Annotated in this window: 57 protein-coding genes and 1 tRNA gene (1 of these 58 running past the window's edge); 23 read left to right on the top strand and 35 right to left on the bottom strand. The window is 59.2% G+C overall.

Going from position 1 to position 56598, the window contains the following annotated elements:
* From EXN68_RS04795 to EXN68_RS04805, 3 genes are all read right to left on the bottom strand, one after another.
* Positions 1–241 carry the start of a homoserine dehydrogenase gene (locus EXN68_RS04795; RefSeq protein WP_142839818.1) on the bottom strand. It extends 1070 nt beyond the left edge of the window, so the window shows 241 of its 1311 coding nt (coding positions 1–241); the start codon lies at positions 239–241; its stop codon lies off the left edge, out of view.
* 61 nt (positions 242–302) lie between these two features.
* Positions 303–1523, bottom strand: coding sequence for an LL-diaminopimelate aminotransferase (locus EXN68_RS04800; RefSeq protein WP_046800081.1), 1221 nt, complete (start codon positions 1521–1523; stop codon positions 303–305).
* Positions 1524–1824: 301 nt separating this feature from the next.
* Positions 1825–2784 (bottom strand): nucleoside hydrolase, encoded by a 960-nt coding sequence (locus EXN68_RS04805; protein WP_142839819.1) that lies wholly within the window; start codon positions 2782–2784, stop codon positions 1825–1827.
* Between the two features lie 184 nt (positions 2785–2968).
* Here EXN68_RS04805 and EXN68_RS04810 point away from each other — a divergent pair, with 184 nt between their 5' ends.
* Positions 2969–3772 carry a TSUP family transporter gene (locus tag EXN68_RS04810; protein WP_142839820.1) on the top strand — a complete coding sequence of 268 codons (804 nt, stop codon included), beginning with the start codon at positions 2969–2971 and terminating at the stop codon, positions 3770–3772.
* 56 nt (positions 3773–3828) lie between these two features.
* On the opposite strand, the gene EXN68_RS04815 is transcribed toward EXN68_RS04810, so the two are convergent.
* The 9 genes from EXN68_RS04815 to hemN all read right to left on the bottom strand — a co-directional run bounded on the left by EXN68_RS04815 (position 3829) and on the right by hemN (position 11944).
* Complete coding sequence (locus EXN68_RS04815) at positions 3829–4527, bottom strand: nitrogen regulation protein NR(II) (RefSeq protein WP_142839821.1); 699 nt, start codon at positions 4525–4527, stop codon at positions 3829–3831.
* 280 nt (positions 4528–4807) lie between these two features.
* The gene (locus EXN68_RS04820) at positions 4808–5737 is read right to left on the bottom strand and encodes a lipid A biosynthesis lauroyl acyltransferase (protein WP_161991194.1); all 930 of its coding nucleotides are present in this window, start codon (positions 5735–5737) and stop codon (positions 4808–4810) included.
* A 5-nt stretch (positions 5738–5742) separates the two neighbouring features.
* The gene (locus EXN68_RS04825; protein WP_035242478.1) at positions 5743–6771 is read right to left on the bottom strand and encodes a zinc-binding dehydrogenase; all 1029 of its coding nucleotides are present in this window, start codon (positions 6769–6771) and stop codon (positions 5743–5745) included.
* 152 nt (positions 6772–6923) lie between these two features.
* Positions 6924–8207 carry a beta-ketoacyl-ACP synthase gene (locus tag EXN68_RS04830; RefSeq protein ID WP_142839823.1) on the bottom strand — a complete coding sequence of 428 codons (1284 nt, stop codon included), beginning with the start codon at positions 8205–8207 and terminating at the stop codon, positions 6924–6926.
* Between the two features lie 12 nt (positions 8208–8219).
* Positions 8220–9416, bottom strand: coding sequence for a beta-ketoacyl-ACP synthase (locus EXN68_RS04835; RefSeq protein WP_142839824.1), 1197 nt, complete (start codon positions 9414–9416; stop codon positions 8220–8222).
* Complete coding sequence (locus EXN68_RS27600) at positions 9413–9574, bottom strand: hypothetical protein (protein WP_193559497.1); 162 nt, start codon at positions 9572–9574, stop codon at positions 9413–9415. Before EXN68_RS27600 ends, EXN68_RS04835 begins: the two co-directional genes overlap by 4 nt.
* A 51-nt stretch (positions 9575–9625) precedes the next feature.
* Positions 9626–10105, bottom strand: a complete 480-nt coding sequence (locus EXN68_RS04840; RefSeq protein WP_080816951.1) for a 3-hydroxyacyl-ACP dehydratase FabZ family protein — start codon at positions 10103–10105, stop codon at positions 9626–9628.
* Between the two features lie 90 nt (positions 10106–10195).
* Positions 10196–10480, bottom strand: a complete 285-nt coding sequence (locus EXN68_RS04845; protein WP_003495848.1) for an acyl carrier protein — start codon at positions 10478–10480, stop codon at positions 10196–10198.
* 114 nt (positions 10481–10594) lie between these two features.
* Positions 10595–11944: an oxygen-independent coproporphyrinogen III oxidase gene (gene hemN / locus EXN68_RS04850; RefSeq protein ID WP_142839825.1), complete on the bottom strand. Its 1350-nt coding sequence runs from the start codon at positions 11942–11944 to the stop codon at positions 10595–10597.
* 213 nt (positions 11945–12157) lie between these two features.
* Here hemN and fnrN point away from each other — a divergent pair, with 213 nt between their 5' ends.
* Positions 12158–12883 carry a transcriptional regulator FnrN gene (gene fnrN / locus EXN68_RS04855; RefSeq protein WP_142839826.1) on the top strand — a complete coding sequence of 242 codons (726 nt, stop codon included), beginning with the start codon at positions 12158–12160 and terminating at the stop codon, positions 12881–12883.
* 570 nt (positions 12884–13453) lie between these two features.
* Here fnrN and EXN68_RS04860 read toward each other — a convergent pair.
* Complete coding sequence (locus EXN68_RS04860) at positions 13454–13879, bottom strand: hypothetical protein (RefSeq protein ID WP_237681352.1); 426 nt, start codon at positions 13877–13879, stop codon at positions 13454–13456.
* 140 nt (positions 13880–14019) lie between these two features.
* Here EXN68_RS04860 and EXN68_RS04865 point away from each other — a divergent pair, with 140 nt between their 5' ends.
* The 6 genes from EXN68_RS04865 (at position 14020) to EXN68_RS04890 (ending at position 20658) form a co-directional block, all read left to right on the top strand.
* Positions 14020–15879, top strand: coding sequence for a PHA/PHB synthase family protein (locus EXN68_RS04865; RefSeq protein WP_142839827.1), 1860 nt, complete (start codon positions 14020–14022; stop codon positions 15877–15879).
* 32 nt (positions 15880–15911) lie between these two features.
* Positions 15912–16631, top strand: coding sequence for a DNA/RNA nuclease SfsA (gene sfsA, locus EXN68_RS04870; protein WP_142839828.1), 720 nt, complete (start codon positions 15912–15914; stop codon positions 16629–16631).
* A gap of 31 nt (positions 16632–16662) precedes the next feature.
* On the top strand, positions 16663–17496 hold the full coding sequence (map, locus tag EXN68_RS04875) for a type I methionyl aminopeptidase (protein ID WP_142839829.1): 834 nt from the start codon (positions 16663–16665) through the stop codon (positions 17494–17496).
* A 13-nt stretch (positions 17497–17509) separates the two neighbouring features.
* Positions 17510–18346, top strand: coding sequence for a RadC family protein (gene radC / locus EXN68_RS04880; RefSeq protein ID WP_142839830.1), 837 nt, complete (start codon positions 17510–17512; stop codon positions 18344–18346).
* A gap of 148 nt (positions 18347–18494) precedes the next feature.
* Positions 18495–18917, top strand: a complete 423-nt coding sequence (locus tag EXN68_RS04885; protein ID WP_142839831.1) for a TadE/TadG family type IV pilus assembly protein — start codon at positions 18495–18497, stop codon at positions 18915–18917.
* A gap of 1 nt (position 18918) precedes the next feature.
* Complete coding sequence (locus EXN68_RS04890; protein WP_142839832.1) at positions 18919–20658, top strand: TadG family pilus assembly protein; 1740 nt, start codon at positions 18919–18921, stop codon at positions 20656–20658.
* A 69-nt stretch (positions 20659–20727) separates the two neighbouring features.
* On the opposite strand, the gene EXN68_RS04895 is transcribed toward EXN68_RS04890, so the two are convergent.
* From EXN68_RS04895 to rpiA, 4 genes are all read right to left on the bottom strand, one after another.
* A complete protein-coding gene (locus tag EXN68_RS04895; protein WP_142839833.1) occupies positions 20728–22104 on the bottom strand; it encodes a class II 3-deoxy-7-phosphoheptulonate synthase in 1377 nt (458 codons plus the stop codon).
* Positions 22105–22355: 251 nt separating this feature from the next.
* Positions 22356–23744, bottom strand: a complete 1389-nt coding sequence (gene gor / locus EXN68_RS04900; protein WP_142839834.1) for a glutathione-disulfide reductase — start codon at positions 23742–23744, stop codon at positions 22356–22358.
* A 147-nt stretch (positions 23745–23891) separates the two neighbouring features.
* Positions 23892–24461 carry a DUF2059 domain-containing protein gene (locus EXN68_RS04905; RefSeq protein WP_046800065.1) on the bottom strand — a complete coding sequence of 190 codons (570 nt, stop codon included), beginning with the start codon at positions 24459–24461 and terminating at the stop codon, positions 23892–23894.
* A gap of 16 nt (positions 24462–24477) precedes the next feature.
* Positions 24478–25173, bottom strand: a complete 696-nt coding sequence (gene rpiA, locus EXN68_RS04910; RefSeq protein WP_003502924.1) for a ribose-5-phosphate isomerase RpiA — start codon at positions 25171–25173, stop codon at positions 24478–24480.
* 190 nt (positions 25174–25363) lie between these two features.
* Between rpiA and EXN68_RS04915 the strand changes: the two genes are divergently transcribed.
* Positions 25364–26065: an HAD family hydrolase gene (locus tag EXN68_RS04915; RefSeq protein WP_142839835.1), complete on the top strand. Its 702-nt coding sequence runs from the start codon at positions 25364–25366 to the stop codon at positions 26063–26065.
* 26 nt (positions 26066–26091) lie between these two features.
* On the top strand, positions 26092–26667 hold the full coding sequence (locus tag EXN68_RS04920; protein WP_142839836.1) for a hypothetical protein: 576 nt from the start codon (positions 26092–26094) through the stop codon (positions 26665–26667).
* Positions 26668–26721: 54 nt separating this feature from the next.
* Here the strand turns inward: EXN68_RS04920 and EXN68_RS04925 are convergent, their stop codons facing one another.
* Entirely contained in the window at positions 26722–28668 is a 1947-nt protein-coding gene (locus EXN68_RS04925; protein ID WP_473086913.1) for a L,D-transpeptidase family protein, read from the bottom strand.
* 410 nt (positions 28669–29078) lie between these two features.
* On the opposite strand from EXN68_RS04925, the gene fumC reads away from it, so the two are divergent.
* The gene (fumC, locus tag EXN68_RS04930) at positions 29079–30470 is read left to right on the top strand and encodes a class II fumarate hydratase (RefSeq protein WP_142839837.1); all 1392 of its coding nucleotides are present in this window, start codon (positions 29079–29081) and stop codon (positions 30468–30470) included.
* A 205-nt stretch (positions 30471–30675) separates the two neighbouring features.
* Positions 30676–31608, top strand: coding sequence for an alpha/beta hydrolase (locus tag EXN68_RS04935; protein WP_142839838.1), 933 nt, complete (start codon positions 30676–30678; stop codon positions 31606–31608).
* Between the two features lie 175 nt (positions 31609–31783).
* On the opposite strand, the gene EXN68_RS04940 is transcribed toward EXN68_RS04935, so the two are convergent.
* The 4 genes from EXN68_RS04940 to EXN68_RS04955 all read right to left on the bottom strand — a co-directional run bounded on the left by EXN68_RS04940 (position 31784) and on the right by EXN68_RS04955 (position 36008).
* Positions 31784–33412: a CTP synthase gene (locus tag EXN68_RS04940; protein ID WP_161991195.1), complete on the bottom strand. Its 1629-nt coding sequence runs from the start codon at positions 33410–33412 to the stop codon at positions 31784–31786.
* A gap of 159 nt (positions 33413–33571) precedes the next feature.
* Positions 33572–34024, bottom strand: coding sequence for a preprotein translocase subunit SecG (secG, locus tag EXN68_RS04945; RefSeq protein WP_142839840.1), 453 nt, complete (start codon positions 34022–34024; stop codon positions 33572–33574).
* A 115-nt stretch (positions 34025–34139) separates the two neighbouring features.
* On the bottom strand, positions 34140–34910 hold the full coding sequence (gene tpiA / locus EXN68_RS04950) for a triose-phosphate isomerase (RefSeq protein ID WP_142839841.1): 771 nt from the start codon (positions 34908–34910) through the stop codon (positions 34140–34142).
* A gap of 216 nt (positions 34911–35126) precedes the next feature.
* The gene (locus EXN68_RS04955; protein ID WP_142839842.1) at positions 35127–36008 is read right to left on the bottom strand and encodes an alpha/beta fold hydrolase; all 882 of its coding nucleotides are present in this window, start codon (positions 36006–36008) and stop codon (positions 35127–35129) included.
* Between the two features lie 207 nt (positions 36009–36215).
* On the opposite strand from EXN68_RS04955, the gene parE reads away from it, so the two are divergent.
* Positions 36216–38336 carry a DNA topoisomerase IV subunit B gene (gene parE / locus EXN68_RS04960; protein WP_142839843.1) on the top strand — a complete coding sequence of 707 codons (2121 nt, stop codon included), beginning with the start codon at positions 36216–36218 and terminating at the stop codon, positions 38334–38336.
* A 67-nt stretch (positions 38337–38403) separates the two neighbouring features.
* Positions 38404–39294, top strand: coding sequence for an NAD-dependent epimerase/dehydratase family protein (locus EXN68_RS04965; protein WP_142839844.1), 891 nt, complete (start codon positions 38404–38406; stop codon positions 39292–39294).
* 9 nt (positions 39295–39303) lie between these two features.
* Here EXN68_RS04965 and EXN68_RS04970 read toward each other — a convergent pair whose 3' ends face one another.
* The 3 genes from EXN68_RS04970 to EXN68_RS04980 are packed head-to-tail and all read right to left on the bottom strand — an operon-like array spanning position 39304 to position 40621.
* Complete coding sequence (locus EXN68_RS04970; protein WP_142839845.1) at positions 39304–39912, bottom strand: ATP-dependent Clp protease proteolytic subunit; 609 nt, start codon at positions 39910–39912, stop codon at positions 39304–39306.
* Positions 39913–39953: 41 nt separating this feature from the next.
* Positions 39954–40310 carry an SRPBCC family protein gene (locus EXN68_RS04975; RefSeq protein WP_003524775.1) on the bottom strand — a complete coding sequence of 119 codons (357 nt, stop codon included), beginning with the start codon at positions 40308–40310 and terminating at the stop codon, positions 39954–39956.
* A complete protein-coding gene (locus EXN68_RS04980; protein ID WP_003524773.1) occupies positions 40307–40621 on the bottom strand; it encodes an ArsR/SmtB family transcription factor in 315 nt (104 codons plus the stop codon). Before EXN68_RS04980 ends, EXN68_RS04975 begins: the two co-directional genes overlap by 4 nt.
* A gap of 159 nt (positions 40622–40780) precedes the next feature.
* On the opposite strand from EXN68_RS04980, the gene EXN68_RS04985 reads away from it, so the two are divergent.
* Positions 40781–42337, top strand: coding sequence for a phospholipase D family protein (locus tag EXN68_RS04985; RefSeq protein ID WP_127758425.1), 1557 nt, complete (start codon positions 40781–40783; stop codon positions 42335–42337).
* A gap of 16 nt (positions 42338–42353) precedes the next feature.
* On the opposite strand, the gene EXN68_RS04990 is transcribed toward EXN68_RS04985, so the two are convergent.
* The 6 genes from EXN68_RS04990 to EXN68_RS05010 form a co-directional block, all read right to left on the bottom strand.
* Positions 42354–43187: a response regulator gene (locus tag EXN68_RS04990; protein WP_120947574.1), complete on the bottom strand. Its 834-nt coding sequence runs from the start codon at positions 43185–43187 to the stop codon at positions 42354–42356.
* A 158-nt stretch (positions 43188–43345) separates the two neighbouring features.
* Positions 43346–45859 (bottom strand): GcvT family protein, encoded by a 2514-nt coding sequence (locus EXN68_RS04995; protein ID WP_142839846.1) that lies wholly within the window; start codon positions 45857–45859, stop codon positions 43346–43348.
* Positions 45860–46127: 268 nt separating this feature from the next.
* Positions 46128–46442, bottom strand: a complete 315-nt coding sequence (locus EXN68_RS05000; RefSeq protein ID WP_142839847.1) for a hypothetical protein — start codon at positions 46440–46442, stop codon at positions 46128–46130.
* Entirely contained in the window at positions 46439–47551 is a 1113-nt protein-coding gene (locus tag EXN68_RS05005) for a hypothetical protein (protein WP_237681353.1), read from the bottom strand. Before EXN68_RS05005 ends, EXN68_RS05000 begins: the two co-directional genes overlap by 4 nt.
* Positions 47552–47589: 38 nt before the next feature.
* Positions 47590–47739 carry a hypothetical protein gene (locus EXN68_RS27605; protein ID WP_193559506.1) on the bottom strand — a complete coding sequence of 50 codons (150 nt, stop codon included), beginning with the start codon at positions 47737–47739 and terminating at the stop codon, positions 47590–47592.
* Positions 47740–48011: 272 nt separating this feature from the next.
* Positions 48012–50660, bottom strand: a complete 2649-nt coding sequence (locus EXN68_RS05010; RefSeq protein ID WP_161991196.1) for a mechanosensitive ion channel family protein — start codon at positions 50658–50660, stop codon at positions 48012–48014.
* Here EXN68_RS05010 and EXN68_RS27610 point away from each other — a divergent pair.
* The 3 genes from EXN68_RS27610 to EXN68_RS05025 all read left to right on the top strand — a co-directional run bounded on the left by EXN68_RS27610 (position 50554) and on the right by EXN68_RS05025 (position 51293).
* Positions 50554–50781 (top strand): hypothetical protein, encoded by a 228-nt coding sequence (locus EXN68_RS27610; RefSeq protein WP_142839848.1) that lies wholly within the window; start codon positions 50554–50556, stop codon positions 50779–50781. The two genes, EXN68_RS05010 and EXN68_RS27610, sit on opposite strands and share 107 nt — an antisense overlap.
* Before the next feature lie 26 nt (positions 50782–50807).
* Complete coding sequence (locus EXN68_RS05020; protein ID WP_003524764.1) at positions 50808–51062, top strand: GlsB/YeaQ/YmgE family stress response membrane protein; 255 nt, start codon at positions 50808–50810, stop codon at positions 51060–51062.
* A 155-nt stretch (positions 51063–51217) separates the two neighbouring features.
* A tRNA-Lys gene (locus EXN68_RS05025) sits at positions 51218–51293 on the top strand.
* Positions 51294–51459: 166 nt separating this feature from the next.
* Here the strand turns inward: EXN68_RS05025 and EXN68_RS05030 are convergent.
* On the bottom strand, positions 51460–51906 hold the full coding sequence (locus EXN68_RS05030; RefSeq protein WP_237681354.1) for a hypothetical protein: 447 nt from the start codon (positions 51904–51906) through the stop codon (positions 51460–51462).
* 425 nt (positions 51907–52331) lie between these two features.
* Between EXN68_RS05030 and EXN68_RS05035 the strand changes: the two genes are divergently transcribed.
* The 4 genes from EXN68_RS05035 (at position 52332) to EXN68_RS27365 (ending at position 53954) form a co-directional block, all read left to right on the top strand.
* Positions 52332–52664 (top strand): hypothetical protein, encoded by a 333-nt coding sequence (locus tag EXN68_RS05035; RefSeq protein ID WP_046798390.1) that lies wholly within the window; start codon positions 52332–52334, stop codon positions 52662–52664.
* Positions 52665–52788: 124 nt separating this feature from the next.
* Positions 52789–53040: a hypothetical protein gene (locus tag EXN68_RS05040; RefSeq protein ID WP_142839979.1), complete on the top strand. Its 252-nt coding sequence runs from the start codon at positions 52789–52791 to the stop codon at positions 53038–53040.
* A 201-nt stretch (positions 53041–53241) separates the two neighbouring features.
* Complete coding sequence (locus tag EXN68_RS05045) at positions 53242–53472, top strand: hypothetical protein (RefSeq protein ID WP_142839849.1); 231 nt, start codon at positions 53242–53244, stop codon at positions 53470–53472.
* Positions 53473–53768: 296 nt separating this feature from the next.
* Positions 53769–53954 carry a hypothetical protein gene (locus tag EXN68_RS27365; RefSeq protein ID WP_161991197.1) on the top strand — a complete coding sequence of 62 codons (186 nt, stop codon included), beginning with the start codon at positions 53769–53771 and terminating at the stop codon, positions 53952–53954.
* 195 nt (positions 53955–54149) lie between these two features.
* Here the strand turns inward: EXN68_RS27365 and EXN68_RS05055 are convergent, their stop codons facing one another.
* Positions 54150–54401, bottom strand: a complete 252-nt coding sequence (locus tag EXN68_RS05055; RefSeq protein WP_046798386.1) for a hypothetical protein — start codon at positions 54399–54401, stop codon at positions 54150–54152.
* Positions 54402–54552: 151 nt separating this feature from the next.
* Positions 54553–54711 (bottom strand): hypothetical protein, encoded by a 159-nt coding sequence (locus EXN68_RS27615; protein WP_193559498.1) that lies wholly within the window; start codon positions 54709–54711, stop codon positions 54553–54555.
* 362 nt (positions 54712–55073) lie between these two features.
* Between EXN68_RS27615 and EXN68_RS05060 the strand changes: the two genes are divergently transcribed.
* Complete coding sequence (locus tag EXN68_RS05060) at positions 55074–55508, top strand: PACE efflux transporter (RefSeq protein ID WP_142839850.1); 435 nt, start codon at positions 55074–55076, stop codon at positions 55506–55508.
* A 30-nt stretch (positions 55509–55538) separates the two neighbouring features.
* Here the strand turns inward: EXN68_RS05060 and EXN68_RS05065 are convergent, their stop codons facing one another.
* Positions 55539–56507 (bottom strand): alpha/beta hydrolase family protein, encoded by a 969-nt coding sequence (locus EXN68_RS05065; protein ID WP_142839980.1) that lies wholly within the window; start codon positions 56505–56507, stop codon positions 55539–55541.
* Positions 56508–56598: the final 91 nt, after the last annotated feature.

The following is a 56598-nucleotide window of genomic DNA, read 5'->3' on the forward strand; positions in this document are numbered from 1 at the left end:
CCAGTTCGACGAACACGTCGATATCGGCTTCGCTCGCCATCTGCTCCGGCGTGTCGAACCAGGTAATACCCTTGAGATCGATGCCGCGGTCGCGCGAACGGTCGCGCGCGCTCACCGCAATAATCTCAATCGCGCGTCCGCAGGTAATCGCAAGTTCGTTGCTTCTCTGCTGGAGGATGCGCACGAGCGAAGCGCCGACAGTGCCGAGCCCCGCTATGCCGATTCTCAATGAATCTGCCATGGGTATGTTCCTGATTTGCTGGTGATGGTGGCGGCCGAGGCCCGGCCGCCTTCGGTTGCCCTTATCTGTGGGCGTTAAGCGAAACGACATTGTGCATCGTTTCGTCTGCGCTCGACAGGAAACGCTTCAGATTGCGCGCTGCCTGACGAATTCGATGCTCGTTTTCCACGAGCGCAAGGCGGACGTAATCATCGCCCATCTCGCCAAAGCCGATGCCGGGAGCAACGGCAATATCAGCCTTCTCGACCAGAAGCTTGGAGAATTCCAGGCTGCCGAGATGGCGGAATTTTTCCGGGATTTTAGCCCAGGCGAACATCGTCGCCGCCGGTGGTGGAACCTCGAAACCGGCCTTGCCGAAGGTGTCGACCATGACATCGCGGCGGCGGCGATAAACGCTGCGCACTTCAGCGATGTCGGAACCGTCGCCGTTGAGGGCATGGGTGGCCGCAACCTGGATCGGCGTGAAGGCGCCGTAATCGAGATAGGACTTCACGCGGGTCAGGGCCGCGATCAGCCGCTCGTTGCCAACGGCAAAGCCCATGCGCCAGCCGGGCATGGAGAAGGTCTTCGACATGGAGGTGAATTCCACCGCAACGTCGATTGCGCCGGGAACCTCAAGAACCGAAGGCGGCGGGTTGTTGTCGTCGAAATAGATTTCCGAATAGGCAAGGTCGGAGAGCACGATGATCTCGTGTTTCTTCGCAAAGGCGATGACGTCCTTGTAGAAATCCAGCGAAGCCACATGTGCCGTCGGGTTCGACGGATAGTTGATGATCAGTGCCAGCGGCTTGGGAATGGAGTGGCGCACCGCACGCTCCAGTGGCCCGAAGAAGCTCTCATCCGGCTCGACATTCATCGAGCGGATAACGCCGCCCGCCATCAGGAAGCCGAAGGCATGGATCGGATAGGTAGGGTTCGGACACAGGATCACGTCACCCGGTGCCGTGATGGCCTGCGCCATATTGGCGAAGCCTTCCTTGGAGCCGAGCGTGGCAACAACCTGGGTATCGGGGTTCAGCTTCACGCCGAAACGACGGGCATAATAGGCGGCCTGCGCGCGGCGAAGACCGGGAATGCCCTTGGACGAGGAGTAACGATGGGTGCGCGGGTCCTGAACGACTTCGCAAAGCTTGTCGACGATCGCCTTGGGGGTCGGAAGGTCGGGATTGCCCATGCCGAGATCGATGATATCGGCCCCGGCCGCTCGCGCGCTCGCTTTCAAACGGTTGACCTGTTCGAAGACGTATTGCGGCAGACGCCGGACCTTATGAAACTCTTCCATCACTTTCCTCATGGGAATGGACCGGTTCTGCCGGCCCATAACGAAGGTTCGTTTTTTGTTTTTAAACGCCGCCGACACGAACCGATCCGGCAGGCGTTATTCATAGTAGCGCAAAGCACGGGAAAACCTACAAGGCTTTTCTCGGCTCACACGCCACCGCGGTCATCCGCCTGTGCTTCGGCACAGCCTTTTCGGCCCCTTTGGCAAGGCGGATCGCGCAATAGGATCAAGGAACTTGCATAACGCCAGATTCTTGGAAAATGCAAGGCAAGCCATGCTCAAGAACGGCCATTCCTGTCGTTCAGCCGCGCTCACCCGTCACAATTGCCGCACGGATGACCGAAAGCACGCGCTCCGGCTTGATATCCGTGCACACAAGCTGGCTTGGATGCCCGTCCCAGTCACCCGGCGGGAAGGCACGTCCGTCAGGCTTCTGAATGGTCTGGCCGTCAGCAAGGCCGCCACAGACGACGCGCACCGGGCCGCTGCGGGTCTCGAAAAGCTCAGGCGCGACGAGATAGACGCAGGCGCAGCTGTCATGCACCACCATGCCGTCGCCGGTGCGGGTCTTGTAGAAATCAATGTAGAATTGCGACAGGTCGGACAAGAGCTGCACCGGCTTGCCGCCGGCCTTTGCCATCTCAGCCATGAAGGCGCTGGTCATTACCGTTTTCGTCGTTACGTCGAGACCAACGACGACGACGCGCCAGGGTGCCGTGAAGACGAGATCGGCCGCCTCCGGATCGCCGTGAATATTGGCCTCGGCCGCCGGCGACACATTGCCGTTCATGTCGAAGGCGCCGCCCATGACGATGACTTCCTTCACCAGCGCCGCAAAATCCGGCTCTTCGCGCAGCGCAAGCGCCAGATTGGTCATGCGGCCGACGGCAATCAGCGTCACCTCACCCGGATTGGCCTTCACCGTCTCGATGATGAAACGATGTGCCGGACGGGGATCGAGCGGCAGATCAATGGTCTCTGGAATGTCGATATCGCCGAGACCGTTTTCTCCGTGGATGAAGGTCGGCCAGTGGCCTTCCTTGCGGGCGGGATCGAACGTTACACCGGCACCCTTGGCAACCGGCGCTGTCATCTGCCATTCCCGCTTCAGGAACAGCGCATTGCGTGTGGTAATATCGATGGGGGCATTACCGAAAACCGTGGTGACGCCGATCAGATCGATATCGGGATGGCGATGCAGGAACAGCAGCGCCATGGCGTCATCTACACCGGGATCCGTATCGAAAATCACTTTATGCATAATGCCCTCATCCGTATGTCCTGAGCGTCATCGGCCCCTATTGCCGACGCGCCACGGAAACATACCCATAAGCGGCAACACCGCAATCCCCCTGCCCGTCGCAGATCGGAGAGAAAAATATTGCGCGGCGTTGTTTTCGGTGAAAGAAGGGGCTCTCTCCCTTCCGCCTGCCCGGACATCCCAAGTGCAAGACATCGCTCTCAACGTTTTCGTCGTTCTTTTCTGCGTCGCCATCTTTGCCGGATTTATCGATTCCATTGCCGGTGGCGGTGGGCTCATCACCATTCCGGCCATGCTGATCATGGGCATTGCACCGCTCGACACACTTGGCACCAACAAGCTGCAGGCGCAGTTCGGTTCGGCCTCCGCCACCCTTGCTTACGCCAGACGCGGCCACGTCAATCTGAAAGAGCAATTACCGATGGGGTTGATGGCCATGGCCGGCGGAATGCTGGGGGCCGTTACCGCCGCTTTCGTGCCGGCCGATCTGCTGCGCACCATCATGCCGTTCCTGCTGATCGCCATCGCGCTTTATTTCGCCTTTAAACCGCAGCTCAGCGATATCGACAGCCATCGTCGCATCACCCCCTTCGTCTTCGGCCTTACGGTCGCGCCGCTGGTGGGCTTTTATGACGGGGTTTTCGGTCCCGGCGCGGGTTCGTTTTACATGCTGGCCTTCGTGGCGCTTGCCGGCTTCGGCATGTTGAAGGCAACCGCCCATACCAAACTTCTGAACCTCGGCTCGAATTTCGGCGGTTTCATCGTCTTCGCCATTGGCGGCGCGGTTCTGTGGAAACTCGGGCTCGCCATGGGTCTCGGCCAATTCGTCGGCGCGCAGATCGGCTCACGTTTCGCGATGAAAAACGGCGCGAAGATCATCCGCCCGCTTCTGGTGCTTTCGTGTCTGGCAATGGCAACGAAGCTTCTTGTCGATGCATCATCCGCCTGGTCCATCGCCACGATCTGGGAAACCATCTTCCCGACGTAAGCCTCAGGCGAAACGCTCCGTTGAACACGGAAACGCGGATAAAATTATCCGCTGGTTCACCCGGTGGCGCGACCGCGCCTGCGATCGGCGATTTCCCTGATGACCACCATGGCGCCGACAAGCTTGTAGCTGGAGGAGTAGCACGGTGACATTTCAAGCGACTTCACGATCGTCTGTCCGTCGTGATCTTCGGCATAGGTATATTTCGAGGTACCGCCCTTGAAACAATTGTCGAGCCGTTCCCGCAGGTCGTTCTGGAAACGGTGCACCCCGACGAGCTCGGCGATATGGCACCCCATAAGCCCGTCCGGCCTGTTGTGCGGAAACGCATCCAGCCCGTTCGCGAAGGACACGCGGTAGCCGGGCGAAACCACCATCACGGGTTCGTCGAGGTCGTTCAGCATATCCTCGTCGAGGATCAGATGGCGGTGATGCCACTCCAGACTGTCCTGGTCCTCGTCGCCGATGACTTTCGCCTTGAGCGGCATGCCGACATAACGATCGACAAGCGTTCGCAAAAGCTCGGAATTGCGCTGCACGCAACCGAGGTCTTCCGCCTCATGGTTGAGGAGATCGATGGCGAAACGGAACTGCTCGCGAATATCCTCGGAACTGCCGGTCTGACGCCCGATGACCCGGTCGAGCAGCTGCTCCAGTTCACGCTCCAGTACCGCAATCTTGTCGGTCTCGTTCTTACCAACGGCAGATTGCAGTTCCGTGTAACGCAGCCAGAACAGCTCAATCAAATCTTTCAACCCAACTCTCCCTGAACGGGCAAACACCCCGCTCCCAATCCAAAAGGATAGACCCTATATCCCTCAATCATAACGTCTGCGCGCTTAAAAATGACGTAACGAAACACAGAAACGCCGCAGGGATTATTGTTCAAAATATCACAGCCGCCGCTATTTTTTCAATTTCGATAATCCATGAACGAGAAATGAGGTTCCACTAATATGAAAAAATATCAAAACGCACAAATTCGCAGCCTGATTTTGTAAAAATCAGGCGCAATCGAACCCGGCGGCAAATACCTCAGATCTGGTGCTTTACGTCCCAGCGGTCGTGATACCACAACCATTGTCCGGGATATTCGCGCACCCAGCTTTCCACCTTGTCGTTCAAAAGCTGCGCCGTCGCCTGAATGTCGACATTACCTTTTTCATCGCGTGGAATCTCGACCTTCGGTTCGATCTCCAGCCGGTAACGATTATCCGGCAGACGCACGCAGCGGGCGGGATAAACATCGCAGTTGAACTGCCGCACAAGTTTGGCCAGCAGCGGATTGGTGCGAACCTCAAGACCGAAGAACCTGGTCGTCAGCCCCTTGCTGAACTTCTGGTCAACAAGAACGCCGACACCGCCGCCCCTTTCCAGCTGCCGCGCCAGCGCGAAGGACGAGCCGGCATGCGACGGCACGAGATTGCCCATGCGCTCCTTGCGGAAATTGAACACCTTGTCGGCGACATAAGGATTGTTGGGCGGACGGAACAGCACCGTCACGTCAAGACCAAAGGCAGAACTCGCCACCGGCAGCAACTCGAAATTACCGCTATGGGCGGTAAAGACGATGAAGGGTCGCGGATTGTCGCGCAGCTCAAGGAATGTCGGAATGCCCTCGACCTGAATGCGGCCGGGCTCGTTCTTCTCTGGATCGAAATCGAACAACCGGTCGAGAAACACATATTCCGCCGCAAGCCGACCCATATTGGCCCAGCTGTCCATGGCGATCGCCAGCCGCTCTTCCTCGGACTTTTCCGGAAAGGCACGGGCCAGATTGTAGAGCATCAGCTTGTGGCGGCCGGTTTTCGGCCCCACGAAGCGCGCCAGCCGGTCGGCGGCGCGAATGCCCGCATCGGCAGGGAAAAGCTTCAGCAGGTTGAGAAGGCCGAAGGCGAATGTCGCAATCAGCCACTGCCGGAAGTGGTCCAGTTTAAGGACGATCCGCGTCAGGAACAGCTTCACGTTGGTCAGTCCATCCGCAGAACGATCTTGCCGAACACCTGGCGCGTTTCCATGCGCTCCAGTGCCCGGTCGATATCATCGAAGGTCACTTCGGTGTCGATGACGGGATGAACGATGCCGCGCGCCATCTTCTGCATGGCATTGGCCATGTTTTCCATGCGGCAGCCGAAGGAGCCGAGCAGCTTCAGCTGCTGCTGGAACAGCATCATCAGGTTGATGTCGGTGGACACGCCCGAGGTGGAGCCGCAGGTGACGAGGCGGCCGCCGCGCTTCAGCGAGAACATCGAGGCCACGAACGTATCTTTGCCAACATGTTCGAACACCACGTCGACACCCTTCTTTTTCGTCAGCTTGCGCACGACGCCTTCGAAACGGTCGGTACGATAATTGATGACGTGATCGGCGCCGAGCGCCTTTGCCCGCTCGATCTTGTCATCGGAGCCGACTGTCGTGATGACGGTGCAGCCCATCTTCTTGGCAAGCTGGATCGCCGCCGTGCCGATGCCGGAACCGCCGGCATGAACAAGGATTGTTTCGCCCGGCTCAAGCTTGGCATTGTCGAACAGCATGTGCTCGACCGTGCCGAAGGTCACCGGCGCAAGTGCCGCAGCGACGGCGTCAATGCCATGCGGTGCCGGCACGAGCTGGCGGGCGGGAATATTGATCTTTTCCTGCGCAAAACCGTCGAGATGGAAACCGTGTACGCCCTGGACGTGTTCGCACAAATTGTCACGGCCTTCGCGGCAGGGCTTGCACAGCCCGCAGGTGCGCGCGCCATAAACCGCAACGAGCTGACCAGGCAGCACATTCGAAACGCCCGGGCCGATGGCCTCGACCACACCCGAAGCCTCGGCACCAATGGTGAGCGGCATCTTGCGCTTGGCGAAAGCCATGCCGCGCCAGCCCCACACGTCGATGTGGTTGAGCGCCACGGCCTTGACGCGCAGCGTCACCTCGCCCGGGCCCGGTGCATCCGGTTCAGGCAGGTCCACTTTTTCGAGCTTCCGGTCGTCCACGAGTTGAAGAGCGCGCATATTTCAGTCCTTCGCCCGAGGGCGTTTATCTAAAGGGCTATTCCAGCAAACCTCTGTAACGGTTTTGCGGCCGGAATGCGTAATCAAAGAAGCGAGAGCGTTTCCAGAGTTCTGTTCAGGTCCGGAAACGCTTCTGTTTGTGGCGGAACCGGTTAAGCCGGTTCCCGCGTCATGACAAGGCTTGCATTCTGTCCGCCAAATCCGAAGGAGTTGGACAGAACCGCGCTCACCTCGGCATCCCGCTTCACATTCGGCACCACGTCGAGCGAAATGGTCGGATCGGGATTGTTGTAGTTGATCGTCGGAGGCAGCGTGCCGGTCAGCATCGTCTGCAGCGAGAATACTGCTTCTACGGCACCTGCGGCCGTCAACGTATGGCCGATCATCGACTTGTTGGAAGACAGCGGAATATTCTTCAGGCCTTCGCCGAAGACGGCGAGCATCGAGCCATATTCCATCTTGTCGTTCTCAGGCGTCGAAGTGCCATGGGCATTGATATAGCCGATATCGCTTTCGGCCACGCCCGCATCTGCTAGTGCCGCACGGATCGTCGCAATCGCCGGGCCACCATCGGGCGAAGACCGCGTGCGGTGGAAGCTGTCGGCCTTTTCACCCGCACCCTTGATGATGCCGAGCACCTTCGCGCCACGTGCAACCGCTGCTTCGAGCGATTCCAGCACCAGCGTTGCGGCACCTTCGGCGATCACGAAACCGTCGCGATCCTTGCTGAACGGCTTGGAGGCCTTTTCCGGCGGATCATTCTGGGTCGAAAGCGCGGAGAGAAGCGAGAAGCGGATCAGTGCCTCGGCGCTGACCGAACCGTCGGTCGCAACCGTCAGTGCCCGCTCGGTGCGGCCCTGGCGGATAGCCTCAACGCCGAGCTGGATCGCAGTCGCACCAGATGCACAGGCCGTCGACAGCGTGACCGGCAGGCCGCGTGTGCCAAAGCGGTCGGAAAGACGCTCGGAAATAGCACCGAAAAGCGCCGCTTCCTGGAACGCCGGATCGGGACGCTGGCGCAACGCCGTCATGAACCGCTCATAGGCGTCGCCCGGCTGTGCGGCTGGCGGCGAACGATCGGCAAGCTCGAAACGGGCGCTCCATTCCGGCTCGATCGGCGGTGCTGCGAGAAACAGCGGCCCATCGAAATCACCGGATATACCGGCCTGCGCCAGAGCCTCGATGGTGGTTTCGCGGGCGAAGGCATAGGAGCGCTCGACGGAGTTCGGAACCGGGATATCGATGAAATCCACCGTGCCGCTGATGCGGGTGGAAAGCCCCTCGGTCGGGAAACGGGTGATCTTGTGGATGCCCGACTTGCCAGATGTCAGCGCCGCCCAGTTGTCGGCAAGCCCCTGTCCCAGCGAGGTGATGATGCCCATGCCGGTCACGGCGACGATCGGACGACCGAGATGATCCTTGAAATTGGAAGTCATGGTCTATTCTCCTCAAACGTCGCGCGACAGAACGGCGACACCTTCGCCGCGCACATGGCCGACAGTGGTGACGACGGCTTCACTAGCCGCCTCGCCCATCTGCTTTTCCGCAGCCGCGTCGAAGGCAGGAACCTTCGCGCCGCTTTCAAGCGTCAGCGCCGCCAGCGCCAGTCCGAGCGGAAACTGCGCTTCAAGTCCGTGGCCGGTGATACCGCCAAAACCACGAATGACGGCCTTCGGCAGCGCCTTTTCGAGAATATCCTTCTCGCGCCGGGTCACCTCGTCATAACCGCTCGCGCCGGAAAACACGACGGTTGCAGCGCTGTCCTTTGCAGGCGCAAGCAACCGCTCCATGCGCTTTTCCATGCGGCCGTCATCGCGGCTGCCACGGTCACCCTCGATGGCGTCGATGCGGGCATAGATGCGCGCGCCGCGTTCGCTGGCGTGCTTGCGCGATTCCAGCACGAGGAACGCGCCGAGCGAACCGGAAATCATGCCGCCGCCGTTCTGGTCGCCACGCGACCACAGCGGCTGCCAGCCACCCTGCGCATGCGCGCCGATCGCCTCGAACAGCAGGATCATGTCGGGACGTTCAGCCGAAAAGGCGCCGCCAACCAGCGCATGGCTCGATTCGCCGGAACGAATGCGGTGAAAGGCGGTTTCGACGGCGGAGATACCTGCCGCTTCCTCGCCCATGAACGTGCGGGACGAACCGGTGACCTTGTGCACGATGGAGATGTTGCCGGCCATCAGATTGGAAAGCTGGGCGAGAAACAGCGTCGGGCGCAGCTCCGTGGTCAGCTTCTCATTAAGCAGCACTTCGCGGTCGTTGCGCTTCAGCGCTTCATCGACGATCAGCGTATCGACATTGATGTCGCGCTCGCCGCCGCCGGCCGCCACGATCATGTCCATGGTGGCGCAGGCCTCGGCATTTTCCTTAAGCCCGGCATCATCAAGCGCGAGGCCGGCGGCGAACACGCCGAGCCGCTGCCAATTTTCCATCTGGCGCTGGTCACCGCGCTTGGCGATCTGCGCGGACCAGTCGATCTCAGGCATGGGATGGACCGGATAGGGTTTGAATTTTTCGGTCTCGACAATCGTCGCCGGCGCGGCTGCTCCAGAAAGAAGCGCCACATGCGCCTGGCTGCCGACGCCGTGACAGGTCACGATGCCGACCCCTGTTATCACCACATCATTGTCAGATTTCATCGTCTGTCATCCTTTGCAGCCGGCCCCGCCGAAACGGTCACGGCTATCCAACAGCGGTTGCGAACAACCACTTCATGCGTTGCGGAATAAAGCGCGCGGTGCGGATTGGCAATGGTGAAGGCCCGTTCGGCCATCGCCAGCCCACGATTTTCATGCATCGAAACCGGGCCGACGGGAAAAACGCCCTCTTTCGAAACGGGCGGAAGCGCTTATTTCTGCGCATCCGCGGCAATGGCCGCCATCAGACCGACTTCTTCGGCCCGCTTCTTGACGATGGGACCGAGCGGAATTTCACTGAACGGCATGGTGCGCAGTTTCAGCTGCGCATCGCAGACCTTCTTTCCATCGCTGGTAATCTTCGCCTTGGTTACCGCAAAGCCCGAACCGTCATGCTCGAGCACGGCCTCGATATCGAGAACCGCGCCCGGCTCAACGAAGGTGCGCATCTTGGCGCCATCCACCGACATCAGGAACGGCATGGAGGCAAAATCGCTGAATGCCAGAACCAGCATGCCTGAAGCCTGCGCCATGGTCTCGATCAGGAGGACACCCGGAACCAGCGGCATGCCGGGAAAGTGGCCTTCGAAAACCGGGCTCTTGTCGGGAACGACGGACTGCGCCTTCAACGTGCGCGTCGCCATATCCACGGCTTCGACCTTGTCGATCATCTGAAAATATTCAAGCAACATCCGTCCGGCCCGTCTCTGGTCGGTTGCGACCCGTCCAATGAAAGGCCGGGTCCAGAAAGAGAAATGCCGCCTGAAGCGGGCATCATCATCTCAGCCCTTGGCTGCGCGCAATTCGTCGATCTTGGCGCAGAGGTTCTTCAGCACGAAGTATTCTTCGGTGGAAACCTTGCCTTCGTTGACTTCCTGCGTCCACTGCTCGAGCGGAATCTTAATGCCGAATTCCTTGTCGATAGCGAAAACGATATCCAGAAAGTCGAGGCTGTCGATGCCCAGATCGTCGATCGTGTGGCTTTCCGGCGTAATGGTTTCGCGGTCGATTTCGCTGGTTTCGGCGATGATGTCGGCAACCTTGTCGAATGTAGCTGTCACGCCCATAATCCTTATTGTCGTTCGTATGAATTATCCTGTCTGACGCACCACATAGGCAAGTCGCACAAAAAAGCCAATGGTTTCGTGACGTAACTTTGAAATTTGCCCCAAAACTGTTGCCTAAACAGCAACCGAATGGCGGCCGCGTCCATTGCCGAGATAAGTGTCGAAGATTGCCGCGATATTACGCACGAAGGGCCTTCCGAGCTCCGTGAGCGCAAAAATATCGGCATCCATACGCACCACGCCATCGCTGTTGCCGGCGGCAAAATGCTGTGCCTGTGTCCGCACGGAATGGCTTGCCTTGCCGAAGCGCCGGTCGAGATCCGAAAAATCGAGCGCGAAATCGCACATCAGCCGCTCGATGACATGCGAGCGCAGATGGTCCTCTTCCGACAGTTCTATTCCCTTGACGACGGCAAGGCCGCCCTCGCCGGTCATCCGCTGATATTCTCCGGTCGCCACCATGTTCTGCACATAACCCTGCGGCAGCCTGCCGATGGAAGAAGCGCCAAGGCCGATCAGCGCATCGGCCGTATCGGTGGTATAGCCCTGGAAATTCCGCCGCAGCGCACCCGCTTCGGCCGCCTGGCATAAGCTATCGGCCGGCTTGGCGAAATGATCGATGCCGATCGCTTTGTAACCCGCCTTTTGCAGCATCTCGCCCGCCATCGTCATCTGGCGATACCGCTCGGCAATATCCGGAAGCGCGTGTTCGGGGATCAGCGACTGGTGTTTCTTCATCCACGGAACATGGGCATAACCGAAAAGCGCCACCCGGTCCGGATCAAGCGAGACGATCTGATCCACCGTCTTCTTCAGCGTCTCGCAGGTCTGGAACGGCAGGCCGTAGAGAATGTCGCAATTGACCGAGTGAACGCCCCTCGCCCGCACCGCATCCACAACCGACTTCGTCTGTTCGAAAGACTGGATGCGGTTGATGGTTTTTTGCACTTTGTCATCGAAGTCCTGCACGCCAAGGCTTGCCCGCGACATGCCGACGGCGGCAAGGGCGTCGTAACGGCTGTCATCCAGATCGTTGGGGTCCATTTCCACGCTGATTTCCGGCGCAAGCCCGAAGGTGAAATGACGCCTCAGACAGTCCATCAAACTGACCATATCCTCCGGTTTCAGCATGGTGGGAGAACCACCGCCGAAATGCACGGCACTCACCACCGCATCAGGGGAAACGAGTGCGCCGACCGCTTCGATCTCCTGCTTAAGTGCTTCCAGATAAACGGCAATCGGCTCGTATTTCAGCGTGTGTTTGGTGTGACAGGCACAGAACCAGCACAACCGGTCGCAATAGGGAATGTGCAGGTAAAGCGATATCCGGTTCCTGTGGTTGAGCTCGCCCAGCCATTGCCGATAGGTCGCATTATCGATTCTCTCGTGGAAATGCGGCGCGGTCGGGTAGCTCGTGTAACGGGGTACGGCGCCAGAATATTTGCGAAGAAGTTCGGTATTCATCACCGGTTTTGCCTTTTATCAAGAAAATGTCGATTTCCTCCCTTTCAGTAACGGCTGCGACAGTTTGCAACTTTGACTTCAATCAAATTGCGCCATAAGTTCTTCCTAAAGTAGACGCGGGGACGACGGCTACGCGGCGCAAGCCTTTAAAGAGACCGGATTTGATACCCAAGGTCGCAATCGTCCCGAAAAAGCCAGCATTGGAAAAGGCTTATGGATACGCTGCAGAAGACCATCCACAATTCGGAAGAGCCCTTTGTCTGTCGCTCCTGCGAGGCGCGTCACGGCGGTCTTTGCAGCACGCTGACGCCACAGCAGCTCTGCGATCTCAACCGTTATTCCAGCCGTAAAAAGCTGGAGGCCGGCAATGAGCTGCTCGGCCAGGGGGAACTTGTCACCTCCTATGGCAACATCCTCAACGGCGTGGTGAAGCTTTCGAAAATGATGTCGGATGGCCGCCAGCAGATCGTCGGCCTGCAATTCGCACCGGATTTTCTCGGCCGCCCGTTCATGGCGGAAAGCAAGATGACGGCGGAAGCGGCAACGGATGTCGAAATCTGCCTTTTCCCGCGCCGCATCGTCGATCGCATGGTCTCGGAAGTCCCTGATATGGAGCGCAAGCTGCATAACCAGTCCCTGAAGGAACTGGATGAGGCGCGCGACTGGATGCTGACGCTTGGCCGTAAATCGGCGCAGGAGAAGGTTGCCAGCTTCCTTTATATGATCGCCACCCATATCGACCCGGAAAACGACGACAAATCCGCCTTCGACCTGCCGCTCTCACGCGCCGACATCGCCGATTTTCTCGGCCTCACCATCGAAACGGTGAGCCGGCAAATGACCAAGCTGCGCAAGGAAGGCATTATCCGCATCGAGAACAACCGCCATATCACGGTGCCCGATCTCGACGTCTTGAACGAAGCTGCCGGCAACGACTGACCGGCATTCGCAATTTTTTTCATCGACCCTGAAGCGCGGGTGTTCCAATATTGATGTGCGGCGCCCGCGCCTGAGCGGGGGCGAGCGCAAAACCGGCAAGAACCAGCAAAGCGGCGATGCATTTCATGATGATTCACCCTGTATGCCGCTGTTTCAGCGGCCTGTTTGTTATGGCTGCATCATAAGCGCCAAACCGCATCCATCCGCTTAAAATCTTCGGTAAGCGGATGGTTCAAAGGCAGGGTAAAGAAGGGGTTATGATGTCGCGACGGCCTGACCCGTTAGCGGCAAGTGCCACCATCCCGGGCTCGGTATCGCCGCTTGTTTCTTCTCCCCGCCGGGGAGAAGGTGGCCCGAAGGGCCGGATGAGGGGGAAACGCTAGCGATATGCGGAGAGCTTGCCCCCTCATCCCGCTGCCGCGGACTTCTCCCCCTCGGGGAGAAGAAACACGTGGCATGCGCTCGCTCCATCTCAAGCCTCGTATGGGCCGGCTTGGTTTCAGGGCGTGTTTCGTCACTAAAGGATGTTGGGGTGGGTCCGTTATATCACGCATAACGCGCGGTATGATCTCACTGCGAAGCAGCAGGCGTCGCAACCGGCTTCTGGTTTTCGCCAAGCGCCCGCAGTTCGGCGACCCGGCGCTTGTATTCGGCTTCCGAAATCTGGCCGTTGCGGCGCGCCGCGCCAAGGCGCGAGAGGCTGGATTCCATGGTGGAGGCCTCATCGTCGCCCATCTGGGTGCCGGCCGCCGTCATGGGCGCCGAGAAGGTCGGATAGGTGCCGGTGTCGCGCTTCTGGCTCACCGCATTGTCGCTGACGGGGCGCGGACCGACGATTTCGGCTGTCGGGCGGCGCATATGGGCCGGTGCCACGATCGGTTCGGGAGCCTTGCAGGCGGCGAGCCCGGTAACAACCAGGACGCCGGACAGGGAAAGCACGGCGATTCTCGCAGTATTTTCCGCATATGTTCCCCATGTGCCCATGTGCTTGCCCATCGTCATGTTCCGCCTGTAAAGGATATCTGCCGATATCGAATTCGACTGCGGTTCGGCCCTTTGCGGCCTCCCCTTGCTGGTGGAACTTGTATTCGTTTTCATGCAGAATGTGCAAACACAAATTTGGCGGAGGACAGCGCATGGCGGGTGTTGACGGCGGGCAGAAGAAAAAGGGCGGCAAAACGCCCGGTTTCGACGCCGGATCCGCCGAAGCCTACCTGATCCGCGACCCTGAAGCCTTCGCGATCAACATCGCCCGCGCGCTTGAAAATCTCGGCAAGGCCGCCTCCGAATGGCTGGCGCCGCGCGAACGCGGTGAAATCCCCGAAAACAGCGCCGATCCGATGACCGACCTCGTCAAGACGCTGTCCGATGTCGCGGAATATTGGATGGCCGAACCGAAGCGTTCACTCGAGGCACAGACCCATCTGCTCTCCAGCTATTACGATCTCTGGGCAAAATCCGTGGCGCAGTTTTCCGGCGATGCCGATTCGGCCTCGGAAAAACCCAATGAGACCGGCTCAGCCGAACGTCGCAACCGGCGTTTTGCCGATGCCGACTGGCAGGCCAATCCGTTTTTTGATTTTCTCCTGAAAGCCTACCAGACCACCGTGGGCTTCGCCGACCGGATGGTGACAGAAGCCGAAGGGCTGGACGAACATACCCGCACCAAGGCGCTGTTTTACATGCGGCAGGTGACGGAGGCGCTTTCACCCGCCAATTTCGTCTTCACCAATCCGCAGGTCTTTCGCGAGACGGTCGCTTCCAGCGGCGCCAATCTCGTCAAGGGCATGGCGCAACTGGCGGAAGATGTCGCGGCCGGCAATGGCCACCTGAAACTGCGCCAGACGGATTACAGCAAATTCGTCATCGGCCAGAATATCGCGGTGACCTCAGGCAAGGTGGTGGCGAAAAGTCCGCTGTGCGAAATCATCCATTATGCGCCGACAACGCAAAAGGCCTTCAAACGGCCGCTGCTGATCGTGCCGCCATGGATCAACAAGTTCTACATTCTCGATCTCAATCCGCAAAAATCCTTCGTCGGCTGGTGCCTTGAGCAGGGCCACAGCGTCTTCATGGTTTCCTGGATCAACCCGGATGCCAGCCTCGCCGACAAGGGCTGGGACGATTATATCCGCGAAGGTATCGATTTCGCCCTCGACACCATCGAGGAACGGACCGGTGAGAAGGAAATCAACGCCATCGGTTATTGCGTCGGCGGCACGCTTTTATCCTCCGCACTGGCATTGCATGCACAGCAGGGCGATGAGCGCATCCGAAGCGCCACACTGCTGGCCGCCCAGACAGATTTCATCCATGCCGGCGATCTCAAGGTCTTCATCGATGAGGGCCAGCTTGCCGCGCTCGACAGGCACATGCAGGCGGTCGGTTATCTCGATGGCTCGATCATGGCCACCGTCTTCAACATGCTGCGCGCTTCCGATCTCATCTGGCCCTACATGGTCGATAATTACCTGCGCGGCACCGAGCCCCTGCCCTTCGATCTGCTCTACTGGAATTCCGATTCGACACGGGTAACGGCCGCCAGCCATTCCTTCTATCTGCGCAATTGTTACCTCGAGAACAATCTCGCCCGCGGGCTGATGCGGGTCGCCGACAAGCGGATCAATCTCGGCGATATCAAGATACCCGTTTATGATCTCGCCACCCGCGACGACCATATCGCGCCGGCGAAATCGGTTTTCACGGGTGCCGCGCTGTTCGGCGGGCCGGTGGAATTCGTGCTTGGCGCTTCCGGCCACATAGCCGGCGTCGTCAATCCGCCGCAGCTTGAAAAATACCAATATTGGACGGGATCGTCACCGGCTGGAGACTTTGATGCATGGCAGGCTGCCGCCACCGCCCACAAGGGCTCATGGTGGGTGCACTGGCAGAACTGGATCGAAAGCCAGAACGCTGAAAAGGTAAAGGCGCGCAAGCCGGAAGACGGCAAGCGGCCCGTGCTCGGCGATGCGCCGGGAACCTACGTCCTTTCCTGACCAGTTCCATCATCTCACATCTTCCAGGCCATATGCTCTTCACGCCCCCGCTTATTCCCGCCACGCTGATTTCCCGCTACAAGCGTTTCCTCTTCGATGCTGTTCTCGACGACGGCACGGCGATTACCGGTTCCTGCCCCAATACCGGCTCCATGCGCGGGCTGACGACACCGGGTTCGCGCATCTGGCTATCCGAACATGACAGCCCGACCCGCAAATACCGGCACATGTTTGAAATGGTCGAGGCCGATGGCACCGTGGTCGGCATCAATACCGGCATGCCGAACCGGCTGGCGGAAGAGGCGATCCTGAACGGCCGTATCCCTGAACTTGGCGGCTATTCGACGATCCGGCGCGAACAGAAATACGGCCGCAATTCCCGCATCGATTTTCTGTTGTCCGAACCCGGCCGGCCGGACGCCTATGTTGAGGTGAAGAACGTGCATTTCATGCGCGAAAGGGGTCTGGCCGAATTCCCCGATACCGCCACCAAACGCGGTGCCAAGCACCTGGAGGAGTTGGGTGACGCAGCGGAAGCCGGTTACCGCTCGGTGATGCTCTATCTCATTCAGCGCGACGATTGCGAGCGGATGCGCATCTGTGATGATCTCGATCCCGTCTACGCGCTGGCGTTTCAGCGGGCAATGGCGCGTGGTGTCGAGGCCTATGCGGTGAAATGCGCGGTCTCCCCGACACAAATTTCGGTCAGCGGAACGGTTAAGATGGACGAATGGCGTCCCGCTGTTTTATGAACAGGGACGTAAAGAGACAGAAAGCACCAAGATGGTTACCTATATCGACGCAGCCTCCGCCCCCCTCAAGAATACCGGCGTCATCCGCCTTTATACGCCTGAGGATTTCGACGGGATGCGCAAGGCGTGCCAGCTGACGGCGCGTTGCCTCGATGAACTGGCAGCGATCGTCAAGCCCGGCGTGACGACTGACGCCATCGACCGTTTCGTCTTCGAATTCGGTGCCGACCATGGCGCGCTGCCGGCGACGCTGAATTATCGCGGTTATACGAAATCCGTCTGCACCTCGATCAACCATGTGGTCTGCCACGGCATTCCGGATGAAAAGCCGCTGCGCGACGGCGATATCGTCAATATCGACGTGACCTATGTGCTTGACGGCTGGCATGGCGACTCGAGCCGCATGTACCCGGTCGGCCAGATCAAGCGCGCCGCCGAGCGGCTGATGGAAGTGACCTATGAATGCCTGATGCGCGGCATCGCGGCGGTCAAGCCCGGTGTGCGCACCGGTGCAATCGGCGCGGCAATCCAGGCCTATGCGGAAGCCGAGCGCTGCTCGGTGGTGCGTGACTTCTGCGGCCATGGTGTCGGACGCCTGTTCCACGACACGCCGAACATCCTGCATTACGGCCAGCCGGAGGAAGGGCCGGAGATCCGCGAGGGCATGATCTTCACCATCGAGCCGATGATCAATCTCGGCAAGCCGCATGTGAAGGTGCTCTCGGACGGCTGGACCGCGGTGACGCGTGACCGTTCTCTCTCCGCGCAATATGAACATGCCGTCGGCGTCACGGCCACCGGCTGCGAAATCTTCACGCTGTCACCGGGCGGCTTTGATCGCCCGGGCTTGCCGCCACTCGCATAAGGCCAGACCGCCTATGGCAAAACGCCCTCCCCCGCCTCCCGCCGATCTTTCCCCGACGTCAGGCTTTGAGGCGGGCGAAGGCGACCTGTTCGATGCGGTGGATGAGCGAGGCTTTTTTGCCGAACCGCGAAACGCTCCGAAAAAACCAACCGTCGCCATTGCCGAACAGGAAGCGGAGACCGCGCACTATCACGGCCATCGGGACCGGTTGCGGGCACGTTACCGCGATGGCGGCGACGCCGCGCTTGCCGACTATGAATTGCTGGAACTCCTGCTGTTCCGGCTGATCCCGAGGCGCGATACCAAACCGATCGCCAAGGCGCTGATTGCCCGTTTCGGAACGCTCGGCGGTGTTCTCGGCGCGCCTTTGCCACTGTTGCAGGAGGTGAAGGGCGTCGGCGAGGCCGTGGCGCTCGATCTCAAACTCGTTGCGTCCGTTTCCCAGCGGATGCTGAAAAGCGAAATCCGCAACAAGCAGGTTCTCGGCTCCTGGTCATCGGTTATTGATTATTGTCATGCCGCCATGGCCCATGAAACGCGCGAACAGTTCCGCATCCTCTTCCTCGACAAGCGCAATGTCCTGATCGCCGACGAAGTGCAGGGTCAGGGAACCGTGGACCACACGCCGGTCTACCCGCGTGAAGTGGTGCGTCGCGCCCTTGAACTATCATCTACAGCCTTGATTTTAATACATAATCACCCGAGTGGAGATCCCACCCCCTCGCGGGCGGATATCGAGATGACCAAAACCATCATCGATACGGCCAAGCCGCTCGGCATCACCGTCCACGACCACATCATCATCGGCAAGGATGGCCATGCCAGCTTCAAAGGGCTTCGGCTTATTTGAAAATCAACGGGTACTGACGCGAAGGCTTTAACGCGCATGCAACCCATAAGGGCGGCATCAACAAAAAATTAACACCTATAAATTAGCATTTCCGAAAATAATAAAACAAGGCATCGAACCTTGGTGCCTTGAGGAACGGGGGTGCTTTATGCGTAATGCAGTGCGTTTCCTTCGCGATCGGTCCGGCTCGAATGCTGTCGAGTTCGCCATCGTCGCGCCGATCTTCTTTCTCGTCCTTCTGACCATGATCGCCTACGGCATCTACCTGATGGCGGCCTATTCGGTGCAGCAGATCGCCGCAGATGCGGCGAGAACGGCGGTTGCCGGCCTCAATACAACCGAGCGCCAGCAGCTTGCCCGGGATTTCGTCACCAAAAGCGATCTCAGTTACGCTTTCATGGACAAGGCACGTTTCACCGTCGATGTCGCCACAGATCCCGCCAATGCCAACCAGTTCACGGTCAAGGTCGAATATGATGCCCGCGATCTGCCGATCTGGAGCCTCTACAGCTACACCATGCCAGAGCCGGTCATCCGGCGTTTTTCCACCATCCGGATCGGAGGAGCATGACATGCGGACTATTCCTTCCCTGCTCCCCGCTTTCCTGAAGGATCGGGCCGGCAACATCGCCATCTCGGCCGGGCTTACCGCGCCGCTTTTCATCGGCGTCCTGGCTCTTGGCGTCGACTACGGTTATCTGACCCTGCAGAAACGGCAGTTGCAGCAGACCGCAGATCTCGCAGCCATATCGGCGGCCGCAAATGCCGCTGATCCGGAAAAGGCGGTCCAGCAATATTTCGCCCTCAACGGCATGGATCTCGGCGTCAAGACGCCGCAGGGCCTGCTCACTCCAAACGGTCTTCAACCCTTCGATCCCGCAAACGAATTTGCAAGCAGCAACGGTTACGCCGAGGTCATCAAGGGCCATTATGAGCCGGATGCAACCATTCCTGTCGGCGCACGGTTCGTGGACAACGCCCTGCCCACCAATGCGGTGAAAGTGAACATCGTTGAAAAGGGCCAGATATTCTTCGCCGCCGCCTTCACCACCCCGCCCAAGATTTCTGCGGTCGGAACGGCGTCGTCCCAGAAGATCGCGGCATTTTCGGTGGGCTCACGACTGGCAAGTCTCGATGAAGGCATTTTGAACAGCCTGCTCGGCGGCCTGCTCGGCACCACGGTTTCGCTCAAACTCATGGATTACCAGGGGCTGGTTGCCGCTGATGTCAACGCGCTGCACGTCGTCGAGGCGCTTGCCATCGATCTCAAGCTCACCGCCGGCACCTACAAGGATGTTTTGAAGACGGAAATCACCTACGGTCAGTTCCTCAATGCGTTGACCAAAACCACCGGCCTGCAGCCGGCTGTCACCAACATTCTGAAGACACTGGAAAAAACCGCCAACAAGAGCAACATCAAGCTCAAGCTGGAAGAAATCCTCAATCTCGGACCTTTCTCGGACAAGCTGATCGGTAGCGGTGAAAACCTCAAGGTCACCGCCGGCGTCTTCGATCTCCTCAATGCCGCAGCCGTTGCCGGCAATGGCGGCAACCAGCTGGCGCTCAATCTCAACGCCAACGTTCTCGGTCTCGCCTCCGTCAAGGCAACGCTTGCCATCGGTGAGCCGCCGGTCGAAACCCCGTCGCTCGCCGTTGGTGGTCAGGGCACCATCGTCCGCACCGCACAGACCCGGCTGGCCGTCAGTGTCGTGGTGGACGGACTTCAAGCCATTGCCGGCCTCAAGGTCAATATCCCGCTTTATGTGGAAGTCGCCCATGCCGAAGCACGGCTTGCCGATATTCGCTGCACGGGCGGTGGACAGGGAACAGTCGATGTAGAGGTCGTTCCCGGCGTTGCAGAAATTGCGCTCGGCAATGTCGATACCTCCGCTTTTGCCAATTTCGGCAAGGACCCGCGTGTCACCAAGGCGGCGATCGTCGATTCAGCGCTGCTTGCCATCAATGGCAGTGCCCTCATCAATGCCACCAACATGACGAAAACCAAGCTGACCTTCACGCAGTCGGATATCACCCAGGCCAAGATCAAGAGCGTATCCACCAAGGACACCGTCACCACTCTTGTCAGCTCGCTGCTGAAGAACCTCAATCTGGATATCAGGCTGCTCTTCCTCAACCTTGATCTGGGAGGCCTGGCGGGCATTCAGGCAGCGCTTGCCAACACGCTTGCGGTGGTTACCGCTCCGGTCGATCAGCTGCTCTACAACGTGCTTCTGGTTCTCGGCGTCAAGATCGGCGAAGCCGATGTGCGCGTCACCGATGTGCGCTGCCAGCAGCCGGCGCTGGTGCAATAACCCAGCAGATAGACACAAAAAAGCCGCCGGGAAATGTCCTGGCGGCTTTTCATTTGATCGCTCTTTGTATCAGGCGTTGGCAATCGCCAGACGCTTCTCGTCCCGGCCGCTCTTCATGCGCTCGGAGAGAAGGAACGCCAGCTCCAGTGCCTGATCGGCGTTGAGGCGCGGATCGCAATGGGTGTGGTAACGGTCCGACAGCGAATCCGCCGTCACGGCACGCGCGCCACCCGTGCATTCCGTCACGTCCTTGCCGGTCATCTCAATGTGGATGCCGCCCGGATGCGTGCCTTCGGCGCGGTGGATCTGGAAGAAGCTTTCGACTTCCGACAGGATGCGCTCGAACGGGCGCGTCTTGTAGTGGTTGAGCGTGATCGTGTTGCCATGCATCGGGTCGCAAGACCAGACGACCTTGCGGCCTTCCTTCTCGACGGCGCGAATGAGCTTCGGCAGGCTGTCCGCCACCTTGTCATGGCCGAAACGGCAAATCAGCGTCAGGCGACCGGCCTCGTTTGCCGGGTTCAGCGCATCGATCAGCTCGATCAGATTGTCAGGCGTCAGCGACGGACCGCATTTCAGACCAATCGGGTTCTTGATGCCACGGAAATATTCCACATGCGCATGGTCGAGCTGACGCGTGCGGTCGCCGATCCAGATCATGTGGCCTGATGTCGCGTACCAGTCACCGGAGGTCGAATCGATGCGGGTCAGCGCCTCTTCGTAGCCAAGCAGCAGGGCTTCGTGGCTGGTGAAGAAGTCGGTTTCGCGCAGGCTCGGATTATTGTCCGCGCTGATGCCGATCGCCTTCATGAAGTCCATGGTTTCGGAAATCCGGTCGGCCAGCTTGCGGTAACGGTCCGCCTGCGGGCTGTCCTTGATGAAGCCGAGCATCCACTGGTGAACGTTTTCAAGGTTGGCGTAGCCACCCATTGCGAAAGCGCGCAGCAGGTTCAGCGTCGCGGCCGACTGGCGGTAGGCGTCGAGCTGGCGCTCCGGGCTCGGTATGCGCGAACCTTCGTTGAATTCGATACCGTTGATGATGTCACCGCGGTAGGACGGCAGCGTCACGCCATCGAGCACTTCCACGTTGGAAGAGCGCGGCTTGGCGAACTGGCCGGCAATACGCCCCACCTTCACGACAGGCAGCTGCGCGCCATAGGTGAGCACAACGGCCATCTGCAGGAAAGCGCGGAAGAAGTCGCGGATATTGTCCGCGCCATGCTCGAGGAAGCTTTCGGCGCAATCGCCGCCCTGCAGCAGGAAGGCGTTGCCTTCAGCCACATTGGCGAGCTGTTTCTTCAGGCGGCGGGCCTCACCGGCAAAAACCAGCGGCGGATAGGTCGCAAGTGTGGCTTCCGTTGCAGCAAGTGCTGCTGCGTCAGGATATTCGGGAACCTGCTGGATCGGTTTCTGCCGCCAACTGCCGGGTGTCCAATTCTGTGCCATGTTCTTACCCTTTTTTCGCCCGCGCGACTGTCGCGCGACCGCCTCGAAAAATTGAGCGGCTTATAGCTCCAAGCATCGGCTTTGCATAGCCGATGTCAGGGCTATCGGGCTCAATCTGCCCCTTTTGGGCACTCCAGATGCACAAAAGTCAATTCAAACGATTTAACCGACCCGCCGCCTTCCAGAAAACATCCATTTTCGAAGGGCGGCGGGCGCATTCGGACAGCGATCATATCACGCTTGTGTCAGCGCTACACGCACTCGCCATTCACCACGCGGTAGCTCGGCGAATACATCGTCACCAGCTCTTCAGCGGCCGTCGGATGAACCGCCATGGTGCGGTCGAAATCATCCTTGGTGCAGCCGGCTTTCAGCGTGATGCCGAGAAGCTGCGCCATCTCACCCGCTTCGTGGCCGAGAATATGCACGCCAACAACCTTGCGGTCGGCGGCATTGACGATCAGCTTCATGATCGTCTTTTCCTGGCGGCCGGAAAGCGTTGCCTTCATCGGCCGGAACTGGGCGCGATAGACTTCCAGCTCCGGATATTTCTTGCCCGCTTCCTCTTCCGAAAGACCGACGGTGCCGATTTCCGGCTGCGAGAACACCGCCGTCGCGATCAGCTCGTGATCAGGCTTGGTCGGGTTGTTCTTGTATTCGGTCTCGATGAAGCACATGGCCTCATGGATCGCCACCGGCGTCAGCTGTACCCGGTCGGTGACGTCGCCCAGCGCGAAAATGCTCGGCACGTTGGTGCGCGAATAATCATCAACGATGATCGCGCCGCGCGCATCCAGCTTCACACCGGCATTTTCCAGACCCAGACCCTTGGTATTCGGATCACGGCCGAGCGCCAGCATGACCAGGCCGACATGCAGCGAGCTGCCCTGCTTGGTGCGCGCCACGAAACCATCGGCACCATCCTTGCTGACTTCCTCGATGATATCTTCGAGAATGATGCGGATGCCCTTGGCCTCCATCGCCTCATGCAGGCCCTTGCGCATGTCGTGATCGAACCGCGAGAGGATTTCCTTGCCGCGATAGATCAGCGTCGTTTCAACACCGAGCCCGTGGAAGATATTGGCGAATTCAACAGCGATGTAACCGCCGCCGGCAATCAGGATCGATTTCGGCAGTTCTTCCAGATTAAACGCCTCGTTGGACGAAATCGTCAGCTCATGGCCGGGCAACGCCTTGTGCTCGTTCGGCGTGCCGCCGACGGCAATAACGATACGCTCGGCCGTGAAGGTCTCACCGGTTTTTGTGAGCTTCACGGTATGGGCATCGACCAGTTCGGCGCGGCTGTCGAAAATATCTGCCTTGGCGTTTTCCAGCCCCTTGCGATACAGCCCCTCGAGACGGGTGATTTCCTTGTCCTTCGCCGCGATCAGCTTCTTCCAGTCGAAGCTGCGCTCACCAACGCTCCAGCCGAAACCTTCGGCGTCCTCGAAATGTTCGGGGAACTGAGAGGCGTAGACGAACAGCTTCTTCGGCACGCAGCCGCGGATGACGCAGGTGCCGCCATAACGATATTCTTCAGCAATCCCCACGCGCTTGCCGAGCGAGGCCGCCACGCGGCCGCTGCGCACGCCGCCCGAGCCGCCACCGATGACGAAAAGATCGTAGTCATAAGCTGTCATAGTCAAAACCCCTGATCAAAACCACGCCATCAGCCCTTAAGGCGAATGGTGGCGTCTTCACGGCACATATAGGTGCTGCGACGCACAAATGAAAAGCCCGGTCTTGCGACCGGGCTTTGAATATTTCTGAATTGTCTGTTCATTCAATCAGGGCTTGGGAGCAGCCGGAGCGCCGCCCGTGGCGTTCTGGTCGGCCGGAAGCGGCTTCAGATCAGCACCGGCAACCTTCTGCAGTTCAGACATGCTGGACGCGTTGAGATCGCGGTTGATGCCGGCAGCCCAGATATCGGCGGCCTTCATCAGTTCGCGGGTGGCGATCGGGCCGTCCTTCAGAAGCTTCTTGCCCGCTTCGCTGCTGTAGAAGGCGGAAATGGCGTTCAGCTCTTCAACGCTGAAGGCGCGCGCATAGGTGAGTGCAGCCTCGCGTTCCAGATCGGCGCGGCGCGGCGCAAGCTCGAGAGCCTTGGCATCGACGGTCTCGGTGATGGCGTCTTCGACGTTCGGCGAGGCCTGAATGAGTTCGGCCTTCAGACGCTCGGCCAGTCCAGGCAGAATGTCGTCAAAACGGTCGGTAACGCCAAGAGAGGCGATTGCCTGCCGTGCGGCAGCAACATGCGCTTCCGAAATTTCCTGAGCGCGTACGGCAGTACCGAACACAACGCCGGAAATGAGGATCGAAGCAGCGGCAGCTTTGCCCAGTCCCGCTAGTTTGATCATGAAAATCTCGCTCCTGTTATACTGCCTGCATCACGCGGGCGCCTTCAGGACCCGCGATAATGGCAAGCGATGCCAAATTTATGAAAAGTCCGTGCTCGACGACACCGGGAATCGTGTTCAGCTCGCGTGCTAGCGCTTCTGCATCAGGAATACGGCCAAAAGATGCGTCGAGGATAAGGTGTCCGCCATCCGTCATGAAGGCGCCGTCGCCGGATGAACGCATTGTCAGTGCGCCCGAAAGACCGGATCGAGCCGCCAGCTTTTCAATGGCGATGCGTGTCGCCACCTGGCCGAACGGGTTGATTTCGATGGGAAGCGGAAAGGCGCCCAGCGTCTCGACGACCTTGCTCTGGTCGGCAATGACGATCACGCGGGCAGATGCCGCCGCAACGATCTTTTCGCGCAGAAGAGCACCACCGCCGCCCTTGACGAGGCGCAGCGCATGATCGACTTCATCAGCGCCGTCGATGGTCAGATCCAGTTCCGGTAATTCATCGAGAGATTTCAGCGGCACGCCAAGCTCGACGCAGAGACGCGCGGTGCGCTCGGATGTCGGAACACCCTCGACCTTCAGCCCGGCGGCGACCTTCTCGGCCAGAAGCCTGACGAATTCCTCGGCCGTCGAACCCGTGCCGATACCAAGCCTCATCCCGTCTTGCACGTGGGACAATGCGGCCTCGGCGGCCTTGATCTTCATCTGGCGGGCATCCATGTGCCTGAAACTCCGGTAGCTTTGTCGTCGCCGTGCTGTTTACACGGGTCGAAAGCCAAACGAAAGCCTTTTTCAAGCCAACGAACAGAACGTTGTGACGCGGTTGCAAAGACAGGCCCGTTTGCCTAGGCTTGGCGCGAATGAAAGCACCGACACCTCGACACCCGCATTCTCCAAGAGGCCCGTTCCCGTGACATCCCGCCCGCTCTCTCCGCTTGCCATTTTCGATCTCGACGGCACGCTCGTCGATACCGCCGCCGACCTGGTCTCGAGCCTCAACCACACCATAGCCGTTGCCGGCCTTGCGCCCGTCACCTATGACGACCTGACCCACCTCGTCGGCCAGGGTGCGCGGGTGATGATCAAGCGGGCTTTCGCATTGCGCCAGACGGGACTGCCGGAAGCCGAGATCGATCCGCTCTATGAGCGTTTCATCACCCATTACCGCGCCGAAATGCCGGGTGAAAGCCGCCCCTATCCCGGCATCATCAACACGCTGGATGCGCTCTCGGAAGCCGGCATCACGCTTGCCGTCTGCACCAACAAGACTGAAATCCTCGCTGTGCCGCTGCTCGAAAAACTGGGGCTGACGCGATATTTCGCGGCCATCACCTGCGGCGACACCTTCGCCTTCCGCAAACCGGATGCCCGCCATATTCTCGGCACCATCGAAAAGGCCGGCGGCGATATCAGACGCTCCATCATGGTCGGCGACAGCATCAACGATATTCTCGCCGCAAAGAACGCCGGCGTACCGTCGATCGGCGTGACCTTCGGTTACACGGATGTGCCGATGGCCGAGCTTGAACCTGACGTCGTGATCGATGATTTTGCAGCACTGACGCCCGATCTGGTGGGCCGGTTGCTGACCGGACGCGACGCGGCGGCGTAAACCGCCGTGATATCCGCAGCTTCGCCATGGTCGATCACAAATTCTTCTTTCCCCGCACCGCCGTCAGCATCATCGCCATTGGCGATACCGGCGAAGCCCTGCTTCTGAGAGCGGTGCTGGAAAGCCTTGGCGCATCGGTCCGGCTGCATCTTCCCGGCACTCCGGAAGATATTCTGGTGTGCCTGAAACAACCCGACAACCCGCCGCCCTATCTCATCATCAGCGGCCATGGCGATGAAAACGGGCTTGTGGTCGGCGAATTCGACCCTGAAGTGACCCGGATGAAATTGCTGGACGGCAGCATGCCCGCCGAAGCGTTCCTCGGAACCGTCGATCTGCGCGACACCGTTGTTTTCAGCACGGCCTGCTGCACGGGCTCCGGGGCTTTCGCCAAAGCCTTTATCGAGGGCGGTGCAAAAGCCTATGTGGCGTCATCAGGTTATCCAGACGGTGCCGCGACACCGCTGTTCGTGCATTTGTTGTTTTATGAACTGCTCGTCCGCAAATCGCCGCTAGAAGAAGCGCTGAGGCTCGCCAGCCTGCTTGATAGCGATGACGAACTGGCATTCGAACTCTTCAAGCCACAAACCCCGGAACCATAAGCGGGCGAAACAAAAAAAGCGCCGTTTCCGGCGCTTTTCTCTCAATGCGATTTATCAGATCGACGCGGCCCGCGCCTTTGTCGTCACGGCAAACGCCTTCTGCACATAGCTGTCACGATCATAGACGTCATCGAAGAACTGCACCTTGCCGTCCTTGTCCGGCCAGGCGGTGAAATAAGCCACATAGACCGGGATTTTCACCGGCACCTGCACGGCGCGGTTCTTGCCTGAAGCAATCTGCTCGCCCACCTTGTCGACGCTGGTGCCAAGAACCGCAGCCGCCATGCGGCGCGGATCGACCAGACGGATACAGCCATGGCTCAGCGCCCGCATGTCGCGGTTGAAGAAGCTCTTGGCCGGTGTGTCATGCATGTAGATGGCATGCGCATTGGGGAACAGGATTTTCAGGTCGCCCAGCGCATTGTCGCTGCTCGGCGGCTGGCGCACGGAAACGGCGTTGGTCGAGCCATACCAGTTGACGCTGGTGGAGGAGACCGCACGGCCACCCACCTGCACTTCGTAACCCAGCCGGTCGAGATAGGACGGATCGCGGCGCAGCTTCGGCAACATCTCGTTGACGATGATCGACTGCGGCACGCCCCAATAGGGATTGAACTCGACGGTCTGGATTTCGTCCTGGAAGAAATAGGTCTGGTTGGCCTTGGAGCCGACGACCACCTTCATGCCGAACTGTTCCACGCCATCATTGTGGTAATAGGCCATGAAAGCGGGCTGGTTGATGAGGACGTAACGCTGGCCGAGATCGGCCGGCAGCCAGCGGATCTGCTCCATGGCCACCTGCACCTTGGCGATCTTCGCCTCGTTGCTTTCGCCAACCATGGCGCGAACGGTGGCGCGACCGATGACGCCATCCGGCTTGAGGCCGTTTTCGCTCTGGAACGCCTTCACCAGATCGACGAGATCAGGCGTATAGTCCTGCGTCTGCTGGTAGCCGGAAATGATCGCCGCATGTTCGGCCTTGAAGGCGGGCGAAGCGCGATGTTCGATCGCCTTGACCACATTGGCCATGTCGGCGCTGCTATTGCCGGGCTTCAGCACCAGATCGGCGGGAACGCGGACCGTGTGAGCCGCATCGCCCTCACCGCGCAGGCGGGCAAGGTCAGCCTTCAGCGCCTGATATTCGGCACTCGATGGTTCGCGACTGCGCAGATAGGCAGCGACATCGGGGCTGAGGCCCGCAAGCTTCAGCACCGGCGCGAGGTTTACCGTCTTGCGCTTGAAATCATGGTAACCGGAGAGCCGGTTCGGATCGACACGGCCGCGGGTCGTATCCTGCACATAGGCCAGAACCTTGGCAGACAGCGCCAGTTCGAACCGCATCTGCGCCCGCTGATAGGCGTCGGAGGTCGATGCCGATGCCGTTTCCACCGGTGTACCGGTTGCCGTCGTGCCAGTGGCATTGCTGCTGATGCTGGCGGTCACATCCTTTGCCGGTGCGGAAATGCTGTAGTCGGCCGGATCGAGGCCGCTTTCGCCAACCGTCTCGAAGAAGGCGATGACGGCGTTGGCACGCTCGGTCAACTCGCCGCCGGAAACCCACAGCGTCTTGCCGCCGGCGCCGTAATAGGCTTCCAGTGCCTTGGCGATTTCAGGCGTGGCGCTGAACTTCAGATTGGCGAGATCGTCACTGAAATTGGCCGTGTTCACGGCGCGGGCGGTATCCGCCTTGTAGTCGTAATAACGCGGGCCGGAAACGCGCGGCAGGGGCTCGGGATCGGAAGCATCGGCGCTCGGTCCTGAAACCGACGGCGAGGTGACGATACCGGCTGGCGGCAATTCACCACGGTCACGCGCAACCTTGCCCGGGCCGCCGCGCAGAAGGTCCATCAGCGTTACCGCACCGGCGCTGCCGGGAAGAGCGGTGGAAACGGAAAGACCGAGAACCAGCACCAGCGCTGCCGATGTTTTTCCAGATGTGACTTGCAATTTGATCCTCGTAGCACCCAGCACCGCCAGAAAAACGGCGGGCATCAGTTTCATGCCTGTCTAGCCGATCAACGGCCCGTTGAAAAGAAACGCCCAAAGTTCACAACCGTGCCGAAATGAACCTTATGATACAGCCAAAGCCATAAAAACGTAATTTCCAGAATTGGTGAGAATGGTTAAATTTCTATTTATTTCATTCACTTTGCCGTGGCTCCCAGCACCACTCACATGCCACCGAAAGCCCGGTTTTCCGGTCATTTCGGGACGTAGTAAAAATGACACGCCGGTTCGTTTTTCACCCCGGCCCTGCGCTCGTGCCGAAATCGCCCTAACGCGGCGGGAAATATCTGCCTCTGCCGCATTGCAGCGCTTTCATTGCCGGCGCGATGATTCTATATATCGGCCGCGCAAGGCGGGCGAAGGCGCCGTTTTGGCGGAGGAACACGAGTAAAAAGGCAAGATTGATGACAGCCACACGGACGGAAACCGATACATTTGGACCAATTGAAGTTCAGGCCGATCGCTATTGGGGCGCGCAGGCGCAGCGCTCGCTCGGCAACTTCAAGATCGGCTGGGAAAAGCAGCCCGCCTCTGTCGTTCGTGCGCTGGGCATCGTCAAGCAGGCTGCCGCCCGCGCCAACATGGCGCTGGCCGGTCTCGACCCCAAGGTCGGCGACGCCATCATTGCCGCCGCACAGGAAGTCATCGACGGCAAGCTGACCGAGCATTTCCCGCTCGTCGTCTGGCAGACCGGCTCCGGCACCCAGTCCAACATGAATGCCAATGAGGTGATTTCCAACCGTGCAATCGAAATGCTCGGCGGCGAAATGGGCACCAAGAAGCCCGTCCACCCCAATGACCACGTCAATATGAGCCAGTCCTCGAACGACACCTACCCGACGGCCATGCACATCGCCTGCGTGGAAGAGATCGTTCACCACCTGCTGCCCGCCCTCAAGCACCTGCACAAGGCGCTGGAAGCCAAGGTCAAGCAGTTCGAGAAGATCATCAAGATCGGCCGTACCCACACGCAGGATGCGACCCCGCTGACGCTCGGCCAGGAATTCTCCGGCTATGCCGCGCAGGTCGCCTCCGCCATCGCCAACATTGAAACCACCCTGCCCGCGCTTTCCAAGCTCGCCCAGGGCGGCACGGCCGTCGGCACGGGCCTCAACGCTCCCATCGGTTTTGCCGAAAAGGTTGCCGACGAGATTTCCAAGATCACCGGCCTTTCCTTCGTCACCGCGCCGAACAAGTTCGAAGCGCTTGCTTCGCATGATTCCATGGTCTTCTCCCATGGCGCAATCAATGCGGCTGCCGCTGCACTCTTCAAGATCGCCAACGACATCCGCTTCCTCGGTTCAGGCCCGCGCGCCGGTCTCGGTGAATTGTCGCTGCCGGAAAACGAGCCCGGCTCGTCGATCATGCCGGGCAAGGTCAACCCCACCCAGTCGGAAGCACTGACCCAGGTCTGCGCCCACATCTTCGGCAACAATGCGGCGCTCTCGTTTGCCGGTTCGCAGGGCCACTTCGAGCTCAACGTCTATAACCCGATGATGGCCTACAACTTCCTGCAGTCGGTCCAGCTTCTGGGCGATGCCGCCGTCTCCTTCACCGACAATTGCGTCGTCGGCATCGAGGCCCGCGAAGACAATATCAGGAAGGGCGTCGAAAACTCGCTGATGCTGGTGACGGCACTGAACGGCAAGCTCGGCTACGACATCTGCGCCAAGATTGCCAAGACCGCACACAAGAACGGCACGACGCTGCGCGAAGAAACCGTTGGTGGTGGATACCTCACCAACGAGGAATTCGACCAGTTTGTACGCCCGGAAAATATGATCGGCCCGAAATAAGCCGGTCACATGCAACGGACATGGAAACGGGCCTTCGGGCCCGTTTTTGTTTGTTCGATTGACACGCCGCAGGCCGGCCGTGACATCGCTGGCGCGAACCGGAATATCCGGTTGCCTCCATATTGTCCTGTTGGTTTTTATATCGGCCTCTTACACTGCTCTTCCGGGGGAATACCGGATCCAAATTCGCGATGAGGATGACGCCATGATCTGCCGCCGCAGCCTGCTTCTTGCGGGCGCATTCCTCGCAACGGCGATGAAAGTCCCCAACCTGTTTGCTGAGAACAATCGATCTCGCATTGCCCTCTGGCCCGGCCTGCCTCCCGGTGGCGGCGGCCCTGACGGCCCTGCGGAAATCAGCAAAAAAGGCGCAGTCACCAATATCGCCATACCAAGCCTTGAGATATTTGCCCCTGACACGCCCAATGGGGCCGCGATGATCATAGCCGGTGGTGGCGGATATAAACGCATAGAGGAAGGCAAGGAATCCTATCCCGCCGCACACTGGCTCGCGGCCAGAGGCATTTACGCTTTTGTCCTCAGCTACCGCCTGCCAATTGAAGCATGGGCCGCCGGGCCGCTCGCACCGCTCCAGGATGCGCAGCGCGCATTTCGTCTGGTGCGTGCACGCGCCCCGGAATGGCAGATCGATCCCCACAGGGTCGGCGCGCTCGGCTTCTCTGCTGGCGGGCACTTGATGGGGCTCGCGGCCGCCCGTTCGGCGTTCACGTCTTACGAAGGCGTCGATGACATCGACAGGCAATCAGCCCGGCCGGATGTCGCAGCGCTGATCTATCCGGTCATTACGCTTGCAGCTCCCTATGACCACACATCAACCCGCAGATCGCTCGTCGGCAGGCACCCGGCAGATGAAGCAACGCGGCAATGGTCGGTGGAAAGTCACGTGAGCAAAGACTGCCCTCCGGTCTTCCTCACACAGGCGGATGATGATCGGATTTCCAATCCCGCCAACAGCCGTATCATGCAAGAGGCCTGTGAAAAGGCTGGTGTGGATGTTGAACTTCATCCAATAGCGTCCGGCGGCCACGGCTTTGGCATGGGCAAGGCCGGCACCCCATCGGAAAAGTGGCCAAGCTGGTACGAGGCGTGGTTGCGGAGACAGAACTTTCTGGCATGAGGCAGCCCGGCGATCCACCGCACCGTGCATCTTCGGACTAGTTGTACCCTCTCCTCCGTCATCCCCGGGTCAGCCCGAGGATGACCGAGCAAGACGCATCGTCGAAACTTTGGCGGTGGGTGCGTGCACGAAAAAAAGGGCCGCTGTCGCGACCCTTTTCATATTCTTCAAACCATCAAACCAGCCGGCTCTGCTCCACCGCCGCTTCAACGAAGCTGGCGAAAAGCGGATGCGGGTCGAGCGGGCGGCTCTTCAGTTCCGGGTGATACTGAACGCCGATGAACCACGGATGATCAGGATATTCCACCGTTTCCGGCAGCACACCATCCGGAGACATGCCCGAGAAGACGAGGCCGCATTCTTCCAGCCGATCCTTGTAGTCCACATTCACCTCGTAGCGGTGACGGTGGCGCTCGGAAATATCCGTGGTGCCGTAGATATCGGCGATCTTGGTGTCTTTCTTCAGCGCCGCCTTGTAAGCGCCAAGACGCATCGTGCCACCGAGATCGCCCTTGGAGGAACGCTTCTCCAGCTCGTTGCCCTTCACCCATTCGGTCATCAGGCCAACAACAGGCTCGGACGTCGGGCCAAATTCGGTCGAGGAGGCATTTTCAATGCCGGCGAGATGCCGGGCCGCTTCCACGACTGCCATCTGCATGCCGAAGCAGATGCCGAAATAGGGCACATTGCGCTCACGCGCAAACTGCGCCGCCATGATCTTGCCTTCCGAACCGCGCTCGCCGAAGCCGCCGGGCACCAGAATGCCGTTGACCTTTTCGAGATAGGGCGTCGGATCTTCCTTTTCGAAGACCTCCGACTCGATCCATTCCAGCTTGACCTTGACGCGGTTGGCGAAGCCACCGTGATGCAGCGCCTCGATCAGCGACTTATAGGCATCCTTGAGGCCGGTATATTTACCGACGATCGCAATCGTCACTTCGCCTTCCGGCGTGCGGATACGGTTGCAAACCTCTTCCCACTGTTCCAGACGCGGCTTCGGCGCCGGCTCGATGCCGAAAGCGGCCAGCACTTCCGAATCGAGGCCTTCCTTGTGGTAGGCAATCGGAACGTCATAGATATTCGCCACATCCAGCGCCTGGATGACGGCGGAAGGACGCACGTTGCAGAACAGCGAAAGCTTGCGGCGTTCGGCTTCCGGAATTTCCCGGTCGGCGCGCACCAGCAGGATGTCGGGATGAATGCCGAGCGCCTGCAGTTCCTTGACGGAATGCTGGGTCGGCTTGGTCTTCAATTCGCCAGCCGCCGGAATATAGGGCATCAGCGTCAGGTGAAGATAGATCGCCGTGCCACGCGGCAGGTCGTTGCCGAGCTGGCGGATCGCTTCCATGAACGGCATCGCCTCGATGTCACCCACCGTGCCACCGATCTCACAGATGACGAAGTCGTAATCGTCATTGCCTTCGATCACGAAATCCTTGATCTCGTTGGTGACATGCGGAATGACCTGAACGGTTGCGCCGAGATAATCGCCGCGCCGTTCCTTGTCGATGATGTTCTTGTAGATGCGACCGGTGGTGATGTTGTCGGTCTTGGTGGCCGAACGCCCGGTAAAGCGTTCATAGTGGCCAAGGTCGAGGTCCGTCTCGGCACCGTCGTCCGTCACGAACACTTCGCCGTGCTGTGTCGGGCTCATGGTGCCGGGATCAACGTTCAGATAGGGGTCGAGTTTGCGAAGCCGCACCCGATAACCACGGGATTGCAGCAAAGCTCCGAGTGCCGCAGCTGCGATGCCCTTACCGAGAGAGGAGACCACGCCGCCTGTGATGAATACATATCGCGCCATGGGATTCACCGGATACCTTTTTACCTCTGATTCCGCCAGCCCAAATTTCATGCTGTTACAAATTCGCTGTTGACGAATGTGTAATTCAACTGGCCGGAATACGAACAAAAGAAAACCGGCAGGCTTTTGGCCTGCCGGAGCGTTAAATCAGAACCGGGCTTATTGACCGGTCGGAACTGCGTTCGGATCGGCGGGCTGCGCCGGTGCCGGAGCGGCCGTGCCGGAAGCGGCCGGAGCCGTCTGTGCGGGTGCGGCTGCGCCACTATTGGTCGGAACGCCATTTCCAGCCGGAGCCGGTGTTGCGGGCGTCGTTGCCGGGCCGAGCGTGTCGAGAATGCCGTTGCCCTGGCCCTGTGTGGCCGGAATACGGTTCAGGATGTCGGTCGGGCGCGATTCGTAGCGGGTCATAAGACCAAGGCCGAGCGACGTCAGGAAGAACAGCGCGGCGAGGATCCCCGTCGTGCGGGTCAACGCATTGGCCGTTCCGCGCGCGGACATGAAGCCCGAACCGCCGCCGATACCGAGGCCGCCGCCTTCGGAACGCTGGATCAGGACCACGCCGACAAGCGCCAGCACGATCATGAGGTGAATAACAATCAAAACGGTCTGCATGACAATCCATTCCATGCCCCGCGCGGAGCACTACAAAGAAGGTTTCGCGGCTCTTTACATGAGGCGAAGGTTTATTCCAAGCCCCTTTCCAACCCCTGTGACAGGAAAGCTGGTCTCAGGCCGTCAGTTGCTCATATGCCGCATAGATGGAAAGGAAGTCCGAGGCTTTCAAGCTGGCGCCGCCGATCAGCGCGCCATCGACGTTTTCAACGCCCATCAGTTCCAGCGCATTGGCGGGTTTCACCGAACCGCCATAGAGAATGCGCATGGTCTTGCCGGCTTCACCGAAGCGCTTGACGAGCTCGTCGCGCATGAAGGCATGGGCCTCGCGCACGTCCTGCGTGGTGGGTGTGAGACCGGTGCCGATCGCCCAGACAGGCTCATAGGCGATGACGGTATTTTCAGCCGACGCTTCATCCGGCAGGGAGCCGGCCAACTGGCGCTTGAGAATATCGAGCGTCTGGCCAGCCTTGCGCTCATCGGCGGTCTCGCCAATGCAGACGATGGCGATGAGATCGGCCTGATGGGCGGCCACGGCCTTGGCGCGCACCAGATGATCCGTCTCTGCATGGTCGGTGCGGCGCTCGGAATGGCCGACGATGACATGGGTGCCGAAGCAGTCGGCAATCATTTCGGCGGAAATATCGCCGGTATGTGCGCCGGATGCATTCTGATGGCAATCCTGTCCGCCGATCATCAGCGGGCTGTCATCGCACAGCGCCGTTGCCACATAAAGCAGCGTCGAGGGTGGGCAGATCAGCGCATCCACCTTCTCGGACAGCGCGCCCTTGACGCCCTCTGCCATGGCCTTGATCTGATCGAGCGAGGCACGCGTGCCGTTCATCTTCCAGTTTCCGGCAACAAGCGGTCGAACATTCGGCGTCATGCGTATCCCATTCCCTTTGTCTCGAGGCTGCCGCCTTTGGCAGCACCCCTTCCCTCAGCCGTCTCACGGCCCATAATCGCGACAGAAACACTGCCGGAAATCCCGGGATATTCCTTTAAACGGCCCCGGCGATAAATGGTACAAAAAAGCGGTCCGAAGGTTCAAAACGACGGCCAATTTCTGAAAATTCGCCACCGCTGACCCAAAACAGCGGCCTCAGCGACTTAAAATCCAGTTCAAAACCGCCCGCCAGTCGGTCATGCGCACCGGCGTTCCGTGACTGCCGGTCTCGAACCGCGTAAACCGCGCCGGCTCCCCGGCCTTCAGCAATGCACGGAAAATCGTCGCCTGCTGATCGGCCGAATAGACCTTGTCAGCACTGCCATGGGTAAACCAGACCGGTTTCTTCGCTTTGGCAAAGGCGCTTTTCGGAAAATCGGGATCGACCGCACCGCCAAGGATCGCCATACCCTTGAGATTGGCGACCGCAAGCTTGTCGCGGCTGATGCCATAACAGATGAAACTGCCCATCGAGGCGCAGGTGAGCACAACAGGCTTTCCGCCCGACTTTTTGGCCGCATCGGCAATCAGCGCCGCAACATCGGCAACGCCGTTTTCATCGAAGGAGCGCACGCTTGGCACATAATAGGTTCCGCCATTGGCCACCGCGAGATTTTTCAGCCGATTGAAATTGCCGCCGAACGTATAGTCGTTCATGCCGAGCCGCCGGTCGCCGCCGCGTCCATGGATGAAGATGACCGTGAAGGCCTGCCCGCTTGCCGGCCCGACGCGGCCGACCTCAAGCGCCCTGCCCTCAATCGACACCGTTTCCAGCGCCTGCGTCTTCTTCGGCGTCATATCCACATATTGCCGCTTCACCCGCCGCTCCGGCACCTCGTCGCGGCCGTTGATGTCGCGCATCTCCTGATAATCGATGACTTCCGACGCGCCGCCATCTCCGGTGGAAAGCACCGTCTGGCTGGAAAACAGCTCGTCCTTGAAGGGGCGCAGCGGCCCATCGGCAGCGGAAGCAGCGCCCGGCATCACCGCAACAGTCAGGCAGAAAAGAGTACAAAACGTGAAATGAGCTGTGGACATGACTTGGTTAACCGTTCATTCGTGGCTGCGAGACTTGCCATCACAAAGGCGGCGGCGCAATCCTCCTGTTGCGAAACCCTGACATGGGTCTTGGCGTATGGCGCGCCGCGTTCGGCCACATGGCTTACACGTTTGGCGCTATAATCGCCTCATATACAAATGATTCGCCTGGCGAAATTCTGACGACACTATTTTTGAACCTTGGACATGATGGACGACAGCAACGATCTCTTCTCCGGTCTTCCGGCGGCACAAAACAGCGAAACGGAAACGAACGAGGACGCGGGCAAACCCGTGAAGGCCCCGGCGACCGCAGCCGCGAATGTGAACGTGCAGCCGAAACCCGCAGCCGTTGCGGCCGTCACGCCGCCTGCCCCGCCCGCGCCCGTGTCTCCTTCCGGTGACGACTACGGCGCTTCCTCGATCCGCGTGCTCGAAGGGCTGGAGCCGGTGCGCATGCGTCCCGGCATGTATATTGGCGGCACCGATGAAAAGGCGCTGCACCACCTGTTTGCCGAAGTCATCGACAACTCCATGGACGAGGCCGTCGCCGGCCACGCCAATTTCATCGAGGTTCATCTCGATGCCGAAGGTTTTCTGACGGTCACTGATAACGGCCGCGGCATTCCCGTGGAAAACCATCCGCAGGTTCCCGGAAAATCCACGCTCGAAGTCATCATGACCAAGCTGCATGCCGGCGGCAAGTTCGACGGCAAGGCCTATGAGACATCGGGCGGTCTGCACGGCGTCGGCGTATCCGTGGTCAACGCGCTTTCCGATCTTCTCGAAGTGGAAGTGGCGCGTAACCGCAAGCTTTATCGCCAGCGTTTTTCGCGCGGCGCGCCGATTGGCGGGCTTGAGGAACTGGGCGACGTGCACAATCGCCGCGGCACCCGCGTGCGTTTCCATCCCGATCCGCAGATCTTCGGTGATCATGCCAAGTTCGAACCGGCCCGCATCTTCCGCATGGCCCGGTCCAAGGCCTATCTCTTCGGCGGCGTTGAAATCCGCTGGAGCTGTGATCCCGGCATGGTGCCGGCCGGTGGTGAAATCCCCGAAAAAGCCGTGTTCCATTTCCCCGGCGGCCTCAAGGACTACCTCGCCGCCACGCTCGGCAAGGAATTCACCGTCACCCGCGAGATTTTCTCGGGCCGCACCGAAAAGACCGGCGGCCACGGCGCGCTGGAATGGGCTGTCACCTGGTATGGCGGCGACACGCAGATCCATTCCTATTGCAACACCATTCCGACACCCGAAGGCGGTACGCATGAGGCCGGTTTTCGTATTGCGCTCACCAAGGGCCTGAAGAATTATGCCGAACTGACGCAAAACAAGCGCGCCAAGGACATCACCACCGATGACGTGATGATTTCGGCGGCCGGCATGCTCTCCGTCTTCATCCGCGAACCGGAATTCGTCGGCCAGACCAAGGACAAGCTGGCAACCGTCGAGGCCCAGCGCATCGTTGAAAACGCGCTGCGCGATCCCTTCGACCATTATCTCGCCGGCAATCCGGGTGAAGCGGACAAGCTGCTCGACTGGGTGATCGAGCGCGCTGAAGAGCGCCTTCGCCGTCGCAAGGAAAAGGAAGTCAACCGCAAGACCGCCGTGCGCAAGCTGCGCCTGCCCGGCAAGCTGGCGGACTGCGCCCAGAACACCGCCGAAAATGCCGAACTCTTCATCGTCGAGGGGGACTCGGCTGGCGGCTCGGCCAAGCAGGCGCGCAACCGCGCCAACCAGGCCATCCTGCCGCTGCGCGGTAAAATCCTCAACGTCGGTAGTGCCAGCCGCGAAAAGCTCTCCGCCAACCAGCAGATCGCCGATCTCATTCAGGCGCTCGGCTGCGGCACCCGCACGAAATATCGCGAAGAAGACCTGCGGTATGAGCGCATCATCATCATGACCGATGCCGATGTCGACGGCGCCCATATCGCCTCGCTGCTCATTACCTTCTTTTATCAGGAAATGCCGGAACTCATTCGCGGCAACCATCTCTTTCTGGCCGTGCCGCCACTCTATGTCATCCGTCAGGGTGCCAAGAGCGCCTATGCCCGCGACGACGCGCACCGCGCCGAGCTGATGGAAACCGTCTTCAAGGGTAAGAAGGTCGAAATCGGCCGCTTCAAAGGCCTTGGCGAAATGATGGCGCAGCAGCTGAAGGAAACCACCATGGATCCCGAAAAGCGCACCCTGCTGCGCGTCGAGATCGACGACGTGGATTTCGAAGGCACCCGCGAGGCCGTCGACAATCTGATGGGCACCAAGGCCGATGCCCGCTTCCGCTTCATTCAGGAACGGGCGGCCTTTGCGGATAATCTGGATATCTGATTATCCAGATGGCCCCTTGAAAGGCAGCGCCCCGCGCTGCCTTTTGCGTTGATGCGGAGGAAACATCATGCGGATAGTGCTGACGGGCAGCTCCGGCCGGGTCGGCCGCGCGATTTTCAGTGCGCTGGCCGGCCGGCACGATGTCACGGGCATAGACCGCTCTCCCTTTTCCACAACCCATATCGTCGGCGATTTCGCCGACAGGGTGCTTCTGCAGAGAGTTTTCGAGCGGGCTGATGCGGTAATCCATACCGCGGCCCTTCATGCCCCGCATGTCGGCTGCGTGCCAGACGCCGAGTTTCAGCGTATCAATGTCGATGGCACCCGCATGGTCGCGGAAGCGGCAATGGCGGCAGGCGTTGAGCGGCTGGTCTTCACCAGCACGACGGCGCTCTACGGACACGCGGTTTCAGCGGGGTGCTGCACCTTTATCGATGAAGATACGCCGCCCCAGCCAAAAAGCATCTATCACCGCACGAAGCTCGAAGCCGAGCATCTGCTTGAAGAAATGGCCAGCCCGCGTCTCGCCGTGCGCGTGCTGCGCATGTCCAGAAGTTTCCCGGAGCCCGCTGACGTAATGGCCGCCTATCGGCTGCATCGCGGCGTCGACATCCGTGATGTCGCTGATGCTCATGCGCTGGCACTCGGCAATGCGGGAGAAAATTTCCAGCGCTATATCATATCGGCAGCCACCCCGTTTTCCGCTGATGATTGCGACATCCTCGCCAGGGATGCGCCTTCCGTTCTCCGGCAACGGACCCCGGCCCTTGCAGACGCGTTTGCGCGGGAGGGTTGGGCGCTGCCGATGACCATCGATCGGGTCTATTCACCCGCCCGCGCCGCAAAGGGGCTTGGCTGGACATCCCGGTTCGGCTTCGAGGACGTATTGGCCGGGCTTGCCCGGCGCAGCCTGGAAGTCCTGCCTGTAGGCGCCAGCATCAGCAGAAAATCCGAGTAAGCGCCGACCTTATGCCGCAACATCCTCGCGAACCCCGAGAATACGGTCGATCAATCCCCACTCCAGAGCCTGTTCCGCCGTCATGAAGAAATCCCGGTCCATGGCCGCTTCGAATTTTTCATAGCCGTGTTTGCAATGCTCGGAATAAAGCCGCGTCATGCGGTGCTTGGTCAGCCGCATCTCCTCGGCATGGATCAGCATGTCCGAAGCCTGACCTTGAAAGCCGCCCAGCGGCTGGTGAATGTGGATGCTGGCATTGGGAAGCGCCGTGCGCTCACCCGGTTCACCCGCCATCAGCAGAAACGATCCCATGGAACGGGCCGTTCCCATGCACAGTGTATGAACCGGGGCGCGGATGTAATGCATGGTGTCATACATGGCGAGACCGCTGGTCACCACACCGCCCGGCGAATTGATATAGAGATGGATCGGTTTCTTCGGGTTTTCCGCCTCGAGAAACAGCAATTGCGCGCAGACCAGCGCCGAAACCGCATCGTTCACCTCACCGTTGAGGAAGATGATCCTTTCCCGCAACAGCCGGGAATAGATATCGAAAGACCTTTCTCCCCTAGACGATTGTTCGACTACCATAGGGACGAGTTGCATCGCTTCGCGCATCGGCGAACTCCTGTCTTTGAAATGTCGGGGAACGTTCCGGATCAGGCGGCGAGCTTGATCGGCGAACCGTTGTGGTTTGCGGCGGCCTTTATCATCCGGCCGGTATTGACGGGCAGGTCGTGAATGATGCGCAGGCTGGTGCCGCCATGGGCATTCGCCGCGATCCTGAAGGTGACGGTGCTTTCCAGAAATGGCGGATTATCCTCGCGCAGCCGGTAGCGCACCTCCTCGCCGGGTTTGATATCGATTGCGTCAGGTTCCGCCAAAGCCTCCTTCGGCAGCCAGTTTTCACGAAACGCCGGAATGCTGATGGCGCGCCAGACCTTTTGCGGCGGCTCGTCCAGATCATATTCAAGCTCGATGCCGTTTTTCGGCGCTTCCGGTGTCTGCCTGTTCATTGGTCCATATCCTTCAGCAGGAGTTTGAGAGCCTCAATGCGCTGCGGCCAGTAGGCGCGATATTTACCGAGCCAGGCCGCAATGCGCGTCAGCCCGTCCGGATCCACTTCATAATTGACGAAACGGCCCTGCCGCTTCTCGACCACCAGCCCCGCCCCGCGCAACACTGAAAGATGCTGCGACATGGCCGGCTGGCTGATCTCGATCCCCTCACGCAGGGCGGAAGCGTTCATGGCGCCATCCGCCAGCTTTTCGAAAATGGCGCGGCGCGTCGGATCGGCCAGCGCCCGGAAAATATCGTTCTCTGTCATGACAACACATAAGCACACACTTATGTGATTCACAAGCCCCTTCGGTGCGTGGAAAACGCGCCTTTTTCACGCTGATGGCACGAGGTGCGGTGAACGCTTTATCCCCTCGCGCGTTTTCATCCCGCCTGATACTCTTCGGGCCGGGAGCGATCAAAACAAGTGACTGCATTTACGGTCTTCATCGTCATTCTTCTTATGGTCATCGGGCCGAGCCTGTTTGTCGTCATCGGCAAGCAGCGGGAAAAGGCCATTCCCAAGCGCCCCTCCACCGCCCTGCCCCTTGCCGAAGACGCGACGACGCTGGACCGGCACTGGCAATCGATAAGAAACGGCTGGAACGAGAAAAATGCGCTCTGCCTGCTGCATTCCAACCTCGATGCCTTTGCGGTGCGCGTGGCGGCGGCGCGTGCCGCCGGGCGCAGCCTCGATCTCATGTATTACATGTGGAATGCCGACCTGACCGGACGGCTTATGATGCGCGAAGTCATCGCCGCAGCCGATCGCGGCGTGCGGGTGCGCCTGCTGCTCGACGATCTCGGCGTCTCCATCTCCGACCGCATCTTCCACGCCATCGACAGCCATCCGAATATCGAGTTGCGACTGTTCAACCCCACCCGGGCGCGGGAAAACATCCTGCATCGAAGCATCGAGCTGGTGCTGCGCTTCCGAAGCGTCAACCGGCGCATGCACAACAAGGCCTGGATTGCCGACGGGCGGGCCGTGATCGTCGGCGGGCGCAACATTGGCGACGCCTATTTCGACGCCGCCGAGCGCGCGAATTTCCACGATTTCGATATTCTCGGTTTCGGCAACATCGTCGCCGACGCCACCGAAATCTTCGATGATTACTGGAACAGCGCCGTTTCCGTGCCCGTGCGGTCGCTGCTGGCAAGACGGCCAAACAAACTCGCCAGATTGCGCCGCGAACTGGATGCCCTGCCGAAAAGCGAGGCCGCCAAACCCTATCTGGAGCGGATCGAAAGCCAATATGACCGCGACCATTTCCTGATGTCGGACCGCCTGCACTGGGTCGAAGCGGCGGATATCCTTGCCGATCCGCCGGAAAAGGCGGCTGGCAAACGCCGCAAGGGTCATAACTTCCTGATGGAGAGCCTGCTGCCGCTGATGCAGGCGGCAAGCGACAGCCTGCACATCACATCGCCCTATTTCATTCCCGGAAAACAGGGCGTGGGGATATTTCTACAGCTCGCAGAAAACGGCGTGTCGGTCGCCATCCTCACCAATTCGCTGGCCGCGACAGATGTGGCCGCCGTCCATGCCGGTTATGCCCGCTACCGAAAACCGCTTCTCTCGGGCGGGGTGCGCCTGCACGAGCTGCGCGCGCAGGCCGATCAGTCCAACTTCACCCTGCGCGGCTCGGGACAGGCGAGCCTGCACACCAAGGCTTTCACCCGCGATGGCAGGACCGGCTATATCGGCTCGCTCAATTTCGATCCACGCTCCGCCTCACTGAATACGGAAATGGGCGTCGTCTTCAACTCGGCGCCGCTGGTTGCCTGTATGGACGAGATATTTGCCGGCGAAATCCGCCGCAGTATGAGCTTCGAGCTGGAAATCGACAAAGGCAGGCACATTGTCTGGATGACGGAAGAACAGGGGCGCACGAAAACCTACCGGCGCGAACCCGACGCCGCCATCAGCCGCCGCATCGTCGCCGGCATCATGCGCTTCCTGCCGTTTGAATCGCAGCTTTAACGGGGAAAGCCTAAGCTCAGGCCGCCGGCCTTACCCCCGCTTTCGCCAGCTGTATCTGCACCAGCGTATCGAGGTTCTGGTTGACCCGGCAATAAAACTCCTCGTCGATGAAGGGGCGCAGCATGAAATCATTGCCGCCCGCCTTCAGGAACCGCGCCGAAAGCAGCCGGTTGGTGGAGGAGGACACCCCGATGATGCGCAGCTCATGCGACCCGCGCACGGTGCGGATGCGCCGCGTCAGTTCGAAACCGTCAATATCGGGCATGTTGTAGTCGGTCACCACGAGGCCGATATCGGGGTTGGCCTTCAGGATATCGAGCGCCTTCGCACCGCTATCCGCCAGGCTGACGCGGAAATTATAACGCTTGAGGCGGCTCGAAAGCAGCGCCCGCGCCGTCGGGCTGTCATCGACGATCAGCACATGATGGCGATGATTGGTGAGGAAGCGACAGACGGATTCCGTCAGCATATCCACGGCGAAAATATTGTCCTTCAGAATATAATCGACCACATCCTTGGCGATCAGCGTTTCGCGCGTCCCCTCGTGAAAGGTGCTGGTGAAGACGATGGTCGGGATCGAAAGATCGATCAGATATTCCAGCGCCTCGCCCTTTTCCGCCCCCGGCAGGTTGATGTTGGAAATCGCCAGCGTCACCGGTTCGGGAGAATGTTCGTAACAGGCCTGCAATTCCTCGAAATTGCGGCACACTTCCACGGTAACGCCCAGCAGCTCCTTCAGGCGCATGCTCACCATCTGGGTGAACACATTGGTATCTTCCGCCAGCAAGATGCGGCTGTTGGTAAAAGGCACGCCAGAATATTGCATGCCCGTAATGCCCAGGAAATTCATTCTGCCCCGATCCCCCATCGTATGTGAGGAAAACATATCAGGCGCATTTTTCAGAATGATTAATAGCACTTTTGCAGGAAAGGAATGCAAGCATATGCTTACCTAAACGGAAATACGGCCCACAAGGGGCCGCATTCCAGCTTCGGGAGGGGATGGTCTCAGGCGCGCAGCAGCGCATTTTCCGTATCGAAGGGGCTCTCTTCCACCACCTCGGCATCGTAGAGCGTGCCGAGAATGCGGATCTTCAGCTTGGTGCCAACCGCCGCATATTCCGGCTTGAGCATGGCAAGCGCAATCGACTTGCCGAGACGCCAGCCGAAGCCGCCGCTGGTGACACGGCCGGCAAGATTGCCGTTCTCATCGGAGATCGCTTCCGAGCCGCGCGCATCGACATCCGTATTGCCCGACACGGTCAGCGTCGAAAACACCGATTTCAGACCGGCTTCCTTATAGGCCACCAGCGCATCGCGGCCGATGAAGGATTTTTCCGGGCGCAGGAAGCGGTCGAGACCGGATTCATAGGCGTTATATTCCACCGAAAGCTCGCGGCCCATGTTGCGATAGGACTTTTCGAGCGACATGGACACCATGGCCCGGATGCCGAATGGCTTGATGCCGAATTCCGCGCCTGCCTCCATCAGCCGGTCGAAGATATAATTCTGCATCTCGATCGGATGGTGCAGCTCCCAGCCCAGTTCGCCCACGAAGTTGACGCGCAGCGCATGCGCCGTCGCCACGCCGACGGAAATCTGCTTTGCCGTCAGCCAGGGGAAATCCTTGTTCTCCAGGCTGGTGCGGGTCAGCTTCTTCAACAGATCGCGAGACTTCGGGCCGGCAAGCACCAGCACGCCGTATTTCTGGGTGATCGGCTGCAGCACCACGGAACCGTCGGTCGGCGCAAGGCGGCGCAGCACGTCATGATCGTGGGCCTCAAGACCGCCTGCCGAAACCATATAGAACCGGCCAGGCGCCCATTCATAAACGGTGAACTCCACCTTCACACCGCCATTCGGCGTCAGAAGATGCGTCAGCGCGATGCGGCCGCGCTTCTTCGGCACGATATTGGCCAGGATACTGTCCAGCCAGGCGCGCGCGCCGGGGCCGGAGACTTCCATCTTGGCGAAGGCCGACATATCAAGCACGCCGACATTGTTGGTGACGTTCTTCACCTCGTTGCCGACATGTTCGAAATAGTTCGAGCGGCGGAACGACCATTTTTCGACGATGCGGCCATCTTCCAGCGGCGGCGCATGGTTATGGCTGGTGATGACATCGGCGCCGACGCCGAGCTCTTCTTCCTTCAGCGCATAACCTTCCGGCGCATACCAGTTGGCGCGCTCCCAGCCGTAGACGGAGCCGAACACGCCGCCGAGCTTCTTCAGACGGTCGTAAACCGGCGTCGTCTTCAAGGGACGGGCGGCGGAACGCTCCTCATCGGGATAATGCATGGTGAAGACGTTGGCATAGGCCTCCTCATTCTTGGCAATGAGGTAACCTTCCGTCGCGTGAGGCCCGAAACGGCGCGGATCAACGCCCATCAGATCGAGTGTCGGCTCGCCATCGACGATCCATTCGGCCAGCTGCCAGCCAGCGCCACCGGCAGCGGTGATGCCAAAGGAATGGCCTTCATTCAGCCAGAAATTCTTGAGGCCGGGTGCGGGACCGACGATCGGATTGCCGTCGGGCGTATAGGCGATCGCGCCATTATAAACCTTCTTGATGCCGACTTCGCCGAAGGCCGGAACGCGCACCATCGCCGTTTCGATATGCGGCATCAGGCGGTCCAGTTCTTCCTGGAACAGCTCATATTCGCTGTCGTCGGAGGGACCATCGACATAACAGACCGGCGCGCCGACTTCATAAGGACCGAGGATCAGGCCGCCGGCCTCCTCGCGCATGTACCAGGCCGAGTCCGATTCACGCAGAACGCCCATTTCCGGCAAGCCCTGACGGCGGCGTTCCTGAATGGCCGGATGCGGCTCGGTGACGATATATTGATGCTCGACCGGAATGACCGGAATATCGATACCGACCATCTCGCCGGTCTTGCGGGCAAACGAGCCGGTGCAGGACACGATATGTTCGGCGATGATCTCGCCCTTATCCGTTGTCACCTTCCAGTGACCGTCTTCCGTCTGCTCGATGGCGGTGACGGTGGTATTGCGATAGATCGTTGCTCCACGGTCACGCGCACCCTTGGCCAGCGCCTGCGTGAGGTCTGCCGGCTGGATATAACCATCATCGGGATGCTGGATGGCGCCGAGTAGCCCGTCGGTCTCACAGAGCGGCCAGATTTCCTTCACCTGCTCCGGCGTCAGCATGTTGACGCGCACGCCGATCGTCTCAGCAATGCCGGCATAATACATATATTCGTCCCAGCGATCCTTGGTGCGGGCGAGACGGATGTTCGAGACCTTGGAAAAGCCGACATTCATGCCGGTCTCTTCCTGCAGCTCCTCATAAAACTTCACGGAATATTTGTGGATCTGGCCAACCGAATAGCTCATGTTGAACAACGGCAGAAGGCCGGCCGCATGCCAGGTGGAGCCCGAGGTCAGCTCCTTGCGCTCGATGAGCACGCTGTCGCTCCAGCCCTTTTTGGCAAGATGATAAAGCGTCGAGACGCCGACCACGCCGCCACCGATCACCACCGCCCGTGCATGTGTCTTCATTTACAGAACCCCTAAAAAGCGCCGGCATTGACTGTCGTGCTGCCAAATCGATGAGGGGAATATGAAGCGCTCCGCTGCGGTTCAGCCGCCTGATTGCGACATGGCCATAGGGTGCTGCGACAGCCGCAAAAATGCCGTCGCCGGGGACAGGATTGAGACCGCCGTCGCCTTTTGAAGACGACGGCGGCGAACATATCGGAAAATACCAACCGAGACAGATCAGCTGTCTGTCAATGACGGATTGGAGTTGAAGCGCCGGATCAACCGGCTATCTGTTCTGCAGCTGCAATTGCAGCCCCCGCACATCCGGGCCATCCAGCTTCAAACCCTTGAGAACATCATTGCCGGGAACGATGATCGAGTCCTTGAGGACTGGACCGCCTGGCAGATTGTGTATTCCGCCGCCCCCACCGGGCGGTGGCGGTGGCGGCGGATAGCCACCGCTGCCACAGGGCGGAATGCGATAGATGCAATCACCAGTGAATTGCTCAAGCCCACCTGCGGCCACAGAAGGGCGAATGGCGTCCTGTGCCCCTGCCAGAAACGGAAAAAACATACCGAAGAGAAAAATGGCCCGTCTCATTTCGCAACCTCCTGCGAAGATGCACAAATCTTGGCGCGGTCTTTCACGTCCTTGCCGGCGGCAGCCTTTGCCGCTGCGTCCAGCCATGCGGGCGTGCTGTTGCGCATACCAATGGAAACGCTGTTGAAGCCGATGACAAGCGGTCTCGCAAACTGGCTATCGGAAAAGAGGCCGGAACTGTTCGTGCTGCGAATACTGTTGTCATTGCCGGCCATGTTTTCGGCCACCGGCTGCTGGCCCTGCGGGCCTGTGGTCGCGGCAACGGCCGCACCATCGACAGTCTTCTGGACGTCGCCCTTGTTCCCTCCCGCATCGAGGAAAGCGGCGCGTGCCCGGCCGTTGGTGACCTTCACCCCGCGTGTCAGAAACGCCTGACGCACGACCAGCAGGCGGATGTCGTAAATATAGCGCGAACCACAATCCTCCGTCTCTGCGGTTCTCAAAATATCGCGACTGAGAATGTAGGAAAGTTTTTCGCGAAGGTAGTCGTCGGTGCAATAGACCTTGGTGTCGCCATCATTGCAAAATCCCATCAGCGCATTTTGCGCGTGGAAGGGATTGATCGCATAGGTCTGCACATTCTGAAGCTCGATTTCCTCGATATCCGCCCGTGCACCACCGAAGGCGATATTGCGTAAAAGTCCTGCCATTCCTTCCTTGCGTTCTATCTTGATGACGGGAAACAGCGCGTCCTTCACCACCAGGCCGGACGTCGTCCCATCAACCGCAACCTCGGTACGCGGTTGAGCAATCAAGAGAGACTTTTTATCCTCCGACCAGGTGCTGTCGCCGAAATAAGGCGCCTCCGACTTGACCGCCAGATATCCCCGCAAATTCGGTATCTGGGTAATCTTGACGTAGCGGCCGATGAAGGATTCGCTTTCGAGATCCGTGGGCAAAGACTTGAACTTGTGGCCTGAATCCACGACCTCGGCGATGATGTCTCCGACATAGATATCCTCCTGCGGAGGATAGACCGGCTCGATGCCCAATCTGCGGATGGATTCATTCCAGCGTTTCGGCAGGTAATCATCCGTCACATCGGTTTCGCCCATCAGGAAAAACAGACCGGCAGAACCGATAGCGACACCCGCCGCCAGCAAGGACAATCTGGCCGCATGGGGCGTCAGCCACCTCCAGGCACTCCTTAATTTTTCCCGCAGGGACGTTTTTGCGGGAAGTTGGCCCGGAGGCTGGGCAGGCTGGGCAGGCTGGGCAGGCTGGGCAGGCTGGGCAGGCTGGGCAGGCTGGGCAGGCTGGGCAGGCTGGGCAGGCTGGGCAGGCTGGCCATTTCCATTGACTGGATTCGTCATGTGAGCCCCGACAGGAAAGAAATGATCTAAATATAACACAACATATCAACTTATAGTTTAAACAACAATACAGTCATGAAGGGAATTTTTATTATATTTTCATGAAGACGTCCGACAAAAACCGGCTTCCCTCCTCGGAAAATCTCTCCCCTGCTTGGCTCCTCATCCGCACCAATGCAATCGGGCGCGAGGATAATTCCCCGCGCCCGTCAAAGCCCCATAACGGCTGCGTTGCGGCAGCGGCGGCAGCCTAAGCTCAATTGTCCTTGCCGGCCACCTTTGGCGTTGCCTTCGGCTCCACGACGGTCTTGTCACCCGCCTTGGCCGCATCCTTTTCGACTACAGTTGCCGCGGCAGGTGCTGCCGCACCCGTATGGGCCACCACCGCCTTGTCACCCTCCTCCGAAAGCAGCGCCGCCAGCATTTGCGGGTTGGCGTCGCCTTCCACATGGATGTTCAGATTGCGCTGCGGGAACGGGATGGCGATGCCCTCCTCGCGGAAGCGCTGGAGGATGGCGATCCGCAGCGCGTTCTTCACACCAAGCCCGGTCGACAGATCGGCAAGGTGGAACCGCAATTCGAAATCCAGCGAAAAATCACCAAAGCGCAGGAACTCCACATGCGGCTCGGGGTTGCGCAGCACCGGCGGCTGGGCGCGCACCAGTTCCAGCAGAATATCCATGACCCGCTGCGGATCGGAATCATAAGCCACGGAAACCGGAATTTCCGCACGCATGATGCGGTTGCGGTGTGTCCAGTTGCCGACCGAGGAATTGATGAACTCGGAATTCGGCACGATGATCGACTGGCCGCGAAAGGTTTCGATCTCGGTCGCACGCACGGACAGCCGCTTGACGGTGCCCTCGGTCGTACCCGTCACCACCCAGTCGCCCACCTTGAAGGGACGCTCGACCAGAAGGATGAGGCCGGACACGAAGTTGGAGACGATGTTCTGCAGGCCAAAACCGATACCGACCGAAAGGGCGGACGCGACCAGCGCCAGGCTGGAGAGGTTGAGGCCGGCGGAAGACACGCCAAAGATCGCCGCAACCGCGATGCCGAGATAACCGATGCCGGTTTTAACCGAGTTGCGCACCCCGGCATCCACCTGGCCCCGCGCCATGACGTTATTATCCAGCCACTTCTGGAACCAGCGCGTGATGATGTAGCCGATGGCGAAAACCAGAACGCCGCCGAAGAGGCCGATCAGCGATATCGAGGCGTTGCCGACGGTAATGCCCGTCAGCAGGCGATAGGCCCAGCTTTCGATATCGCCCGGCTGGAAGCCCCAGGAAAACAGGATGAGCGGCACACCGAAGGCAAGCGCCACGGCATAGATGCCAAGCCCGGCGGCCAGACCGGCCTGATCAAGCGCAACCGGACCGAGACCGAAACGCCGCGCGAGATACCGCCCGGCAAGGGATTCGGCAAAGGCGCCCTGCCTCGAAATCGCCTTGCCGGACAGAATGCCGATATACATGGTTGCCAGTACGGCACCGGTGGCGACAATCTGCGTGGCAAGGAAGCGCGCAAGACCGACATAACCCGTCAGACACGCGCCAATGAGAATGAGGCCGCCGACGCGCAGCAGGATGACCAGCCAGCGCGGCAGCCGCTGGTTGCCGGTCTCATAATCCTGCCCCTCGCCGATCATCGGCCGCAGGAACGATACGGTGAGCAGGATGATGCCGATGATGATCGAGGCGACGAAGCTCTTGGCAACGGTAACGATCAAGGGCGAATAAAGCGTCTCGCTGATCGTTCCAAACAGATAGTCGAGACCATTGACGAGCGCCATCAGCAGCACCGCAGACGACAGCGTATGCGCGCCGCGATTGGACACTTTCAACAGACGCCATTCCGGCTGGGTGGGCGCAAAGATCGCGTAGCTCAGTCGCGATACGAAATAAACGAAGCCGAGGATGGCCATCGCCCCGAACAGGATCGGCGCTATATCGGATCGCAGCACGTTGAAATTATCGAGGAAAAACGCCGAGGTGACCAGAAACAGGAACAGCGACAGCGATTGCACCATGGTTGACCAGAAGGCCACGGAGAGCCTTCTGAGATAAGATGGCTCACCGGTAAAGGCCCGCCGGTCCATGCGGCTGCCGAAAAACCGGTAACCGCCGACGAGGAACAGCAGTCCTGCCATGATCGACAGCATCACGGCCCCGAACATCGGCAACCGCTTGTAGCTCCAAACGAAACCCGCCCAGCTACTGAAAGCGTTGTTGAGGTTGGTCACCTCGGTAACGAAAGCCGAAGAGGCGTCGCCCAGCGTCTGGGCAGAAACTTCCGTGCGCTTGAACAGGGTGGCGGCAAAAAGCGCCCGGCGCACCGCCGTGATATTGTTGGAAATCTGCGCGGCACTGGTGGCGGTGCTTTCCACCTCACCGGCAATCGCATTCACCTCGGCACGCTCCGCCGTCAGCCGGGCGCGCTCTTCCGTCACCATGCTCGCTTCCGGCGGCTGGCCATCGGCCGGCGGCTCGCCAAGCGCATCGAGACGAGTCTTGATCTGGTCCAGCCGGGTGCGCAGCTTGGTGTTGGCCGCCGCGGCATCGGCGGCGATGCCATCGGCCCGGCCTTTCATATCCACCAGATGCACGTCGTCGCTGCCGCCCGCCTCCACCTGCCCGGCGATGGTTGCAACATCGGCTTTCCATTTTTCCAGTTCCGCCCGCGCCTGCTCGACTGTGGTGGCCTGGATCACGGCAGGCGCCGGCGGCGTTGTCTCCCCTTGCGCGGATGCCGGCATTGCGGGCAACAGAAAACCGCCGAAAAGCGAAACCATCATGACCAATATCATGGCCATGGCACTGCTTCGCCCCCGACCAGATGCCGGTTCACCGAACACCCGTCTGCCATTCATCAATCCGCCGAACATCAACCGCACATCCATGCCTTTCGTCTCTTCACGCCGTCCCAGGCTTTTTAACGCCTGCGCCGGGGAAAACCACCCGCATGAAGCGAGGTTTTCCGGAGTTTACCTTGCTTTTCACCACGAGAATCATCACCTTTGATAGTGCAGCAAACATGGGAGGAAATCATGGAATCTGCTGGTATTGGCTGGATCGCAGCTATCATCATCGGTGGTGTCGCCGGGTGGCTCGCCGAACAATTCATGAAAAGCAATATGGGTGTTTTCATGAACATCCTTCTTGGAATCGTCGGCGCCATCGTCGCCAACGCCATATTGTCCGTGTTTGGAATCGTTTTGACCGGCTGGCTCGGTTATCTCATCGCCGGCTTCATCGGCGCCTGCATCCTCATCCTTATCGGGCGGGCCTTCAGACGCGGCTGAGCAAAAAGTAAAATCCGTAAAACCCCGGATTTCCAGCCTTTTCCAGCGCGACTGAAATTTTTCCGTCACAAAAATCGAAGAAATTACATTTCCGCGCTGGACAAGCCCAAACTTCCCCTTTATAGCCCCCCTCACACCGCCACACGGTGCCGGTCGGGTGATTAGCTCAGTTGGTAGAGCAGCTGACTCTTAATCAGCGGGTCGTAGGTTCGAGCCCTACATCACCCACCAAATTCTCTTTAAATGACAGAATGTTGCGATGCTTACTTAAAGCATCGCCCGAGCGATTGAGCTTTTGCAATCGCCCTTTCCCAGCAATGCCAGCGAAAGAAACGTTACCCGTCACGGAGAACGCCGTGCCGCGCAGGCCCACTAGCGCAACAGCTCCCCGGCAAATCTACAAATTCGTTTCCGATACGCTTTTTGTCCCGATGAAGCGCGGCTCCAAAGGCCGACCGGCAATACGGCTTCCGAATTCTTCCGTGAAACGAACGGGTGCAGCCTGTTTTACCGCATTGATGGCGGAATCGATAAACGCCTGCCGTCTCGGGCTCTCCTCCTGAGGTCGCGAGGCGAGGACAACCACTTTGCCGCGTATCTGCCCGTCCTTGTGCAAAATGAACCGTAGCGTCACCACCAGCCCCTCCGTGTCTTCCGGCGGCACCCAGCAGGCATAGATCGCATCGAACATTTCGTTGAGATTACTGGCAGGCGTCGGATCATTGCAAATCCGCGACTGACCCCAAGCCGGCGCCAGAATGCCTCCAGCCAAGATGCTCGACACCACGAGACCGGGCAGCCTGAAACGACGGAACACCAAAGAAGTATGGTCGATCAAATCCAATATCCTCTATCAGGAAGCAATCCGGCTGCTTTGGCTCGCCGGTCTAACCATTTTAAAAAATTGGTTTTTCCGTAAATATCTTGAAAGCTCCATGTGACGTGATGTAAACATAAATAAATAAAATCACAAATACATCAATAAAAACAATACTGAAATAGATAAAAATACATATTTCGGGAAAAATAAATTTAAAAACCAAAAACACAAGCAAAGTATATTAAATTATATTTATATATAAATTATAAAAACAAAAGTAATATTCGGACTGTCAATCAATAAATCTTATCTTATTGAATATACAGACAGCTGTAAAATATTCTCCGGAAACGCGGCTTCGCGTCTTAACCAATGGCTGCGGTTTACATTGCAAGCCAATGATTTGGCTGTATGCATGGCCTGCCAGAACAGGAAAAAAGGGGGATATCATGACATCGAAATGGGTATTGGCAGTGTTTTTCGGCACAGCGATGACGGTTGCGGGTGCGGCGCAGGCGGAAGACCTGGTGTTCACGCTGAAGAACGGCACGGGCTCCGTTCTTAACGCCTTTTACACCTCACCGGTGGGCGTTGATGACTGGGAAGACGATGTGTTCGGCAAGAAGGCGCTTGGCCCCGGCGAAGAGATGGAAATCACCATCGCCGATGGCCGCAGCGTCTGCAAATATGACATGCGCTTCGAATTCCAGGGCGATGCGCTGGAGGATCTGGAGGATACGCAGAATCTCTGCGAGCTCGGCGAATATACCATCACCGAATAATCCAGTGACGGCCCTGCCCGGCAAAGGCAGGGCCTGCGGCGGCCAAGCTCCGAAAAAAAGTCGGCACGGCAATTATTGGCACTGCCGCGCCGCCCTTTTCCCCAAAGCTGTCTCAATCATCCCTATGATTGGCACGATGAGATTGATCATCAACATATTGCTGTTCGTCCTCGGCGCGGTCGGGAGTGGAATATGTGCGTTTTTATTATCGGCAGCGCTTCCCGATTCCGGGCTGCTGGGTTCCTGTTTTGAAGGAAATTGCGCTTATGCGGCGCTGTTTATGGTGCTTCCGGTCGCATGGTTCATACTTTTTGCGCTTTATGTCATGGCTTTGCTCGTCTGGAGACGAAAACCGTTCCGCAATGGACGTTTCTGAAAAAGCGCGTTACGCCGCCATCGCTACCGCGCGTTCGTTGACAGCGATAAGCACTTACCGTTAACTCCGCCTGCTGGGGGATTCGCTGCCAGTGATATATGGGCCCGGTGGGCATTCCCTATATCACAGGCCTCTGAATGTGCATGTTCCGATTTGCGTTTTGCGTTTGCTGGGCATGACGGAAAACAGGGAGACCAAAGGATGCGGGCCGCAATCAATTCCCCGTCGCTTTCGATCGACACGATGGACTATCAGGCCGAGTGCCAGTTCGCGCTGGAACCATCCATCCAGGGCCTTATTGAAAAGGCGGAGAGCGCCGGCTGGAACCGCCAGCAGGCTGCGCTTGCTATTGTAGCACTCGCCAGCGAACATCTGACCGACCTGTTGTCTGCCGGTGGCCCCGCATTGCTGGATCAACGTTCCCTTTCCTGACCTCCGCTGAAGCGGGCGGAACCAGCGCCCGCTTGTCCAGACATCATCTTGAAAATCAATCCTGCGCGCCCGGAGTGTCCTCACAGACGCTGCCGGAACCCTTGGTCGCGTCGGGACGCCATCACCCAGGGCGAAGCCTGCCTCGCACGCCAATATCGCTGCAAGGCCGCCCCCCACCATATTCCGGGTCAGCCCAACCCCGCAGAACGCATCGATTGCCGGTCGGAAACCGCGCCATAGTGTTGACACAGACCACCAATAATGAGAACATAAAGTGAACATTATGGAGGTCAGCGATGAACACTGCAGACGCAACCATAGAAAATGCCCTCTCCGTCGTCGCCCGCTCCCGCGATATGCGCGAGCGCGCGCTGGAACGGCGCCGCGAGTTGCAGCGGCGAACGGAAGTCATCATCACCCGGCCGCTTTACGTGCTGAAAAAGAACGAGCCGAAGCAGCTGTCGTTGAAACTCGACAGCTGAGCATGCGTGCGAACATCAGCTCTGCTTTGGGGCAAAAACGCGGGGCGTGTGGCTACGGGAGTCCTGACGCAATCATGGCGGGCGCAGTGCTCCGACAGCGGAGTTCTCCTCTCACGGCCTTGCTCGCGAAAGCAAAATCCCGTGCGGATTACCTCACGCACGGGATTTTCAGAATGAAGAGGTCATCGTTTTGTCTTATTGCATGCGTTGCATTGCGGCTTCGGGCTCACCGGTCGTCGCAACCGTTGCCGCTGGAAGGCGGTCGGTCTTTTTGAGGATGACAACGGGCTTGTCCACCGGTTCCGTCGGCGGAACGATGCTTGCGGTTTTAAATTCACGGTCGACGGCAGGAACGGAAGCGTTGATCTTTTCATGACCCGCGCATTCCGCAAGCGCTGCACTGGCGGAAAAGCCAAAGACAGCGGCGATAATGAGAACTGATTTCATGTCATTCTCCCTTCGCTTTTGTGGCGCTCTCCAGTCTAGGTGGAGACGAACCGGATTGAAAATCACACTTTAGAGACATCTAAAGCACCAGATCATTTCGGCAGTCGTCGTCATCGATGTGCATGGCAGCGATATGCTGACTGTATCGCCGTTATTTCTTCCGCACATCCAGCGGATTTTGGCAAAGCGGCCGGCGAAATATCATCGCCACATAACTTCCCTTGAGGGAAATCAGGCTGGGCGTGTAAGTCGAAACCTTTGCCGTGTTGGCGGCCTTGATCGTTCTTCCATCAGAGGAATTCTGCTGCATGGCGCGCCTCCTTCCATGAGCGATAACGAAAAAACACCATTCTAGTTCCGCATCGACGTGAAACAGCCGCCAATGGAGAAGCAGTGTACGCCGCGCGTTTCTTCTCCCCGCCGGGGAGAAGGTGGCCCGAAGGGTCGGATGAGGGGGCTAGCTCTCCGGATATCTCTACCCTTGCCCCCTCATCCCGCTGCCGCGGACTTCTCCCCGACGGGGAGAAGAAACAGTGGCGCACTCCCAATCCCATCCATCCCCTCAACGCTTGAAAATGTCTCCCAAAGCCTCTATATGCCTCACCGCGAGGACGACCTCGGCCATCATGGCGACAGCATGCGGGACGGCCCGGTCACATACCGGAGAATAAATTGCGCTCCCTGCAAGATCGTATTCGCCACGCGCTCAGCTTCGAAATCATCGGCCTTATGCTCGTCGTGCCGCTTGGTGCACTCGTCTTCGGCATGCCGTTGGAAGATATCGGCATTGTCGGTCTGGTCAGCGCCACACTCGCCACCATCTGGAACTACGTCTATAATCTCGGCTTCGACCATGCGATGCAGCGCATGAAGGGCACGACGCTGAAGACGCCCGCCATCCGCGTCGCACACGCCCTGTTGTTCGAACTTGGCCTGCTGATTGTGCTGATGCCCTTCATCGCCTGGTATCTCGGCATCAGCCTTGCCCATGCGCTGGTGATGGATGTTTCGTTTGCGCTGTTTTACGTGGTCTATGCTTTCGTCTTCAACTGGAGCTACGACCGGATTTTCCCGCTGCCGGAATGGCAATCGCAGGATGCCGTCTGATCGACGGCCACGGCTAGAGACAGCAAAACTTCAGCGTAGCGATTCCTTGAAAAAGCTCACGACATCGGCGTTGAAACCGCGATGAAACTCTGCCCGGTCAAAACCGGGCGCATCGCTGCAAACCTGCGGCAAAGCTTTTAACATTTCTGTTGGGCAAGGCGCGATGAACGAAAAATGCCCTGCCCCATTCACCATCCGGTAGTCCGGTTTCTTCGGCAGTTCATCGCGCAATCTTGCAATATCCTCCGGCACAATGCCATCACCGCCCTGTTCCGAACTCCACAGCTGGACAGGAATACCGATATCTTTCAGATTTTCAGCACCGGGAAAGGCATTGAGCGGGTCTGCTACAACCGCGGCCCTTACCCGCTTATCGTGAACCCGGTCTTTCGCAACAGCGCTTTTGTCCCGCATCTGCGCGCATATCGGCGCCTGCTCGTCCGGGCATGGCAATCTGCTGTTTAAAAAATCCGGCACGCCACCGGCAAGCACCAGCGCCGTATAACCGCCGCGCGAAAATCCGAAGACACCGATCCGCCCGGCATCGATGACGCCGGCCTCTTTCCAGTTTGTCAGCATATGATCAAGCAGGCGCATAATATCCGCCGGTCGGTCGGTCAGCGCGGAAAGCTCGCCTGCCCGCTTCATATCAATCGCATTATCGCCGGGATGATTAAGCGCCGCGACGATGAAACCGGCATCCGCCAGCGCCGCCGCCGTATCGCGATGGCTGAAATATGTGCCGGCGAAACCATGGGAAATGACGATAAGCGGATATTGCCCGTCAACGATCGGGCAATCGCGCACCGCAGGCAATACGAAGGGACCGATACGGCTTTCCACCGGCGCTGCCGCGCAGGGCGACCAGACCGCCGCCCTGATGGGAGCTTTGCCATCGGTGGATGGAACCTCGATCAACCGCAGGCCGGCGGCCGTGGCAGCGCCCGTCCCGGAAAGAACTGAAATCAGAAGAAGGCAACACACCACCAGCAATCGCATCAGAAACTCGCGGATCGGAAACATTGAGCCAAGGCCGGTCATCAACCAGCCTTGCCCGAAACATAAGGCAATTTCTTATGGCGCTGATGAC

Source organism: Martinezella rhizogenes, assembly GCF_007002745.1.
Taxonomy (GTDB): Bacteria; Pseudomonadota; Alphaproteobacteria; order Rhizobiales; family Rhizobiaceae; genus Agrobacterium; species Agrobacterium cucumeris.

Bases quoted from the DNA above. Each gene is read 5' to 3' on its own strand.
- EXN68_RS04800 (WP_046800081.1), bottom strand. From the start codon at position 1,523: ATGGAAGAGTTTCATAAGGTCCGGCGTCTGCCGCAATACGTCTTCGAA.
- EXN68_RS04805 (WP_142839819.1), bottom strand. From the start codon at position 2,784: ATGCATAAAGTGATTTTCGATACGGATCCCGGTGTAGATGACGCCATG.
- EXN68_RS04825 (WP_035242478.1), bottom strand. From the start codon at position 6,771: ATGCGCGCTCTTCAACTCGTGGACGACCGGAAGCTCGAAAAAGTGGAC.
- EXN68_RS04830 (WP_142839823.1), bottom strand. From the start codon at position 8,207: ATGACTTCCAATTTCAAGGATCATCTCGGTCGTCCGATCGTCGCCGTG.
- EXN68_RS04835 (WP_142839824.1), bottom strand. From the start codon at position 9,416: ATGAAATCTGACAATGATGTGGTGATAACAGGGGTCGGCATCGTGACC.
- EXN68_RS27600 (WP_193559497.1), bottom strand. From the start codon at position 9,574: ATGCATGAAAATCGTGGGCTGGCGATGGCCGAACGGGCCTTCACCATT.
- EXN68_RS04840 (WP_080816951.1), bottom strand. From the start codon at position 10,105: ATGTTGCTTGAATATTTTCAGATGATCGACAAGGTCGAAGCCGTGGAT.
- EXN68_RS04845 (WP_003495848.1), bottom strand. From the start codon at position 10,480: ATGGGCGTGACAGCTACATTCGACAAGGTTGCCGACATCATCGCCGAA.
- hemN (WP_142839825.1), bottom strand. From the start codon at position 11,944: ATGAATACCGAACTTCTTCGCAAATATTCTGGCGCCGTACCCCGTTAC.
- fnrN (WP_142839826.1), top strand. From the start codon at position 12,158: ATGGATACGCTGCAGAAGACCATCCACAATTCGGAAGAGCCCTTTGTC.
- EXN68_RS04860 (WP_237681352.1), bottom strand. From the start codon at position 13,879: ATGGGCAAGCACATGGGCACATGGGGAACATATGCGGAAAATACTGCG.
- EXN68_RS04865 (WP_142839827.1), top strand. From the start codon at position 14,020: ATGGCGGGTGTTGACGGCGGGCAGAAGAAAAAGGGCGGCAAAACGCCC.
- sfsA (WP_142839828.1), top strand. From the start codon at position 15,912: ATGCTCTTCACGCCCCCGCTTATTCCCGCCACGCTGATTTCCCGCTAC.
- map (WP_142839829.1), top strand. From the start codon at position 16,663: ATGGTTACCTATATCGACGCAGCCTCCGCCCCCCTCAAGAATACCGGC.
- radC (WP_142839830.1), top strand. From the start codon at position 17,510: ATGGCAAAACGCCCTCCCCCGCCTCCCGCCGATCTTTCCCCGACGTCA.
- EXN68_RS04885 (WP_142839831.1), top strand. From the start codon at position 18,495: ATGCGTAATGCAGTGCGTTTCCTTCGCGATCGGTCCGGCTCGAATGCT.
- EXN68_RS04890 (WP_142839832.1), top strand. From the start codon at position 18,919: ATGCGGACTATTCCTTCCCTGCTCCCCGCTTTCCTGAAGGATCGGGCC.
- EXN68_RS04895 (WP_142839833.1), bottom strand. From the start codon at position 22,104: ATGGCACAGAATTGGACACCCGGCAGTTGGCGGCAGAAACCGATCCAG.
- gor (WP_142839834.1), bottom strand. From the start codon at position 23,744: ATGACAGCTTATGACTACGATCTTTTCGTCATCGGTGGCGGCTCGGGC.
- EXN68_RS04905 (WP_046800065.1), bottom strand. From the start codon at position 24,461: ATGATCAAACTAGCGGGACTGGGCAAAGCTGCCGCTGCTTCGATCCTC.
- rpiA (WP_003502924.1), bottom strand. From the start codon at position 25,173: ATGGATGCCCGCCAGATGAAGATCAAGGCCGCCGAGGCCGCATTGTCC.
- EXN68_RS04920 (WP_142839836.1), top strand. From the start codon at position 26,092: ATGGTCGATCACAAATTCTTCTTTCCCCGCACCGCCGTCAGCATCATC.
- EXN68_RS04925 (WP_473086913.1), bottom strand. From the start codon at position 28,668: ATGAAACTGATGCCCGCCGTTTTTCTGGCGGTGCTGGGTGCTACGAGG.
- fumC (WP_142839837.1), top strand. From the start codon at position 29,079: ATGACAGCCACACGGACGGAAACCGATACATTTGGACCAATTGAAGTT.
- EXN68_RS04935 (WP_142839838.1), top strand. From the start codon at position 30,676: ATGATCTGCCGCCGCAGCCTGCTTCTTGCGGGCGCATTCCTCGCAACG.
- EXN68_RS04940 (WP_161991195.1), bottom strand. From the start codon at position 33,412: ATGGCGCGATATGTATTCATCACAGGCGGCGTGGTCTCCTCTCTCGGT.
- secG (WP_142839840.1), bottom strand. From the start codon at position 34,024: ATGCAGACCGTTTTGATTGTTATTCACCTCATGATCGTGCTGGCGCTT.
- tpiA (WP_142839841.1), bottom strand. From the start codon at position 34,910: ATGACGCCGAATGTTCGACCGCTTGTTGCCGGAAACTGGAAGATGAAC.
- EXN68_RS04955 (WP_142839842.1), bottom strand. From the start codon at position 36,008: ATGTCCACAGCTCATTTCACGTTTTGTACTCTTTTCTGCCTGACTGTT.
- parE (WP_142839843.1), top strand. From the start codon at position 36,216: ATGATGGACGACAGCAACGATCTCTTCTCCGGTCTTCCGGCGGCACAA.
- EXN68_RS04965 (WP_142839844.1), top strand. From the start codon at position 38,404: ATGCGGATAGTGCTGACGGGCAGCTCCGGCCGGGTCGGCCGCGCGATT.
- EXN68_RS04970 (WP_142839845.1), bottom strand. From the start codon at position 39,912: ATGCGCGAAGCGATGCAACTCGTCCCTATGGTAGTCGAACAATCGTCT.
- EXN68_RS04975 (WP_003524775.1), bottom strand. From the start codon at position 40,310: ATGAACAGGCAGACACCGGAAGCGCCGAAAAACGGCATCGAGCTTGAA.
- EXN68_RS04980 (WP_003524773.1), bottom strand. From the start codon at position 40,621: ATGACAGAGAACGATATTTTCCGGGCGCTGGCCGATCCGACGCGCCGC.
- EXN68_RS04990 (WP_120947574.1), bottom strand. From the start codon at position 43,187: ATGAATTTCCTGGGCATTACGGGCATGCAATATTCTGGCGTGCCTTTT.
- EXN68_RS04995 (WP_142839846.1), bottom strand. From the start codon at position 45,859: ATGAAGACACATGCACGGGCGGTGGTGATCGGTGGCGGCGTGGTCGGC.
- EXN68_RS05000 (WP_142839847.1), bottom strand. From the start codon at position 46,442: ATGAGACGGGCCATTTTTCTCTTCGGTATGTTTTTTCCGTTTCTGGCA.
- EXN68_RS27605 (WP_193559506.1), bottom strand. From the start codon at position 47,739: ATGGAAATGGCCAGCCTGCCCAGCCTGCCCAGCCTGCCCAGCCTGCCC.
- EXN68_RS27610 (WP_142839848.1), top strand. From the start codon at position 50,554: ATGACCAATATCATGGCCATGGCACTGCTTCGCCCCCGACCAGATGCC.
- EXN68_RS05010 (WP_161991196.1), bottom strand. From the start codon at position 50,660: ATGGATGTGCGGTTGATGTTCGGCGGATTGATGAATGGCAGACGGGTG.
- EXN68_RS05020 (WP_003524764.1), top strand. From the start codon at position 50,808: ATGGAATCTGCTGGTATTGGCTGGATCGCAGCTATCATCATCGGTGGT.
- EXN68_RS05035 (WP_046798390.1), top strand. From the start codon at position 52,332: ATGACATCGAAATGGGTATTGGCAGTGTTTTTCGGCACAGCGATGACG.
- EXN68_RS05040 (WP_142839979.1), top strand. From the start codon at position 52,789: ATGATTGGCACGATGAGATTGATCATCAACATATTGCTGTTCGTCCTC.
- EXN68_RS05045 (WP_142839849.1), top strand. From the start codon at position 53,242: ATGCGGGCCGCAATCAATTCCCCGTCGCTTTCGATCGACACGATGGAC.
- EXN68_RS27365 (WP_161991197.1), top strand. From the start codon at position 53,769: ATGAACACTGCAGACGCAACCATAGAAAATGCCCTCTCCGTCGTCGCC.
- EXN68_RS05055 (WP_046798386.1), bottom strand. From the start codon at position 54,401: ATGAAATCAGTTCTCATTATCGCCGCTGTCTTTGGCTTTTCCGCCAGT.
- EXN68_RS27615 (WP_193559498.1), bottom strand. From the start codon at position 54,711: ATGCAGCAGAATTCCTCTGATGGAAGAACGATCAAGGCCGCCAACACG.
- EXN68_RS05065 (WP_142839980.1), bottom strand. From the start codon at position 56,507: ATGCGATTGCTGGTGGTGTGTTGCCTTCTTCTGATTTCAGTTCTTTCC.